We start from the raw sequence: 57,671 nt of genomic DNA on the forward strand, positions 1-57,671 counted from the left end.
CCCCTCTTGAGAGGGGTTGGGGGTGTGTTATTTACAGTCTCATTCAAAAAGTTCTTACTCCCCTCTCTAAAGGAGAGGGGAACTCGGATGGCTTACTTGAAAGGTTCTCAATTTTAAGGGGAAATCTACAAAATTAATGAATCGAGATTCCTCAATTTCGCTGCGCTGCATTCGGAATGACAATCAGATCCGCTCACTCAATTACATTAGATTATGAGTGTAGCTGGCTCCCCCTCTTGAGAGGGGTTGGGGGTGTGTTATTCATTTCTTTTGTCTTGAAACAAATGAAACAAAAATTCAAGGCTCTAACTTCTTATGCAACGAAGTTTAATGCCTTTAGCTTCACTCTAACCCGCTACTCAGTTGCATTAGATTATGAGTGAGGATGTGAGGACATCCTACATCCCTGCTTCCTGACAATTCTTCAAAAATACTTCAACAAAAACAAAACAACATGCCCATAGATTGCACAGGAATTTTAACTGCAGATATTCAGTTCGATTGTATTAACGCGCCCGTAGGCGGTATAGAGCAAAACGTAGTGCTCATAAATAAAGACGATATAGATCTTACAGCCACTACGCTGGGTACAGATAACAGGCTTCAGGTTACGCAAATTCAACTTAAGCCCGGCAAGACGGGTTACCAGCTTACAGGTGTTAAGCAAAGTAACGGCAAGGCGTGGGAACTGGTTAAAAAGGAAAACGCACCCGATAAGTTTAAGCACACCTTTAGCGGTGTGATATTTAACCCCAGCCTGGCCAACAAAACGCAGGCCGATAACCTTAGTAAAGGCGGTAAGTATATAGTAGTTATAGAGCAGGTATGGAAAGGTGGTGCCAACGCTGATGCTTTTGAGGTATTGGGTTACCACTCCGGCCTTGAGCTTACTACAATGACCAACAGCTCTAAGGAAAATGACAATATGATCATGTTCGAACTGGCATCTGCCGATGGTTTTGAGGAAACTACCATGCCTAAAACCTACTTTAAAGAAGCTGAGGCATACGGGATAAGGAAAGCGCTGTTCGACAATAATTTTATTGAAGCGTAACCTCCCCTTATGGATTTTACCACTATGGATATTGCCACCCTTACCCACTCTGTTACGGGTAAGGGTGTGCCATACCTGGAGGTGTTTCTTAAAGAATACACTTCCCTTTTTGGCGGGCCCGTTAACCCCGCCTGCCCTAAATGTTTAACGGCTTATTTAACCAACTATCAAAACCATTTTAATGCTATGCAAAACACCTGCGATTACAAACTACACAAAAAATTCGAAAACATCCCGTTGCAGTTTGGCTCGCCCATACTGGTTAACAATAGCAACATTACTAACGAGTATGCCGAAATACTGCTGCAACAGCCTAATGGACTGCGATTTTTTGCAGAGATACCATCGGCAGGCGACCCATTTGATGGTTCGTTCATGCTTGCAGACGAAAGTCCGGTTCCTGAAGAAGAGAAAGATGAGTCAACATCTGATTTAGTTGGCGAAGTACCGCTTGAAGGAAGTGATGATATTGATATTTATTATACTGACCAACCCTAATGAGGACTCTTTTAATAGACGTATGGAAAAGGCTAACACCCTGGAGCAAAAGCGCCGATGTGTATGCCAATGATACCGATAATGCATACCCTGAACGTATGGACAGGTTAGTTAACAACAGCGTTACCGCAAAGAGTGCGGCATCAATAATGGTGCAGTATCTCATCGGGAAAGGGTACGGTACGGATGCCGACAGCATTATAATCAACAAAGAAAAAAACCTGAAGCTGATAGATTTTGCCGATGATGTAGCCGATGACCTTGTAAAACAGCGCGGTGTGTTCATTCACATAAACTGGAATGCCCTGTACCAAATTGCCGATTGCAGTGTGGTGCCGTATGAGTGGTGCCGTATAGGTAAAAAAGACAGCAACGACTATGCCGGCAAAATTGCCATAAGCAAAGAATGGCTTAAGCCAAAGCGCAGTGACATAGAGCTTGTAGACGTTTACAATCCACGCAAAGCGGTAATAGAGGCACAGGTAGAAAAGGCAGGCGGCTGGGAACATTACAAAGGCCAGATCCTGTTCATCAACATGGACACGAAGCTTATCTATCCGCTGTCGCGTATTGATCCGGTTTCCGAAGATTGCGATAGCGAGGCACAGGCATCCATCTACAAAAACAAGCTTTTAAGAAAAGGCTTTTTTGGCAATACGCTGGTAGTTACACGTCCGCTCGTGGGCGAAGGCCTCGAACCCGGAAGTACTGCACTGACTGAAGCCGAAAGTGAACGGGAGCGTTTTCAGCAGGCTATAAAAGACAGCCTTGGTGCACAAAATACGGGTGGAGTGCTGTGCCTTGAAATGGATTTTGCCGGAGAAAAACTGGACGATGCCATATTGATAAAACAGATAGAAAGCAAGATAGACGACAAACTGTTTAACTATACCGAAACCAGCGTGCGCGAAAATATACTGGTGGCTTTTAACAACCTTCCGGCAGGGCTGATAAAGACCAACGATTCGGCGTTATTTGGCAATTCGGGCGAGGCCATCCGCGAAATGAAACGCACCTATTGGGAAAACACAAGCAAGGAGCGCAGCCTTTTAACATCGGTTATCAATCAATTATTGGAGCGGTCGCAAGACTACGCGAGCCTTATTGTAGAACCCTTAAAACTGATAGACGATGCAACCCCTGATAACCCGTAGCGACATTGCCCGCTACAAGCAAATATCTAAAACGCCGTATGATGACAAGCTGCACGAGCAAATACTCGATGCGCAGCTGCTGGACCTTCAGCCGCTTATTGGTGAAAGCTTTTTCAACAAAATACTTTCTGCACCGGAAGATTACAGCGAACTTTTGGAAGGCTGCGTTTACGAGCATGATGGCATAAGCTATACCAATTACGGGTTGAGCATGGTGCTTACCTACTTTGCTTATGCTCGGTACATGATGTTCTCTGGTGTTATAGACACCCCATTCTCTGTAGTCGAAAAACTAAGCGACAACAGCAGGCCTGTAGAGGCATCGGCAAAAAAAACGCTGTATACCCTTAACCGGGAAGCAGCAGTGCAGGTGTGGGAAAACGTGAAGAACTACCTTATGCGCACCGTGCACCCTGATTTTAAAACCTGCAAAACAAAGCAGGGCGGATTTCGATTTAAAAAAATAGGCTAATGAATATTATATCAACCGTAAACGACAAACGCTTTTCTATAAACAACATACAGTATCTTAAAAATTATGTTACCGAGGTACATGGTAATAAGATTGAAATATTTAACTGCTACGAACGGCACGATGTACTTTTAGAGTTAACGCATTACAGCAACTTTATGGTAGATGGCGTGCGGTACCCTAATGTGGTAGAACTACAGGCAGCATTACTCCCGGTACTGTATTCTCGTAATAACCTTGGTGGGGATAGTCCCGATATCGACCAGGATAATATCGAAATTGTACATTATATAAGGAGCGCATCGGCCTTGCCGGAAAGTATATTGGCACAGATAAACAGCCTTGAAATATATACGCTTGATGCGAAGCAGAGCCTGTGGTTTATCGTTTCTGTACCGGGTGCGCCAGGATTAAACGGAAGGATTACAAACCCGGATGTTTACAAATACAAAATGATTAACTATGGCAAAGGTACTTATGGGCAGGATGCTTTTCAGTTAGCCATGACCGATATAGAACTGGTTTATGCAGCCCAGGCAACAGTGCAGGACATTAAGGCACATGCTAATACACAGATTATTAATTATGGGGCTATTACAACAAGTATTGCTTCGTGGGTACAGGTACATAACCCTGCTTTTATTATACCGGCACCTGCAAATGCATATACCATTTTTAACGGAACTATACATGGTATTGCTATAACCTACTTGTGGGTAGGCACCGCAGGAACAAACGGCGCAGGTGGCAGGCTTACATCAACATCAGATTTTTTGGCTATCGCCGAGACAGTAGTTACTACAGAGCAGGATAATATAGACATTAAAAAAAGCTTTTTTTTACGTGGTACATTCGACAGCTTAACGATAATAAACACCATAAATAATTTACCCCCATATATAGTAAACGATAATCAATCTGTATGGTTTATAGCCAGGGAACTCACATTCTTAGAAGTTGGATTAGAAGTAGCAATACCTCACAGGAACACAAACCCATTTGTATATAAATATAAAATGCTTAACATGGGCAAGGGCATTTACGGCTTGGGGCAAACGCAGTTAAGATCGTCTGATATTGAATTGGTTTATAGCAATGAGGCATCCTCAAACGACCTTGAAACTGCTATAGAAACAGATATAGTTCTGTTTACACTTGCTACAGGGCAAACCATAAGTCAGTGGCTTAATACACAAATTACGGCTATAGCAATACAGCCACAAGAAGAAGGTTATACTATATTTAAAAGTACAGGCACAGACAACAAATCGTATTTATGGATAGGTAACACAGGTACGTATGGCAGCGGAAGAACACAATCTATAGATGATAATTTCCAGTTGCTTAATGAGGCAATTACACCTGTAAACCAGGATAACATAGATATTAAAAAGTCGTTTACCATACCTAATAATTACACAACTGCCAGCATTGTTTCGGCAATAAACAACCTTCGTGCCTTTGAGGTAAAAGAGACGCAATCGGTTTGGTTTATAGGCCGCCAGCAAATAATAATACAAATACCGGATGGTCCCGGACTCGAACTGCCAGTACGATTTTTAGGTCCGTTGATCCTTAAATATAAAATGCTCAACAAAGGCAAAGGCTGGTATGGGCAGGGGGGTATTGCCGTAACTGCATCTGACATTGAACTGGTTTACACAAACGAAGCCTCTTTAGAGGACCTGGAGTCGGGCGCAGAAACCCAGATCATTACATTTAGCTTAAATCAGAATCAGACAGTAAGCGAGTGGCTGAATGTACAAAGTCCGGATAAAACCATCCAGCCACAGGAAGAGGGCTATACAATTTTTAAAGGCACGGTAAATAACGAAGAACTATCGTATTTGTGGATTGGTTCAGCAGGAAGATACGGCACAGGGAGGCTGCAAAGCAATGAAAACGACTTTCAGTTATTGAATGATGTAGCCCCTTCCCCATTTGTTCCCGGCTATGCACAGGTGCTTAGTCAAAACAACAGAACGTTGCAATATGCCGTGCATATTCATGAAGATACTGATGCTACAACTGCCTATGGGGCAAATATAAAGCATACGACTATTAATGGGGAATCAGTCTCTATAGATTTTGAAATGCCTACAGCTACTGTGCGTTATAACATTCCGGCAAAGCAGGCCAATGATGTTTTTGCGATGGTAAGCGATGTGCATAAACCGGTTAAAGTAATTATGGCATCAACAACTGGTTTTGATGGTGGGATTTACACCTTACAGCCTGAAGACAAAAATAAATGGCTGTTGTTTAAAATCCTAACCGATTTTACTATAAAAGTCCCGGATGGTGTGTTTGCAGCAAATACTCTCATTGAGGGCGAAACTGCAGATATTGGCCAGGCAACTTTTACAGGCGGTAGCGTAACGCTTAATCACGGTACTTCTGAAAACCCAAAAACAGCTGAAAAGAACAGTGTATTTGGATTGAAGTTCAGGTCGGCGACAGAGGTTTCATTATATGGTAAACTCGAATTAAGATAATTATGGGAGCAATTTTAGCAAGCAGGATGAGGCAGCGGTTGCTGCCTTTTACCTCTACATGGAAAACAGATAATATAAGTACTGGGAGTACTGCCGAGAACCAAATTAAGCTTCCACTATATGATGGCGGCATTTATGATTTTAAGGTTGACTGGGGAGATGGGACATCATCACGAATTATTTCCTTTAATCAGGAGGAGGTAACGCATAACTATTCAGCAGCAGGAACATATATTATAACTATAAAAGGTATACTAATTGGATTTAGATTTAACAATCAGGGAGACAGGCTTAAATTATTAAATGTACACCAATGGGGGTGCCTGCGCATAGGTAACATGGCTCGTATTTTTTATGGTTGTGCTAACTTAGACCTAATCGATGTAAGCGATGTACTAAATTTAAAAGGTGTTACTGATTTAAATTATATGTTTGCTCGCTGCAGCTCATTAGCTAAAGTTAACCTAATATCAGACTGGGATGTTAGCACAATTACAAATATGAGCACAATGTTCTGGCAATGTTCAGTTTTTAATAGTCCACTTAATGGGTGGGATACCAGTAATGTTACTGACATGACCAGTATGTTTAATAGTGCTCTATTTTTCAATCAAAACATAAATGACTGGGATGTTAGTAATGTTATAATAATGTTAGCTGTTTTTAGTAATGCATCTTCTTTTAATCAGCCCATAAATAGTTGGAATACAGGTCTAGCAACAAATATGTCAAATATGTTTACAGGTGCATCTTCATTTAATCAGCCTTTAAACAGCTGGGATGTTAGTAAAGTAACCAATATGCAATCCATGTTTTATATTGCGCCCACCTTTAATCAGCCACTGAATAATTGGGATACCAGTAATGTAACAGATATGGCTCAGATGTTTTGCCGAGCAACAGCCTTTAACCAGCCTTTAAACAATTGGAATACCGGCAAAGTTACTAATATGACCAACATGTTTCGGCTTGCTGCTGGTCTTACAGGATTATTTAATCAGGATATATCGTCGTGGGATACCGGCAATGTAACAAATATGTTTTACATGTTTGCCTATAATTCTGTTTTCAACCAGCCATTAAATAACTGGAATGTATCTAAAGTAACAATCATGGATTCGGTATTCAGGCAAAATTTTGCTTTTAACCAGCCATTAGATAATTGGGATACCAAAAATGTAATAAATATGGATGGTATGTTTATTGATGCTAAAGCCTTTAACCAGCCCGTTAATTCATGGAACCTTAGTAATGTTACTTCTATGATAGCAATGTTTCAAAACGCTATAGCATTCAATCAAAATATAGCAGCCTGGGATGTTTCAAAAGTCAACAATTTTACAAATTTTATGTCTGGAAAAACATTATCTGACTATTCTGCTTCAAATTATAACGCATTACTTAATAGTTGGGCTTCACAAAATGTCCTTACAAATAAGTCTATTAATTTTGGCACTATAAAGTACACAGCTGCAGGACAACCCGGCCGTGATTTTTTAACTGCCACAAAAAGATGGAATATTATCGACGGAGGATTATCCACACAATAATTGCGTTCAAAAGTGAAATTTATTCAATCATTAACTGTTTTGCTGTTTGCATTTTTGATACCCGTACAGGGCATACTCATAGCGGTTGGGGCAGCCATAGCCATACATACAGTAACCGGTATTTATAAATCGGTAAGATTGCGGCAATCCTTTATAAGCCGCCGCTTTGCCGATGTTATCCTTAAAATGTTTGTATATGAACTGGTAATACTCATGTTGTTCAGCATCGACTATTTCCTGCTTTCAGAGTTTTTTTGCCTGTGGTTCTCCGTTAATTATTTTTTTACCAAAGCCTGCGCAATGGTGCTCATTTTTACCGAGATGGTTTCTATTAAAGAAAATATAGAACAGGCTCACGGTATTAATATCCTTAAACAATTACGCGAAGCTTTAAAACGTACTAAAGACTTGAAAGATTATGTATTTGACCTGACTAAAAATTCCTGATGGATAACCTAACTTTAACCCGCATAAATTACATGCATCCCGCTGTAAGGCAGGAAGTACTTACTGCTTATAAACACATTAATAACACACTTTTTGGAAAGAATATCCGGTTAAGGTTTACACATACATTACGCACTTTTAATGAGCAGGATACTCTTTATGCTATAGGGCGCACTAAACCTGGTAAAAAAGTAACAAATGCAAGAGCAGGGCAATCTGCGCATAATTACGGATTAGCTTTTGATATCGCCATACTTATTGATAAAAATGGCGATGGCATTTTTGAAACTGCTTCATGGAATACCACGAGCGATGATGATAAAGATGGCACACCCGACTGGACAGAAGCAGTTAACTATCTTAAAAAAGTGGGCTGGGCATGGGGCGGCGAATGGAGATCTTTTCCAGATTATCCGCATTTTGAGAAGACTTTTGGCCACAGCTGGAAGTCGCTTCAGGCAAAATATAATGTAGGAGATGTATTTAGCGAGGTTATTAATGGTATGACTTACAAATGGGTTAACTTATGAGAAAATACATTTACCCCACGGCCATGATTATATTACTGCTGACGCTTATATTTTCTATTGAACGATGCCAGTTTTATAACCAAAATGCCAATGCTAATTTTAAGGCTTTAACCGATAGTATTACGTATTTTACGAATCGGTTAGGTACGCAATCGGCAAGTATTAAAACACTTGAAATAGAAAAATCACTATTAAATCAAAATCTATTAGCGAAGGACAAACAACTCGCAACCTTAACTCAGGAATTTAGCGAGGTTAAAAGTATTATAAGATACAGCCAGACCACAAAATACGATACAATAACTATAACATATAAAGACACAATATCGTGCATTTTTAGCAGGTTTGGCAAAGTAAAGACCAAATGGTACAGGTTTAATTATACCACAAATAATAAAGGGATTACTATAGACAGCTTAACAATAAACAATCAGGCAACTGCAATAACCGGTTTTAAGCGTTCCTGGTTTTTAGGTAAACAAACTTTAACTACTACAGTTACAAATACTAACCCAAATATAACCATAACATCCTTAACATCGGCTCAGGTTATTGTACCTAACCCATGGTATAAAAGGTGGTATGTATGGCTGGGCGCAGGCGTTATAGGTGGAATGTTAACACGATAAAGATAACCTTACTCAAAAACCTCACGAAGCACATCGAGCGACTTTGGCCTGCGAAAACCATGAAGGTGAAAAGCATAATAATCTAAAATTATTTTTAACAACGCCTGCCTTTCTGTAACATGAAAGGCTTTGGTGCTGTTATCAAACTTTAAATCTATAAGCCTGCGCAGTAAGGCCGTTTCGTGGGCATTAAGGCAGCTTATAGACTGATAGGCAACAAATACGCCTTCGGTCATTTCAAAATAAGGATGTTCGTGTTCCGAATTATCAGGATAAAAACCAAGGAACTTGGTTAATTCTATAAGTAGAATGAGATGAAAGTTAACAACCTCGTCATGGCTATCCAGCCAAAGCAACGCTGTTTCAAGAAAATTGTACAGACTTTGGTTTTGCTCTTCCTCTTTAATACAATTATGAAGCATTTCCGACACAAATAGGGCAATGCTGGTTTTAAGCATATTTGTATTTACCGAGAGGTAAGGAAAAGCCAATCTTACTTCTTTAAAATACTCCAGTGTACCTTTATTTTTATGGGTAGCCTCCATATCTAAAATTGTAAGCGGCCGGAAATAAATAGTTTTCTGGCTGCTTTTTTTAGATGAAAAAGCATCGCGCACATAATACGATTTTAGTCCGTCGCTTTCTGTAAAGCATTTTACCACCAGGCTTTTTTCCTGATAACGCAACGCACTAAGTACTATGGCTTTTGTTTTTACAAGCAACTTTTCTAATTTATGAATTACGAATGATGAAAATTACTTCCCTGTTGTCTTAGCAAGTGAAGCTAAATCTGAAATCCACCTTCTGAAATCTTAAATACTTTATCGAACGACCATAACTTTTTTAACCTTGGTAAGCGATGCATCTTCAGATGATATAAAGATCATGTACACGCCACTTGCTACTTTATATTTACCAAAGGCACGGGTATCCCATAGTATGGTTCCCCCTTCGGATGTTGTTTCGTATACAAGATTACCCTCAATATCAGTAATTTTTACGGTAGCCCTGTTTACAAGGCCGCTTATTTTTACGTCTCCTTCAAAACCGGGACGGACAGGGTTAGGGTATACATACACATTACTAAGATCGTCTTCCGCCTCTGTAGATGTACCCTTGTAAGATACCAAACCCTTATCTGTAGCAAAATATACCTCTCCGGTACTATTGTCTATCTCAATATCGTTTATATTATTACTGGGCAGCGGCGAATTATCTTTAGTAAAATGAAAAAGGGTGCTTTGCCCATCGGGCGATACTAAAAATGCACCTGCTCCGGCCGTGCCTATCCATTTATTGTTAGATCCGTCTGTCTTAATATCAATAATACTCTGCTCGTTCATAAGTTCTACCGGCACACCATCTTCAAGAAAAACAATGTTAGTGGCCTCAAGTGTATTCTCTGTCATAAAACGGTCGGCATACAAGGTGCGCAATCCACTTGTTGTGCCTATCCATAAACGGTTACTGTTATCAATTTCTACACACTTTACATACGTGCTTTCAAGCCCGCTTTCTGCATTTACCACAATAAACTTGTTGTTAAGTGCTTCATTAAACCCTACAAGCCCTTCTGCAACGGTAGGCAGCCATTTTGTGCCATTCCTGTCTATAAGCATTTTGCCATAAGAAGTAGTTTTCAGGTTGGGTAAAACATCTACGAGAGAATACTCTGTCCACCCGCCACCCGGAGAAAGCACTTTTAGCGGTTTCTCTACGTGGGCGTTAGTCATCCACAGGTTATTATTCCTGTCAAACGTACCACCATTTATACGCACACTTGTGTAGGGAATAGTACCTGTATAATCCTGTACGGTTTGCAGCTTTGTATTGTTAGGGGTTACATTATTGTAAAGAGTAGTTGGTACATTATCTATTAGTTTTAGCAGGCCGGAATGACCCGAATTAAGGTATACCTCTTTCTCGTTGTTAGGATTAATACTAATATCTGAAATAGACTCGAATGGCCCAAAAACTGCAAGGTCATCATAGGGTATATTCTTCCAGCCTTCGTTTGTGAGCTTACTAACACCATACCTTTTATTATCGGGCGTATAAAAAGTGTTGTAGCCCCCAAAAACTGCCCACAGGAAATTGCGTGATTTTTTTATAGAAAAAACATTATCGCGCAAAGGCCCATCCGGTGTTATGTTTACAAAAGGTGCCGAAAAATTCATAGGTACACTAAACACCCCGCGCTCTGCAGTACCTATATAAAATGTTTGCCCCACAATAGTAGCACAGGTATACGTAATATCTTCCAGTTCGCCGGGTATGGCATTTATTTGCAATTGCTGCAGAAACTGGCTGTTGTAAACGATAGTTTTTGTGGCGCAGGTAGCTATCATAAAACCGCTGCTTTCCCTTAAATCTGTTGCGGCAGAGGGAAGCCTGCCAAAAGTAACAAGATTATCACCCTGCACACGATGTATAGTACCATCGTTATCTATAGCAAAAAGGCCGGTGCCATAGGTAAGTATACCCGTCCAGTAGGTACCGCCAAACTGTGGTTGCCACTGGTTAAAGTCGTTAAGGTTAGGGTTAGCAAGCAGGGCACGGCGAATGCCAAACCCCTCATAAGTAGCAGCATAAATATAACCATTGTAAATGGTAGCCTGCCTCACGGCTACCTCTGCACCGTTAGGCCCCAGGTAAAAGGTATCGCCAAACTCTAATGTGGCAAGGTTAAACTCTACAATACCAAAATCGGTAGAGAGGTAAGCAATACCATTATATTCGTATATGTGGTTTATTTTCTTTTTTGTGGCCACAACAGTGGTTTCCTGTACAATGGCATTTTTAGATACTATACTGTTATTGGCATTAATAATAACCAGCAGGCCGTTGCTGCTGCCCACAAGTGTTTTGTTGTAAGTGGCGCTATAGTATATGGCCGATATAGTTTCGGTTTTAAGCCCGTCTACAGATGTTATTGTTTTAAGCTCGCCGCTTATATTATTTTGAGAAAACATGGCATTTTGGCTCGCAGCAAAAAGCCTGCTGCCCGACTGGGCAAGGTCTACCACATTAGTATATGAAAAGTAGCTGCCCCATTGCTGGTTGCCTTGTGCATTGCCGTTAAGGCAAAGGAGTAAAAAAAATAAGGGGAGAAAATGTTTCATCGGCATTATTTGCGCAAATATAGTTAAAACGCATTTATTGCAATTTTTGTATGCCATGTATAAAAATAAAATAGCAAATAAGAAAACGCTGCTGATTAATTGCGGTAGTGTCTAAAGTTTTTACCACATAGATATGTAGGCTATAGTATAACAAGAAGCTTTGCTTTTAGCATAGTTTGCATAGCAATACTATGTAGTAAGCGCAGCGCACCTATCAAGCCTTTAACACACCGTAAAACCTATGTTTCTATGTGGTAAAAATAAATGAAAGTAAAACTTTATTTTGTTAAGCAGTTATTTATATCGTCTTGTTTACCAGTGTAGCACTGGCCTGTGCCGTAGGCAATACTAAAAGGTCGGCAATGTTAACATGGTATGGCCGGCTGATAACAAAGTGGATAATATCTGCAATATCCTCTGCTTTAAGCGGCTCAAATCCCACATAAACACTCTCTGCCCTTTCGCGGTCGCCTTTAAAGCGCACTTCGCTAAACTCGGTATCTACCATACCCGGGTTTATAGCACCTACACGAATGCCGTACTGGTTAAGGTCCATGCGCATGCCCTGGTTTATAGCATCTACCGCATGCTTAGTAGCGCAGTACACATTACCATTGGTATACACCTCTTTACCGGCTATAGAGCCTATGTTAATAATGTGGCCACTCCTGCGTGCTACCATTCCCGGTATAACTTCTTTACTTACGTACAGCAGGCCTTTTATATTTATGTCTATCATGGCGTCCCAGTCTTCCTCGTCGCCATTTTCTATAGGGTCCAGGCCGTGGGCATTGCCTGCGTTATTTATAAGTACATCTATATGGGCAAAATCCGGCGGCAGGGAGGCGATAGATTTTTTTACCTCCTTTTTTTTACGCACATCAAAGTTTAAGGTGTGCACATCGGTAAGTGCCGAGAACTCGTCCTGCAGTTCGGCCAGCCTGTCTTCACGCCTTCCGCATATTATAAGCCTGAATTTATTTTTAGCTAAAAAACGTGCCGTAGCCCTGCCTATGCCACTTGTTGCGCCTGTTATGAGTACTGTCTTCATTATTTATTTCAGATTTCAGATTGTAGATTTCAGATTTCTCTTTCGCCCACAAAATTGTATTTTGATTTTTTGTTATTTGATGATTGCCAGCTATTTCGTTTTCGGCAACTATATTTCGGGCATAAAATTAAACAAAAGGCTTGTTTATTAAGTCATGCATAGTAAAATAAATGTAAAACCTCCTGCCGTTTTGCAGATACCTTTATTATAATACGTAAATTGAGCGAAATTATAGCAAACCCGCAGGGTTTGGCATTATTTTATGCTATAATTTTTAACAGTTTTATACTTTATTTAAAATACTTTCGTTGTAAAACAGCCCTTACAAGGGCTTTTGCTATGAATTGCCAAAACGTTAATAAAAAAATGTACTATTACACAGTTACTTACAAATTCAACACTATCATTAACAACACGTTAACAGGTAATGCAAATTTTTCGGCAATGAATTTGCAATATGAAAAAAGCTTACTAAATTCACACTCCAAATTTTAATATACTATGGAAGATAATACTGCCGCTTTAGACATAAGGGCTATCAACGAAAAAATAGAAAGGGAAAGCGCCTTTGTAGACCTGCTCGTAATGGAAATGAACAAGGTTATTGTAGGCCAAAAGTACATGATAGAGCGACTGCTTATAGGCCTTTTAGGCCAGGGGCACATACTGCTTGAGGGTGTACCGGGACTTGCAAAAACACTTGCCATTAATACATTATCGCAGGCAGTGGCAGGCAGCTTTAGCCGTATACAGTTTACACCCGATCTATTACCGGCAGACGTTGTGGGTACCATGATATACAACGTTAAGCAAAACGAATTTACCATAAAAAAAGGGCCAATATTTGCAAACTTTGTCCTTGCCGATGAGATTAACAGGGCTCCGGCTAAAGTACAATCGGCTTTGCTTGAGGCCATGCAGGAAAAGCAGGTAACCATAGGCGAAGAAACCTTTAAGCTGCAAAAGCCATTCCTTGTAATGGCAACCATGAACCCGGTAGAGCAGGAAGGTACCTACCCGTTACCGGAAGCCCAGGTAGACCGTTTTATGCTTAAGGCTGTTATTGATTATCCTAAAATGGAAGACGAACGCCTTGTAGTGCGTGCCAACCTTAAAGGCGCTTTCGAAACCGTAAATCAGGTAGTGTCCGTAGACCAGATATTAAGGGCACAGGCCGCTGTGCGCGAGGTGTATATGGACGAGAAAATAGAGAAGTACATTCTTGATATTATTTTCGCTACCCGTTACCCTGAAAAATACAAGCTTGAAAAACTAAAACCGCTTATAAGCTTTGGTTCATCGCCCAGGGGAAGCATCAACCTTGCTACCGCTGCTAAGTGTTATGCATTCATTAAACGCAGGGGTTATGTAATTCCCGAAGATGTTCGCGCTGTAGTACATGATGTATTGCGCCACCGTATAGGTATAACGTATGAGGCCGAAGCAGAGAACGTAACATCTATAGACATTATTAATAAAATAGTAAACGAGATAGAGGTTCCATAAATTAGTTTTTTTGGTTTCAGGTTTAAAGTTTAAAGTTGCTCCCCGTGTGGCATTCGTACCGGCAGTAATTTAAACGATGTACTTGTTCGTACAGAACAGGCAAAAACATGAAACCTTAAACTTTAAACAAAAATTCATGGATACAAAAGATATAATAAAGAAGGTTCGTAAAATAGAGATAAAAACCAAAAGGCTGAGCAATCATATCTTTTCGGGAGAATATCATTCGTCGTTCAAGGGCCGTGGTATGACCTTTAGCGAGGTGCGCCAGTACCAGTTTGGCGACGACGTTAGGGCTATCGACTGGAATGTTACCGCGCGTTACAACGAGCCTTACATTAAGGTGTTTGAAGAGGAGCGCGAACTTACCATGATGCTGATGGTAGACATTAGCGGCAGCGAAAGTTTTGGTACGCAAAATTCCTTTAAAAAAGATATTGTTACAGAGATTGCCGCTACCATGGCATTCTCGGCTACGCAAAATAACGATAAGATAGGCCTTATACTGTTTTCAGATCAGATAGAGCTTTACATACCACCCAAAAAAGGAAAATCGCATGTACTGCGCATTATCCGCGAGCTGGTAGAGTTTGAGCCTAAAAGTAAAAAGACCGATATTACCGTGGCACTTAAGTTTATTGCCGGTGTACTTAAAAAGAGGGCCATCGTATTTTTGATATCCGATTTTATGTCGGCAGATTTTGAGCATACCCTTAAGATAGCTGCCAAGAAACACGATATAACCGGAGTTCGCGTGTATGACCCCCGCGAGGAAAAAATGCCCGACATAGGCCTTGTTAACATGGCCGATGCCGAGACCGGCGAAACCCTGTTAGTGAATACCGGTTCTAAAAGTGTGCGCCTGCAGTATGAAAAATACTATCAGGAGCGTGTAAAATATTTTAAGGAAACCTTTAGCCGCTGCGGTGCAGGGTCGCTAAGCACCCGTGTAGACGAGTCCTATGTAACTAAACTGCTGGGCTATTTTAAAGCCAGGGCGTAAGGTACATGCAGACATAAGATGGAACAGACACGAATTTCACTTATTCTCCGAATAAATTGGTGAAAATTTGTGGGATTAGTGTAAGAGCTATACTGAGTCAGCAGTGTTGACGAAATGGTTTTAAGATTTTTACGGTTAATAACTGTATAGTATGTTGCAACAGATGGCTTACATTTTTGTAGTAAGCCTGTCATTTATAAGCATAAAGGCTAATAAATTATAAATAGATAATGATCATTAAAAAATTATATGTCCTGCTGTTTTGCTTTGCCGCTGTTACTGCCTTTGGGCAGCAAAAGCCGCTGCAAACCAGTTTAGACAGCACTAAAATAAAGATAGGCAGCCAGGCCAAGCTTACGCTTAAAGCCACGGTAGATACCGCTGCCAAAGTAAGTTTCCCTACCGGAAAAAACTTTGGCCAGCTAGAGGTTATCAATTCCTACCCTATAGATACCATTCGCAAAGGGGCAATTTATGAGCTGGTTAAAAAGTACGGGCTTACCCAGTTCGACTCCGGCCGCTATGTAATTCCGCGCCTCCCTGTGGTTATCAATAATAAAACCATACAAACAGACTCTCTTGCGGTAGAGGTGTACAACATTAAGGTAGACACACTTAAGCAAAAAATGTTTGATATTAAGCCGGTTGTAGAAGCTAAGAGCGACAACACCTGGTGGTATATCCTGTTAGGTTTAGTATTGCTTGCAGCAGCAGGCTTTGGCGCATGGTGGTATTTTTTAAAGAACAGGAAACCAAAAGAAAAGGCCAAACCTGTTGTTATAAAAACGCCTATAGAAATTGCTACAGCACAATTGCAGGACCTTGAAAAGAAAGAGCTTTTACAACAGGGTGCCGTTAAAGAATACTATAGCGAAATGGCCGACATTGCCCGTACCTATATAGAAGAGGCAATACACATACCGGCTATGGAAAGCACTACAGGCGAACTTATTGAGGCCATGCGTAGTGCGGTACAGCGCAAAAAAATGAGCCTGCGCCCCGAAACTTTTGAGCAGTTGGAACAGGTGCTTCGCAATGCCGACCTTGTAAAGTTTGCCAAGAGCAAGCCGCTTGATTTTGAAATTGCCGAAGACCGTACCCGTATAGAAAAAACCATTGTAGTTATAGACCGCAACATCCCTGAGGAAACTCCGGAGGATGATACCCATACCCAGCTTTGGCTGGAAGCCCAGCGCAAAAAGAAAGAGAAGAAACGTAAAAACATGATCATTGCCGGGTCTATAAGCCTGTTTGTAGCCCTGCTTATACTTCTTGGCTTTACCGTGGGCATGGATTATTTAAGGGATAACTACATAGGCCACAACACTAAAGAGCTTGTAGATGGCGAATGGGTAAGGAGCGAATATGGAAGCCCAGGCGTTACTGTAGAAACTCCACGCGTACTTAAGCGTATAAATGTAGAGGCTACCGTCCCTAAAGAAACTATGGCACTCCTTAAAGAGATGAGCACGTTTGGCTACGGTTCGTTAAACGAGAATTTTTACATAGAAGTATCTACCCTTAGCTATAAACAGGAAACAGAGGTAGACCTTAATAAAGTACTCGATGGTGCAGCTAAACTGTGGGAAGCCCGCGGAGCATCTAACATATTGCTTAAAACCGAAGATTTTGCTACAGAGAAAGGTATTACCGGTATGCGCTCGTATGGTAACATGACCCTGCCCGACCCTATTACCAAAACTCCTGTACGTGCTTACTACGAGCTGTATGTGTTTAAGCAACAGGGCGGCCTGCAGCAGGTTATGGTACAGTACCGCGAGGGCGACCAGTATGGCATGCAGATACTGGAGCGCATAAAAAATTCGATAGAACTAAGAACCCTGAACCAGCAATAACATGAAAGACGTAACATTTTTACATCCGGGGTTCTTTTGGCTTTTTGCACTGCTTCCGCTGGCTATAGGCTGGTACATCTGGAAGCGTAAAAAACAAACCGCCACGCTTACTATAAGTACACTAAACGGGTTTAAGGCGGCCCCATCTGTTTTGGCAAAGCTAAAACCGGTGCTGTTTGTTTTCCGCCTTCTGGCGTTAAGCCTTATAATTGTAGCCATGGCAAGGCCAAGAACGGTAGATGTTAACAATAAAATAAGCTCTACAAAAGGTATAGATATTGTAATGGCTATGGACGTATCAGGCTCTATGCTGGCGCGCGACCTTAAGCCTAACCGCCTTGATGCCCTTAAAAAGGTAGCGGCAGAGTTTGTAGATAACCGCCCTAACGACCGTATAGGCCTGGTAGTATACGCTGGGGAAGCCTATACAAAAACGCCCGTAACGAGCGATAAAGAACTGGTTAAGCAGGCTATAAAATCGGTTAGGTATGACGACTCTGTGCTGCAGGATGGTACAGGCATAGGCGTAGGCCTTGCCACTGCCGTTAACCGCCTTAAAGACAGCAAGGCAAAAAGCCGCATTATTATATTGCTTACAGATGGTGTAAACAACTCCGGTTTTGTAGACCCACGAATGGGTGCCGCTATGGCTAAAGAGTATGGTATAAAAGTATATACCATAGGTATAGGTACTAATGGTAAGGCAGAGTTTCCTTATGCTAAAAAACCCGACGGCTCTTTTGTATACCAGATGATGGATGTAAAAATAGACCAGGACCTTATGAAAGAGATTGCCAAAACAACCGATGGCACCTACTTTAGGGCAACCAGCAACAACAAGCTGAAGGAAATTTATGACCAGATAAACAAACTGGAAACAACCGAAATAGAGGAACAAAAGTTTTATAATTACGACGAAAAATTCCGCCCGTGGGTATGGGCAGCTTTTGGGCTGCTGCTTGCCGAAGCGGTGGCACGAAGAACACTTTACAAAAGTTTTATATAACTATGGACTACGAGTTAGACGAATCGAAATATTTATACCTGCTGTTCATCATCCCCGTGCTGGTGCTGGTATTCCTGTACAACCTGTACTGGAAACGTAAAAAGCAGCGTGAATTTGGCAATCCGGAGCTGGTTAAAAAATTAAGCCCGGATCGCTCTACTTTTAAATCAACTTTAAAGCTAATCTTGATTTCACTGGCGTTTGCCGGTATTGTCTTAGCATTGGTTAACCCTAAAATAGGTACGGCAACAGAGACTGTAAAACGCGAAGGCGTAGATATTGTTTTTGCCATAGACGTATCTAAAAGTATGCTTGCCGAAGATGTGCAGCCAAGCAGGCTGGGCAAAGCCAAGCAGATAGTATCGCAAATAATAAACAGTTTGGGCAGCGACAGGATAGGTATTGTGGGCTATGCAGGCAGCGCTTACCCGGTACTGCCCATAACTACAGATTACAGCGTGGCCAAGATGTTTTTGCAAAGCGTAAATACCGATATGGTAAGCTCTCAGGGTACCGCCATAAGCGATGCCATACAGCTTGCCGGTACGTTTTACGATAATCCTAAAACCAGTAAAGTACTTATACTGATATCTGACGGGGAAGACCACGGCGAAGGCAGCCAGGAGGCAGCAGCCGAGGCTAAGAAAAAAGGCATCAGGATAATTACAATTGGCGTGGGTACAGAGAAAGGCGGGCCTATACCACTAAGAGACAGTAACGGCCGCGTAACGGGTTATAAAAAAGACAATCAGGGCGAAACTGTAATTACCAAGCTATACCCGGATGCGCTTAAAACCCTTGCAGCAAACAAAAATGGTTATATATACGGCAATAGCACTAAAGAGGTTACTGATTACCTTAAAAATACATTGCAGAATATAGAGAAAACCGAATTTGAATCGAAAGAGGTGGCGTTGTATGAATCGCAGTTCCAATGGTTTTTAGGAGCGGCATTTGTACTGTTTTTCCTGGAGATATTCCTGCTGGAACGCAAAACAAAATGGATTAAAAAACTAAACCTGTTTAACGAAAAAGAATAATGAAAAAAGTACTAACATATAGCCTTATGCTGTGTGCCGCGCTGGCTTTTTCGCAGGAAAAGAAACCCGAAAAAGATACCAGCCTGCCGCTGGGCAACAAACAATATGATAAAAAGGAGTATGCAGATGCCGAGGCTAACTACCGCATATCTAACTCTAAAGATGCCACAAAAGCAGTAGCTACTTATAATCTTGGCAATGCCATTTACCGCCAAAAGAAACCGGCAGAGGCACTATGGGCATACTCTAAAGCGGTTGAGGTAGCTAAAGACAAACCTCAAAAACACCTTGCTTACCATAACATGGGCAACGCCCTTATGGAGCAAAAAAATTATCAGGCTGCGGTAGAGGCATATAAAAACGCACTGCGCAACAACCCTGCCGATGACCAAACGCGTTATAACTTTGCCCTGGCTAAAAAAATGCTGAAAGACAATCCGCCACCGCCGCCTAAAAAAGACGACAAAAAGGATAAGGATAAAGACAAGGACAAAGATAAAAAGGACGACAAGAACCAGAAGCCGGAAGATAAAAAAGGCGACAACAAAGATAAGGATAAAGATAAGGGCGACCAGAAAGACAATAAGGACAAAGGCGACCAAAAGGATAAGCAAAACGACGGTAAGGATAAAAAAGACCAGGGTGAGCCTAAACCGCAACCTGCCAGCCCAAGCAAGCAGCGCATGGAAAACATGCTGGATGCCATGAACAACGAGGAGAAAAAAGTACAGGACAAGCTTAATGCTAAAAAAGTACAGGGCCAGCCTCAAAAACAGGAAAAAGACTGGTAGTTTTGTTAATTTGGTGATTCGTCGATTTGGTAATTTGAAAATTTGTGGCTTAGATTTATTGAGTTTACGGAACTAAGACAATGAAGAAGTATATTTTAATAGTTTTTTTACTGCTATCGCTACAGGGGCTTTTTGCACAGCAGCCTCCTGTAGAATTTAAAGCTACACCCAGCCGCACCAAAATAGGTGTTAATGAGCGGGTGCGCGTAGAGTTTAGCATGAACCAGGATGGCGATAATTTTGTGCCACCCACGTTTCAGGGCTTTACAGCATCGGGTCCCGGCCAAATGATAAGCAACTCGTGGGTTAACGGGGTGCGCAGCTTTAATAAAAGTTACACCTATGTGCTTTTGCCCAAGGCTAAAGGTACATTTACCGTGGGGCAGGCAACTATAGAGATAGGCGGTAAAACGTATAAGTCGTCGCCTTTTAAAATAGAGGTGGGCGAAGCCGTGGCAAACCCTAACCCACAGCCTGCTCCATCTTACAACCCCTATAACCCTTACCAAAGGCAGCAACAACAGCAACAGCAGGAACGCGACCAGCAAATGGCGCAAAAGCCGGGAGATGGCATTCATCTTGTTGCCGAGATTGCCAATACCAGCCCTTATGTTAACCAGCCGGTTAACGTGGTGTATAAACTTTATGTGAGCAACAACAGCAGCGTGACCAACTTTTTTGAGAAAGAGAGTCCGCAGTATAATGACTTCTGGAGTCAGAATGAACTGGTAGACGGCCAGCACATGAAGGTAGAGCAGGGAACCTTTAAAGGCGAACCTTACCGTTATGTAATATTGCGCAAAACAGTACTGTACCCGCAAAAAAGCGGCAGGCTCGAACTGGAGCCTCTGGTAGTAGAATTAAATACCGAGATCTTTACCGGAAGGCGCGATATGTATGGCAGGCCAGAGATGCAGCCTGCAAAAACGCAGGTTACCACAGGCAAAAAATATATTACCGTTAGGCCATTGCCTGAAGCGGGTAAACCGGAATCGTTTACAGGTGCGGTGGGCGACTTCGACTTTAAAGTTATACCGGGCAAGACTACGCTAAAAGCGGGAGAATCGTTACAGTTAACAGTGACTGTATCGGGCAAGGGTAACCTTAAACTGTTTAACCTGCCTAAACCTGTAGTGCCTGATGCACTCGAAATGTATGACCCGGAACATAAGGAAAATGTAAAGACTCCGCTAACGGGTATGACAGGCAGCATATCAGACTTATATACTATTGTGCCTAATAAAAAAGGTAAATACCCTATTAAGCCATTGTCGTTTTCATGGTTTGACCTCAGCACAGGCAAGTATAAAACGGTAACATCGCCCGAGATTATGGTAAACGTGCTTAGCGTACCCGAAAATGCTGCAATTGCAAACAATAAAAAACTGGCTAAGCAAACACCGGGTATGAATGAAACATTTAGACCTGTAATGCTTAAAACATCGCTTAAAGCCGTAGACCGCGAAGATTTTTTTGGTTCTGCGCTGTACTATATCCTACTGTTCCTGCCGTTAATTTTCGTTCCGGTTATTGTATTGGCCAAAAAGAAAAAGGATGCCTACGACAGCGATGTTACCGGCAACAAAATAAGGCAAAACAACAAGCTGGCACGTAAGTATTTATCGGATGCCAAAAAACAACTGGGTAACAAAGAGCCATTTTACCTTGCGCTGGAAAAAGCGTTGCACAATTTCCTTAAGGCAAGGCTTAATATAGAAACTGCCGAGCTGAGCCGCGATAATGTAAGGGAACTTTTACTATCCCGCAACGCCAAACCGGAAACGGTTAATGAGTTTAGTACAATTATGGATAGCTGCGAGTTTGCAAGGTATGCGCCATCATCGGGCACGGCAATGCAGCAGGATTATGATAATGCGGTTAAGGTTATAACTGATTTATCTAAGCAGATATAGATAGAGGCTCAGAGGCTTAGGTTCTTAGATGCTTAGAGCTTATGCAAGGTTTTACAACCTTTAGTTGAGTAAATGAAGAACAGTAGCTCCGGAGGAGCGTCATGTCTATAGAAATTTTAGCGAGAGGGTAATAAAGCTTCGGAGAAGCGGCACCAAAAAGAAACATGCCGCTTCTCTGAAGCTCAAAAAATGTTTACTTATTAAAACTATAGACATGTCGTCCCTCCGGGACTTCTAATACTCATTAATCGTTCGTCTGAACACTTAATTTTTTTAAAAACCATGCAGGTTGGTCACTGGTTAACGAAGTATAGAAAATGAAAAAGTTATTATATATAGTATTGCTATTAGTTACAACACAGGCCGCTTTTGCACAGTCGTTTGATAAAGGCAACGAACTGTACCGCAAAGGCGATTATGCCGGTGCCGCACAGCAATACGAAGGTGTGCTTAAACAAAAACAGGAATCGTCTGAATTGTATTTTAACCTGGGCAATGCCTACTATAAGCTGGATAATGTGGCGCCCGCCATATTTAATTATGAAAAGGCACTACAGCTTAATCCCGGCAATAAAGATACCGAGGTAAACCTTAGCCATGCCCAAAAACTGGTTATAGACGATATTAAGCAAGCACCAAAAGTAGGCCTCTCTAAAATGCTTTATGGCATTACCGGTACGTACCATTACAACACATGGGCGTGGGTGGCAGTATCGTTTTCAGGATTTTTTATATTGTTGTTTTTAGGTTATTACCTGGTGGGTACTACCCTGCTTAAACGTATATTTTTTACAGGTATGTGTTTAGCTGTTTTATGCAGCCTGTTTAGTATACTTGCTGCGGCATTTGTGCGCTCGCAGGAGGCCGGGCAAAATCCGGCGATTGTATATGCCGAGGTGGTGTCCATTAAGTCAGAACCATCTGCTTCTGCAAAAGATGCCTTTATACTGCATGAAGGCACTAAAGTAAATATTAAGGAAACCGTTGGTAACTGGAGCAAGGTTGTATTGGCCGATGATAGTGTGGGATGGGTTGAGAAGGATGCGATAAGGGCGTTGAAGTAATTGGTTTACAGATTAGAATTCTCCCTACTGTAAAATATACATCTTTAATTATCTCACCTCTTTTGTCTTGAAACAAAAGAAGCAATCCCGATAGCTATCGGAACAAGGCTCTAACTTTTTATGCTACAGAGTTTAAGACCTTCTCTTCACTCGGATATGTTTACTCATAATTGAAAAAATTAAGAGATAACATAAAGCCTGATAAGCAAAGCATTGCGTTTCTACCCGAAAACTGCGACTGTGACTGAAAACTAAAATTCACTACATTTTCTCCCAAAGGCTATCGGTAAAGTAATGCTTACAATCCATAAAGTTGTGGTTTACTTTAAAACCTGCTTCTTTGGCAAGCGATTCTATGCCGGTAAAACTGTATTTTTTAGAAAGCTCTGTCCATACAAGTTCATCCTTTTCAAAAAAGAAGGTTTCGTTAAGTACCGTGCTATGAAAATGCTGCTTTTTCAGGCTGACCAAAAAACTGTTTACCTCGCCATTTTTAGGATTATAGTTGCTGTAAAAATCAAACTGGTCAAGGCTAATATCTGCTTCAAGCTCATTGTTTATACGTTGCAGCAGGTTCATGTTAAATGCCTTTGTAATACCATGCGGGTCATCATAGGCCAGTTGTACAATTCTCGGATTTTTTTGCAGGTCGATACCCATAAGCAATTTATCGCCGGGCTTCATCCCGGCGTTAAACTTTAGGAGTAAAGCCATGGCATCATCATGTGAATAATTGCCTATGTTGCCACCCATAAACAGGAACAGGTTAGGGATAGCGCTGCCACTAAGCTCTTCGAGCACATCAAAGTAATCTCCTGTGCGCGGCTGCATATCTACACCGGGTACAAAAGCAGTTATATTATCCTGCAGGGCATCTATAGCCTCCTGTGATATATCTATGGGAATATAGGTAAACTGTGCCCCTGCCTTTGTAAAAGCATTAAGTAAATGCTTTGTTTTTGCACCATCGCCACTGCCAAACTCTACAATATTAAACTGTCCTGTAAATTGCAACTGCTTTAATATTTGTGCCGATTGCTGCAGCATTATCTCAAATTCGCAGGCGGTAGGGTAATACTCCGGCATTTTCATGATCTCCATAAAAATGCGGCTACCCGCATCATCATAAAAATATTTAGACGACAGGTGTTTATTTTTTGCGGTAAAACCCTTGCGAACATCTTGTGCAAAGGCAGATTGTATTGTAGTGGTTGTAGCCATAATTATAGTTTTACAAGGCGTATGCCGGTAAACTGCCAGCGTTCGGCAGCGTGAAAAAAGTTGCGGTAAGTTGTCCTGCTATGCCCTTTTGGGGTAGCGCATGATGCCCCGCGAAGCACCATCTTGTTAATCATAAATTTGCCGTTATATTCTCCCAGTGCACCATCGGGCTTTGCAAAGCCGGGGTAAGGCAGGTAAGCGCTGTGTGTCCATTCCCAGCGTTTGCCCCAGTCAAGTTGTGCGGCTGCGGTTTCCCACTCAAACTCTGTAGGCAGGCGCATGTGTTTCCACTCGGCATAAGCGGCGGCTTCGTAAAAAGAAATATGGGTTACAATGGCATCAGGATCTACTTTTTGCAAACCTGCCAGGGTATAGTTATGCCATTCCCCCTCTACATTGTACCAGTAAAGCGGTGCGTCTATTTTATTTTCGGTAACCCAGCTCCAGCCTTCATCAAGCCAGTAATTAAAGTTGCTGTACCCGTCTGCATTTATAAACTCAAGATATTCGGCATTAGTAACTAAAGTATTGGCAATGGTAAATTCATGAAGAAAAACTTTGTGCCTGCCATGCTCGTTATCAAAGCTAAAGCCGTTGCCGCCGTGGCCTATTTCATAAATCCCTTCGGGAATTGTTACAAAGCCGCTGGTTTTATTTTGGTCGGCCTCCCAATTTATATCTTCGCTGTAAACAGGAAAAATGGGGTTGCCGCCCAGTATGTATTTAATATCTGTAACCAGTAGTTCCTGGTGCTGCTGCTCGTGCTGCAGGCCAAGTTCTATAAGCTCGTGCACGGTTGCATCGCCGCTTTTAAGCTGCAGGAGTAAATCCATGTGCATGTCTACATACTGCCTGTACGAATATACCTCAGCTACACTGGGGCGGGTAATGTTGCCACGCGTAGCACGAAAAACCCTTTTGCCTACATTGTTATAATAGCTGTTAAACAAGAAACCAAAATCGTCGTTATACACCCTGTAATCGGGCAGGTAAGGAGTAAGCAAAAATGTTTCGAAAAACCAGGTACTGTGTGCCAGGTGCCATTTGGGCGGGCTCACAAAGTCTACTGGCTGGGGTATATAATCCTCTGTATGCAGGTAGCTGCAAATGGTTTCGGTTTTTTTTCTTACGGTATGGTAATGTTCAGAGAGACTCATAAAGCAGTAAAGTGTGTAAGCATACAAGTTACGAATTATGTTAATGCCAAAATTACTTTAACCTAAATATAACAGGTGTTTACATCCCTGTTTAATGCAACACATTAATCTTCTTATAAACAGGTGGGTACTATTTTTTTGCGATGAAATCACACACATCAATCTGAAACGGTAACCAGAAACGCGTGTCCTTAATATGCAAAAAAGCCGCATAAACCACTAAATGGTATGCGGCTTGATATATAGTGTAAAAAAGTTACATTGTTAATTTAAGCAGTTGCTTTTTTTTACCCTTACGTCCAAGAAAATAAATGGAGTTGCCTTGTGTTGCAACCCCCTGAGAAACCATGAAGGGTACTTCGTTATCTTTATCATCCAGTAATTCTTTATAATCAAATTCTCCATTCTGGTTAATGCGTATAACATTGAGGTTAGACCTTTTTGCCGATTTTTGGTTAAACTGAATCCTGTCGTTACTTAGCTTAGAAACCTTGTCGGCAGAGTTTATAAAAAAATAGGTGTAATCGCCTTTAACCATAGATGAGTAGGACACAAACGACTCTGAGCCACCGGAGCTTTGGCGTTTATTGATATTGCGCGCCCAAACAAGATCGCCATTATCTGCCAGCTTTGCCGATACAATATCGTCAAAATGATATACTACAGAATAACGGCCTCCCACCATGCCCGAAGGAACTCCCGGCGTACCATAAGCGCTGTAAGTTGTTGTGGTATAGCGCTCTTCTGCATTAAACACGATTTCATTATTGCTGGTAAGAAAAATATCCCGGTAGCTTATGTCTTTCAGCTCCTTGTCTTTATCTTTACCATATTTATCTATCATAAATTGCTCAGGGAAAGGGTTAAACTTACTCTTTTTAATAGCAAGAGACTCCGGGTCTACTTCAAAATAGCAAAGGCCTTTAAAACGGCTATCGTTCCTGTCAGAATAAAAGCCAGCACAAGCTATACCGCCTTTTTTAAATAGTAGTATTAAGGAGGCCGCATAATGCTCATCGGTATCAAAGACCTGGGTTTTGCTATCGCTGTTTGTTATACGCGTTAGCTCATACTGGTACCTGCCGCCCTCTTTTTTCTTTTTATTCTCGGCCGTCCTTGCTTTTCCTAACAGGTAAGCAACATTGCCATCCTGAGATATATCTATATTTTCGTAGGTAAATTTTCTGTCCTTAATATCCCTCTTAAACGTATGGTCTATTTTAAGTTTCAGGTTTAAATCATATACATATATATTATGTATTTCCTTTTTCTCTTCCTTATCATCTACATCTAACGATATGGCGAAGGCTGTTTTTTCAGTATTGGTAAGCATCGCAGCAAAGTTATCACTGTCGGAACTGCCGCCCCCCGAAAAGATTATCCCTGTGTGCACCGTTTTTCTGGGAACGCGAAAAAGTTCAGTTGTCTTAAATTTAAAATCGTTAAGGCTTGCAACGTTGGCATTGCAAACAAACTCTTTAGTTTCTTTGTCATATCCAAAATCTACCATGGTTACTACATCATCCTTAACAATGGTACCAAGAACAAAACCGCGAACAAAATGCTCATATTCATTAATGAGCTTCATATCAGCATCATAATGTTCAAAATAATAGCCCCAGGTATCGCTGTTAAAAACGCTGCCCATAAAAGAACGCGCAACAACTACGCCACCCTTGCTATCTTCGTCTAAGGATATAAGCTTTGAATCTCTATACTTGTCTTTAAATATCTCACTTTTTTGTATAGTACACGGAATGTCCTGCGCAGTTGCAGCAAGCAGGTTAAGGCATAATAATGCTGATAATATGGTTTTTTTCACGGGTTTGGTTTGTTGGTTTTGCGCACAAATATAGATGTTTTTTAACACGAAATGGTATCTTAAATTATGTTAATTTCTGTATTATTGACACATTTTTTAGAGAAATACTCAACAGAAAAAAGCCGCATACCATTACAGCATACGGCTATTATATAAATGTAATAACAGTAGTTATATTGTTAATTTAAGCAATTGCTTTTTCTTATCTCTGCTGCCTATAAAATAAATCGAGTTGCCTTGTTTTGTAATGCCTCCTTTAGAAACCATAAAGGGTACATCGTTTTTACTATATTCAAACAGGTTTTTATAATCAAAATCGCCATTATCTTTAATGCGTATAAGCGTAAGGCCACCCTCCCTGCCCGCTTTCTGGAAAAACTGTACCTTTTCGTAGTTGCCCAGTTTAGGTTTCTCGGATGTATTGATAAAAAGAAATGTTTCATTTCCTTTAAAGACAGGTGTGTAAGATGTGTACGTTTCTAACCCATAAGCCGTTTGGCGTTTATTAATACTGCGCGCCCATATAACATCGCCATTATTTGCAAGTTTGGCATATATAATATTATCCCGTAAAGAAAAAGTGGAAGGGGTTTCAGTGTCTGTTTCCTCCGCATTAACAACAATTTCATTATTGTCATTAAGCTGCATCCCTATTGTGTGTATCTGCTTTAGTTCACTATCTTTGTCCTTACCATATTTTTCTGCCATAAACTGCTCAGTAAATGTATTAAATTTACTCGTTTTAACTTGCAGCGTTACAGGGTCCATATCAAAATAACAGATGCCACTATACTTTCTCTCGTTCTTGTAAGAATAGAAGCCCACGCATGCAAGTACATCTTTTTTAAAGATCATTTTTAAAGATGTTGCAATGTGCTCATTTGTTTCGAGAACCTGTGTTTTAACATCATTAGCGGTTACCCGTATAAGTTCATAGTGGTACTTACCCCCTGTTTTTTGCATTTGCCTATCGGGTTTTTCTGTATTATTTAAAAAATAAGCTACAGTACCATCCTGAGATATTTGTATATTTTCCCGTCTAAAATCCCTCTCATTAGTATCTGTTTTAAAGGCATGGCTTATTTTAAGGTTAAAATCCATATCATATATATGTACTTTATGAACCTTTTTTCCTAACCCGGCATCATTAACAGTGGTAGATACGCAAAAAGCAGTTTTAGAACTATTTGTAACGACTACGGGTGTCATACGGAAATTCTGAAAAAAACTTACAGCTTCAAATTCCTTTTTGGTAAGACTAAAGAGTACCTTTTTAGTAAACTTAAAATCCGACAGGTTAGCCGTGCTACCACTGCATATCACTGCATTATTAGCCTTATCGTAATTAAATTCTATAATATAAATTTTGTCGCCTTTAATAAAAAAACCAGCAACCTGGGTATCTTCCGGTGCATATTTTAGCTCATTAATAAGCTTCATATTGGCATCATAATGTTCAAAATAGTACCCATATAAGTTTTGGCTACTGTAAAAATTGCGGCCTATAACAACGCCACCGCTACCATCATCTTCTACAGATTTAATGTACGAATCTCGATATTCATCTTTAAAGACTTCACTTTTTTGTATGGTACACGGAATGTCCTGCGCAGTTGCAGCAAGCAGGTTAAGGCATAATAATGCGGAGAATATGATTTTTTTCACGGGTTTGGTTTGTTGGTATTCCGGGCAAATATAGATGTTTTTTAACACAAAATAATGTCTTAAATTATGTTAATAATTATATTATCAACAAATTTAGAGGGCAGTAGCATTTATAAAAAAGCCGCTGCTTATACCCAAACCACAAACTAAATTGAAGTAAAATGTAAGCAGCGGCAAGTGTTTTTAATAGCTGTTAAAAAGTAATTTTAAGCAACTGCCTTTCTTTATCGTTTCTGCCAAGACAATAGAAAGTACCCGGAGTTGTTACTACCCCTTTTTTAGGCATAAAGGTAAACTTTGCATCGTCATTGCTTATAAGTTCCTTTTGGGTTACAATTCCATCTCCGCTTATTTTTATCGAATGAAGACTCATCTCCTTATATCCCCCTCTACTACCAAGAATAGGCTCGTTTTTTTTAGATTTGTCTGCTCGCCCTATGGTAAAGAAGTAAACATCACGACCTACAACCAGAAATATATTGCAAAGGGCATGTAGCATGAGAGCCAAGATGCTCATTCTGCAAAGAATTAATATCCAACTTTATGTTGATTATAGATTAAAATAGAAAGTGATAGAGCAAAAAAATGAACTAAAAATGAAAACAATAAAATTTCATGAAAATAATGATTTAAAGAAATTATAAATAATACGACCAGCGCAAAGTAAACCGTAATCCTGAATATTTTAAAAAAAAAATGATTAAAAACGGCACCACGATTATAATCTATAATATAGGCTATTAAAATGTTAGCAAAAAAATATAATGGAAAATAGTAAATAGCCATCATAAACAATAATGCTTTTTCGTTTTCCTGAGGAAATAGAATGATGACAGAGATTAATAACCCTATCAAACATACTAATATAAATCTGGTTGTACTCTTGTTTAACATCATCCTGCCAATCTGTTTTTTTAGCTTGCTTCCATCGTTATTTCTTGCCAATGGGTTTCCTCGTAATATTTTTCTAAATTACGCATCATAGATTTTTTAGTGTCAGTAAATTAATCCCTCCTTCTTGTTTAGGTACTTAACAAAAACTAAGGCCTACCTGTTTTTGGTAAGCCTTAGTTTTATGCGGTTATGTATTTACTTCCCTGTAAAAACCGCTTTCCTTTTTTCTATAAAAGCTGTAGTGCCTTCCTTAAAATCGTTGGTGCCAAAAGATTCTCCAAAGCCGGTAATCTCTGTAGCAAACCCACCTGACGTAAAGCTGGCATTTATGGCTGTAATAGCTTTGCTTATGGCTACCGGAGAGTTCTTCATTATTTTAGCGGCAATGCCTTTGCAAAAATCTATAAGTTCAGGCTGCGGTACCACGTGGTTTACAAGCCCGTAAGTTTTAGCTTCGTCGGCCGTTATCATGGCAGCCGTCATTATCATTTCCATAGCGCGGCCTTTGCCTATAAGCTGAGGTAAACGCTGCGTACCACCATACCCCGGAATTAACCCTAAGGACACCTCCGGTAAACCCATCTTAGCATTATCTGACGCTACACGAAAGTGCGCCGCCATAGCAAGCTCTAAACCTCCGCCCAGTGCAAAACCATTAATGGCTGCAATAACAGGTGTGGCAAGATTTTGAACCATATCAAACAATAATTGCTGCCCTAACGATGCTAACTGTTCGCCTTCCTCTACATTAAATTCAGAAAATTCGGCAATATCTGCACCTGCCACAAAAGCTTTTTCGCCACTGCCGGTTACAATAATTACGCGTGTTGCTGCATCATCATCGAGCGCGGTAATGGCCTCGCTTAGCTCTAAAATAGTAGCGCGGTTAAGGGCATTAAGTTTTGTAGGGCGGTTAATGGTTACAATACCAATGCCTCCTTCGGTGGTGGTAATAACATTTTCGTGAGCCATAGTTTTTATAGTTTAGTGGTTTGTTGTTTCGTTATGTTCTTCGGTTGTTTCGGCCTCTATAATGGGCAGCGTTACTAAAAACACGGTGCCCCATCCGGGTTCGCTGGTAAAGGTTATGGTACCGTGGTAATTTTCTACAATGTTCTTTATGATGCCTAAGCCCAGCCCCATACCGCTGGTCTTGGTGGTAAATTTAGGTTCAAAAATACGATGTTTGTCTTCGGCACTTATACCCTTGCCGTTATCGCGCACGGTAATTTTAGCCTTATCGCCATCGCGAAAAATGCGAACATCTACAAGCGGCATAGGTTCATCTTCGGGTAAGGCCTGCGTGGCATTTTTAACCAGGTTGGTAATGATCCTTATAAGCTGCGTGCGGTCCATACGGGTAACAATGCGTGGCTCTTCGGCATAAAAAGTAATGTAACTTTCGTTAAAAATATCCAGCGCAAGCTGCACCACCTTAACTACATTAAGGGTTTCGTTTTGCTGTGCCGGCATGGATGCAAAACTGCTGAATGCCGATGCCACCGATGTCATGGTGTCTATCTGCTGAATAAGTGTGTCGCTGTATTCGTTAAGCTTTTGCTTTATGTTAGGGTCGTTAGGGTCGAACTTGCGCTGAAAACTCTGTACCGTTAAGCGCATGGGGGTAAGCGGATTCTTGATTTCGTGCGCCACCTGCTTAGCCATTTCGCGCCAGGCTTCTTCCCGCTCCTTCTGGGCTAAAAGGGCAGCACTTTCGTCAAGGTCTTCTACCATATCGTTATAGGCGTGAACGAGCAGGCTTATTTCCTGAGGGGAGTCGCCCATGTCTATTTTTTCATTTACTTCGTTAAGGCGGGTTTCCTTAATACGGTCAGACACTTCTTTAATAGATTTGGTAATGTAACTGGAAAGGAAATAGGCAATTATAACCGAGATAAGCAGCATGAACGAGTATACCTGCATAAAGCGGATAAGGAAATTATTGATCTCTTTTTCGTAATAACCATCATCTTCTATATACGGCAGGTTAAGGATGCCAAGGGGTTTAAAGCGGGTATCTTTTATATAACTGTACGCCGACCTGTACTTTATGCCATTCTCTGATTTAAGGTCTACGTACCTTTTCTCTGCCGTAGAACGGATAACGCGCAGTACATTTACGGGTATCATCTGGCTTACGGTATCTACAGAAAATGCCGCTTTACTCGATTTCAGGAGTTTGCCGTTAAGGTCATAAATATTAATTTCGGTACCGTGAATGTTTGCCAGCTCGTGTATGCGCTCACGGAAAATAAGTGGTAAATTCTCTGTATTAAGCGGGTAGGTAGTAGTAGCAAGTATGTAGTTTATGTGCTCTTTTATAGAGTTCTCTTTGCGCTCCAGCCTGTCCTGGTGGTATTCTTTAGCTTCTTTTTTAAACTGGTAAATAGATACCACCGCTATAAGCAACGACGCTATTAGGGTAATAAATATCATCGACAGGAATATCCTTACCCGCAATGACCACCGTTTTATATTTAGCTTTTCTTTCATTAACTATTTAATAAATCTACCCCAAATTTTTGTTTTAAATCTGCCTTGATAACGCACACCTATGACTTTACGCCGTTCTGATAGCTATCAGGACTATCCAACACATTTTTTGTCCTCTCCCCAGCCCTCTCCAAAGGAGAGGGAGTAGCTACACTCCCTTCAATAATAATACGGTTAGTTAATATTATCGTCCTTAAAATCAAAATTCACATACAATACCCGTTCCAGGCTCCCCTCTCTTTTGGAGAGGGGCTGGGGGAGAGGACTATGGGAGTATCATGTTCTAATTGATAGATATCAAAAAGGAATAAGCCCTCCCTAAGACCCATTCCTTTCCCTTACCTTTTTATAAAACTTAAACCCAAGCATTATTACTATGCTGAATGCCATAATGCCCACTACACCGTATATCCAGTTAATGGCACTTTTTAAAATTACTAAAAATACCACGGCAAATAAAATAAGGGTTGCCCCCTCGTTCCATAAGCGCATAAAACCGGTGGTGTGTTTTACCTCATCATTTTGCAATTGCTTAAATATCTGGTGGCATTTTGCATGGTACAAGTACAGCAGGAACACAAAGCACAGCTTAACGTGCATCCACGGCTGGGTAAGCCATGCCTGCCCTGTTGGGGTAAAAAAGATCATCCAGTAGGCAAAAATACTTGCCAGTACCGCACTGGGCCATGTAATAATATACCATAGCCGGTAGCTCATAAGCTTATACTGCTTTATAAGGATTTCTTTTTCGGGCGATGGCTTATCGTTAGCCTCTATATGGTATACAAACAGCCGCACTATGTAAAACAACCCGGCAAACCAGGTTATTACAAAAATAAGGTGCAGCGATTTTATATAGTTATAATCCATTGTTAATTAAAATTTGTAAAATAGTTTAAGGTCCTGGTTAAAGTTGAATTTGTTAACCGTGCCACTGTCTTCAAGATAACCGTCGATACCAAACCATTCCTCGTCATTATCATTAGGCAATAATACTTTGTTAACCAGATTGCTGTATTTTACAGTCCTGTTTGCTATGCCCAGTCCTGTTTTCCAGAGCAGGCCAAAACGGTTGGTAAAATAAAACATAAGGCTATAATTAAGGTTTACCCCTGTTTTAATACGCTTATAATCGGCGGCATCATATTTATATTCGGTAAAGCCATCGGGAGCATAGTAACGATCGGTCGTAAAATGGTCTTTATGGTTAATATAAAAAAACTCTGCCGAAACCAGGTGCTTTAGTTTAGACGACGGTCGCAGGTCGAAATAAATTTCAGGCCGCACCTCGAACAATTTGTAATCGTTAGTAATGTAATCCGACCCGCCTTCGGCACCAATGCCAAAAGCTGTGCCATAATTGCCATAACCGGCTTCTATGCCAGCCCACCACCTGCGTGAAACCTTGTGCATATAGCCTATATTGTAACGCGGTGCGTAGCTAACTGTAGGCGAAAAAAGGCTTACTGTAACTATAGATTTTCTTTCCTGTAGTGTGTCCTGTGCTTTTAAAGAGCCAAAAGCTGCAAACAATAATAACAATAGTAAAGCTTTTTTCATTTATGATTCTTTAAGTTGGGTTGCCATTTCTTTCTTAAGGAAAATACCGGTTATAATGGTACTCAGCACATCGGCAATAGGGAATGCTACCCATACCCCGAAGATACCAAAAAACTGTGGTAGTATTAACACCAGCGGTATCAGGAAAAAACCCTGCTTGCTCAGGGTAAGCATTAATGCCTTAATGGGTTTACCCGCTGCCTGAAAATATGCCGCCCCTATAAGCTGTACCGCTATAATGGGCGATGCCGCAAATACCCAGCGCAATGCACCGGGAGTATCTTTAATAATTTCAGGGTCGGTAGTAAAAACGGCCACAATAGGCTTGGCAAAAAACAATATGACCACAAAAATAATGATGGCAAGTGCTCCAGCATATTTAATAGAAAGCCCGATAGATTCGCGCACACGGTCATAATTTTTAGCCCCATAGTTGTAGCCCGCAATAGGCAAAAAACCCTGCGTAATGCCCAATACCGGGAACAGTGCAAACATGAGCATACGGCTTACTATACCATAAACGGTAACGGCATGCTCGCCCCCCTGGGCATACAAAGTATGATTAAGCACTACCGTGAGCAGGCTTATAACACCCTGACGCGCAAAGGTTACAAAACTCATAGAGAGTATTTCTAACGATATTTTTTTATGGAATATAAAATGTTTCCACTGCGGCTTTAGTTCGCTTTTGTAAATAAAGAACCATAAAATATAGGCAAAGCACAAAAAGAACGACGTAGCCGTAGCCAGTGCCGCACCCATAATGCCCCAGCCGAAAACTTTTATAAAGAGTATATCTAAAACAATATTGGCAACTGCCGAAACGATCATGGAGTTCATGGAGTGTTTCGATTTGTCTTCGGCACGGATAACGTTGTTGCCCATCATGCAAAAAGCCTGGAACGGCACTGACAGAAGTATGGGCATAAAGAACTCTTTAGCGGGAGCGGTAATTTCGCCATTGGCACCAAATATATACAGTATCTCATCTCCCCAAAAAATGCCTGCCACTACAAATAAAGACGATATTATAAAAGTCATCATTATTTGGTGGGCAAAAGTTATATACGCCTTTTCTCTATCGCCGGCACCCAGGGCGCGCGATAAAACAGAGCTGCCCCCTATGCCTATTGCCATACCCAGCGACGATATAAAGAACGTAATGGGCATTACTACAGAGAGGGCTGCAATGGCAAGCGAACCTATCCAGCGGCCTACAAAAATAGTATCGATAAGTATGTTCACGCTCATGAACAGTATACCTACAGATGACGGAATGCTCTGCTTAATAAGCAGCCCCTGTATATCTTTCTTTGCGAGCTCTTTGGATGTCAGCGCCATTTATACAACAGGTGTTTCAGCATAGGCCCATTCGTTTATCCAGTTGGCCAGTACGCCTATCCACTCATCACCGTCGTTAAGGCACGGTATGGCATGAAACTCTTCGCCGCCGTTTGCCTCAAAATCTTCTTTGGCACGCATGGCAATTTCTTCCAGCGTTTCAAGGCAGTCAGATACAAATGCGGGAGTTACCACCGCCAGTTTTTTTATGCCTTGTGCAGGCATTTTGTTTATTTCAATATCAGTATACGGTTCCAGCCACTTGTCGCCGGCAAGGCGCGACTGAAACGTTAGCGAGTATTTATCTTTAGGTATGCCCAGCTTTTCTACTACAAGGCGTGTAGTTTCGTAACACTGGTGGCGGTAGCAAAATGCATGCGATGCCGACTCGGTTACGCAGCAGCTACCATCTATCCTGCAATGCGATTTGGTAACATCGGTCTTACGGATGTGCCTCTCCGGGATGCCGTGGTAGGAGAACAACAGGTGGTCGTAATCGAACCCGTCAATACCCGATTTTATTGAGTTGGCTAATGCTGTAATGTAGTCGGGCTTGTTGTAAAACGCCGGTACATCGGTAAAAGTCATTTGCGGAAATTTCTTCTTACGTATCTCTTCTGCCAGTACCAGTATCGTAAGTGTAGATGCCATGGCATACTGTGGGTACAACGGGAAAAGCAGTACTTCGGTAACACCTTTATCTGCCAGTTCCTGAAGTCCGGCCTCTATAGATGGCTGGCCGTAACGCATAGCAAGCGACACGGGTACTTCTACCTCTTTCTTCACCTTTTCATGTACGCGCTTAGAGATAACTATAAGAGGCGAGCCATCTTCCCACCAAATTTTGGCATAAGCATGTGCCGATTCCTCCGGCCTTTTGCGCAAAATAATGCCGCGTACCAAAAGGGCACGCAATAAATAAGGGACATCTATAACATATTTGTCCATTAAAAACTCGTCAAGGTACGGTTTAACATCTTTTGCTGTAGGGCTCTTAGGCGATCCCAGGTTTACTAACAGTACTCCTTTCATCTGTGTGTGTTTGTTTTTGCTTTATGCCTGCCACATGTATCTCAAAAACCATGCAGCAAGTGTTTTTGTTTTTATTATTTAACGTAATGTTGTAATACATATAGTCTTATCTTTCCGATAGACCTCACCCCTAACCCCTCTCCAAAGGAGAGGGGAACTCTGCTGTGCTCACTTTTATGTAAATTTCACACCGAAGTGGTTTTACCGTAGAGACGTATTGAATGCGTCTCGCGTAAATTGAATAACCTTATATGAGACGCATTCAATGCGTCTCTACCTTCACAATAATAAATGACCAAGTGTAGCTGCTCCCCTCTCTGGGGGTGAGGTTATCTTACACCTTCTCATTTATACTCATTAAATACTTCTTGGGCGTAGTGCCAAATTTCTTTTTAAAAGCGGCAATAAAGTGGCTCGATGTGCTGTAGCCTATGCGCAGCCCTACTTCGTTTACGTTAAACGAGCCGCTGTCTAACAGCTTGCGGGCGTAATCCATTTTATAGTCGAAAAGAAAGCTGTATACACTGTCGCCATAAATCTGGCGAAAGCCCATTTTAAGCTTCTTCAGGTTAATACCCACCTCATCGGCCAACTCCTGTAAACCGGGTGGTTCGGCCATATTGGCAATAACAAAGTCTTTCGCCTTGCGAATTTTTATTACGTTCTCTTCATCAATAAGAAACGGGCACTGCTCTGCATTAGGGTCTTCGGCACGGTTAAAGTACAAGCTAAGCAGTTCATAAATCTTCCCCTTAAAATACAATTTTTTAATGGATGGGTGCAGGTTAAAATGAAACAGCTGGCTTAGCACAATAGCCATAGACGGGTTTATCTTTTCGTCCTTATAATACTTTTTGTCGCTGTTATCAGGGCTAAGGAATGGTATATGGTCGGCCTGCTCTGTAAAGAACCCGTGGAATTTTTTTATAGATATAAGTACGGTAATGATCCAGCTGTGCGGGGCTATCTCCAGGTGTACCGGAAGTTCTTTTTGCGGATTATACAAAAACAACGACAGCTCCTCGCGCAGGTCGAGTGCATAGCGGCCCTGGTTAAAAATAAACTTGGCGCGGCCCTTTACACCAAAGTGAAATTGTATGAGGTTAGTGTCTACTTCCCTTTCAAAATGGGTGGTTTCATCGCTGTCGTTCTGAAAACGCAATACGTAAAAACCCTCCTCGATCATTAACTCCTCTGTAGAACCCATAGCGGTATTTTTTTAAAAGCGTGTGCAAACCAAAACCCTATTTTTATTTAGAATAGTTCTAAACTAATAATTCGCAAGGTGTTGATTTCATTGCAAATTTAGGAGTTTTCAACCAAAAAAAAGCTTTTGGCGGCAAAATATCCCACAGCGACACAAAAAGGACTTACAGCGTTACTTTTTAAAAGCAGTTAGTTTTAATTTTGTGAAACTTTTAGGAAAAGTGTATACTCACTATGGATAACAACAACACGTCGAGGCATCAGTATTTTTATGCGGTGGGACTAAGCTACAGGAAAGCCGATGCCGAGACAAGGGGAAAATTTAATCTTGATGCTTCCGCAAGGGCACGCGTACTGGCACAGGCACAGCAGGAAGGCATAACCAGCCTTATTGTTACAAGCACCTGCAACCGTACCGAGATTTATGGTTTTGCACAGCACCCCTTTCAGCTTATAAAATTACTGGTAGATAACAGCCGCGGCACGGTAGAAGAATTTCAGAGTGCTGCTTTTGTATATAAAAATAACGAGGCCATTAATCATGTGTTTCGCGTAGGCACAGGGCTGGACAGCCAGATACTGGGCGACTTCGAGATTATTGGCCAGATAAAAACCGGCTTTAACGAATCGAAAGAACTGGGGCTTGTAAATAATTTTACCGAAAAATTGGTAAACAGCGTTATACAGGCAAGCAAACGCATTAAGAATGAGACTGAGTTAAGCTCTGGTGCCACATCGGTATCGTTTGCATCGGTTCAGTACATCATGAACAATGTAACAGATATTTCTAATAAAAATATATTGCTTTTTGGTACGGGTAAAATAGGGCGCAATACCTGCGAGAACCTTGTTAAGCATACCAAAAACGACCATATAGTCCTGATTAACCGTACCCGCGAGAAAGCCGAAAAGATTGCAGGCAAGTTTAACCTTAACGTTAAGGACTACGACCTGTTGCCACTGGAAGTGCCCAACGCCGATGTGCTTGTGGTAGCTACAGGAGCACAAATGCCCACTATAGATAAAGACATTTTGCAGCTTACCAAGCCGTTGCTTATTTTAGACCTATCAGTACCTAAAAATGTACATGACAATGTAAAAGCGTTGCCCGGCGTTACCGTAGTACACCTGGACGACCTGGCTAAAATAACCGACAGCACCCTGGAAAACCGCAAAAAACACATACCGGCTGCCGAAGCTATTATTACAGAGGGAATGGAGGAGTTTACAGAGTGGACAAACGCCCGCAAGTTTGCCCCTACCATTAATGCCCTTAAAGAAAAGCTGAACACTATTGCCGATAACGAGCTGAACTTTCAGCGCAAGAAAATAAATAATTTTGATGAAGAGCAGGCCGAGATTATCAGCCAGCGTATTATTCATAAAATTACAACACATTTTGCCAATCACCTAAAAGACCGCGATACTGTTGTAGATGATAGTATAGAGTGGATAGAAAAAGTATTTAGGATAGAAACTCCTGTAAAATGAGCAAAACAATCAGGATAGGTACCCGCGATAGTGAACTCGCCCTGTGGCAGGCCCACACGGTAGAACGCAAGCTTAACGCCATGGGCTACCATACAGAAATTGTTGCCGTAAAAAGTACCGGCGACTTAATACTCGATGTGCCGTTGTATGAACTGGGCATTACCGGCATTTTTACTAAAACGCTGGATGTTGCCATGCTAAGCGGCACTATAGATATTGCTGTACACTCTATGAAAGATGTACCCACGGCGTTACCCATAGGTATTGTGCAGGCGGCCGTTTTAGAGCGTGCCACCGTACACGATATATTAGTTACTAAGGGCAATGCCAATTTTTATACCGATACTGCCACTATTGCTACCGGAAGCCTTCGCCGACAGGCACAGTGGCTTAACCGCTATCCGCACCACAAGGTGGTAGATTTACGTGGCAACGTAAACACCCGCCTTAAAAAGCTTGCCGAAAGCGACTGGAATGGGGCTGTGTTTGCCGAAGCCGGGCTGGAACGCATTAACCTGCTGCCTGAAGAATTTACAACGCTCGACTGGATGATTCCCGCTCCTGCACAGGGCGCAATGGTGGTGGTAACCATGGAAAAAGACATTTTTTGTACCGAGGCAGTTGCCAAGCTTAACCATGGCCCAAGTGATGTTGCCACGTTTATAGAACGCCAGTTCCTTAAACGGTTAGAGGGTGGCTGTACGGCTCCCATAGGCGCACTGGTTACGTTTATAGATAACGAAATAAGGCTTGAAGGTGTACTGCTCTCTATAGACGGGCGCGAGAAACTGCATATAGAAAAAGTACTGCCTGCCGGAAGCAACTACATGAACTTTGGTAATGAGTGTGCCGACCAAATACTTGCAAACGGTGGTGCCGAACTGATGGCTTCTATAAAAGACCAACTTAATAAGTAATGGCTGCAGCGCGTGTATTATCTACCAAAAAACTGCAACCCAACCAAAAGCACTATTTGCTTAATGCAGGACTATCAGTCATTGAGGCAGATTTTATAGGTGTTAACTACAAGCCATTTACCATACAACATACAAACACTAACCTTATCTTTACGAGTAAGAATGCCTTTAAAAGCTTCCTGCTGAATGACAATGCGGTAAAATTTAAGGACAGCGTGATCTTTTGCGTAGGCAGTAAAACAAAAGAAACTATAGAGAAAAACGGTTACACAGTTTTGGCGTACGCCGATACTGCCGAACAACTATCTGACATAATTATAAAAGACCACGCTGATGAAAGCTTTACGTTTTTTAGTGGCAGTATGCGAAGGGATACCTTACCGGATGCTTTGGCGAAAGCCAACATTACCGTAGATGAGGTTGAGGTGTACGAAACGATTTTAACGCCGCATACCATTAAGTCACAACCGGATGGCTTGCTGTTCTTTAGTCCGTCGGCTATTGCGAGTTACCTTTCGGCGAATGCCGTAACCACCGAAGTTTGTTTTTGCATTGGGGCTACAACGGCGGCGGCATTAAACGGTATTACCAATAATGTTATCGTGGCAAACAAACCAAGTGTAGAGAATGTTATTATACAATGCATCAACCATTATAAAAACTGATATGAAGTTATTTCAAAATATTTTCGCCGCGTTATTTATGCTTGCCGGGTCTTCGTGCCTCGCTCAGGATATCATGGAGTTTGTTGTAGTTAATGATGCCAAAGACAGCTTCGTGAATTTAAGGGCAGATGCATCGGCTAAAGGTAAAGTTGTACAAAAACTGGCAAATGGCACGGTGGTGTATGCACTTTCGCAAAAAGACAACTGGATAAGTGTAGAATTTGGCGAAGGCAAAAAAGTAATGAGCGGCTACATTTACAAAAGTTTTGCAACGCTGCTTCCTACCTTTAAAGAAATTAAGCTTAATGCCAATACAACCAATAGTGCTTTTTTTACCGGAGATGGTATTGCAGTTACTATTACAAAAGGTAAATTTATTAAAGACAAACATACCTATACCTATAGTAAAGACAACAACATTGTAGAAACTATAGATGGTAAAGAAATATGGGGAACCGATGGCACGATGCCTACCACTCAATATACCAATGTTACAATAACATTTGGCGAACAAAAAGTAGAATTGCCGCAAACAGCCCTTCAAAACCTGTTTAATCCTAATTTAGATGACACGCATGTGTATTATGACAGCACTACAGATACATTATATATTGCAGCCGTAAATAGCGATGGCGCGGGTGGATACTGTGCCGCCTTGATTATTCAGGATAAAAAGTATAAGGTGCGGGTTGTGGATACTCCTTTTTAGGAAAGGGTATTGACCTATTATAAATACGGCCTTAACCACAAAGGACGCAAAGAATTTCACGAAGGACACAAAGCAACAAGTTTAAGACGTTCACAACAGACAACAAGTTGTCTTAGTAAGGGCACAAGGCTATGCCGAACAACTTTGTGAACTTTATAGCTTGGAACAAGCCTTATTGAGGCAGCTTCGTGAGCATTGTGAAAAAACATTGTGCCCTCCGTGGTAAAAAGTAAAAGATAATTGTTGTAAAACAAAGAAAAACATGAGCATTAAAAATGACCTTTTTTTAAAAGCATTACGCAACGAACCGGTAGAACGCCCACCGGTATGGATGATGCGCCAGGCAGGCAGGTACCTGCCGGAATTTATTGCCCTGCGCGATAAATATGACTTTTTTACCCGCTGCCAGACTCCGGAATTAGCCTCTGAAATTACGGTACAGCCCATACGCATTGTAAAGCCGGATGCTGCCATATTGTTCAGCGATATATTAGTGGTACCGCAGGCAATGGGCATTGAGGTGCTGATGAAAGAAAGTGTAGGTCCGTTTTTGCCTAACCCTATTCGCACACCGCAGGATGTAGAAAGAGTGCGCGTACCCGATATTCACGAAACACTGGGTTACGTTATGGATGCCATAAAGCTGACCAAAGAAATGCTGAACGACGAAGTTCCGTTAATTGGTTTTGCCGGGAGCCCGTGGACTATTTTTTGCTATGCGGTAGAGGGCAAGGGTTCTAAAAGTTTTGATATGGCAAAAGGGTTCTGTTTTACACACCCCGAAGCGGCTCACGTATTACTGCAAAAAATTACCGATACTACCATTGCCTACCTTAAAGAAAAAGTAAATGCGGGAGTTAATGCCGTACAGATATTCGATAGTTGGGGCGGTATGCTTAGCCCTGTAGATTACCAGGAGTTTTCATGGAAATACATCAACCAGATCGTTGAGGCTCTTGCGCCAGAGACGCACGTTATCGTGTTTGGTAAAGGCTGCTGGTTTGCCCTTAACGATATGGCTCAAAGCAAGGCATCGGCACTGGGTGTAGACTGGACGTGCTCGCCTCGCAACGCCCGTTACCTGTCGGGTGGTAAAATAACGCTCCAGGGTAATTTCGACCCAAGCAGGCTGCTTTCTCCTATCCCGGTTATCAAGAAAATGGTACATCAAATGATAGACGAATTTGGCAAAGACAATTATATAGTTAACTTAGGCCACGGTATTTTACCAAACATACCGGTAGACCATGCCAAAGCGTTTATAGACGCGGTTAAGGAGTATAAATAGAGTTATTGGTTGTTAGTTGATGGTTGTCGGATCCGGCAGTTTATAAACAATGAGCTGACTATCAACTAACAACCATCAACCAAAAACTAAAAAGAATGCTTACAAAAGGATTACGGGACGAAGAGAACGAACGCATAAACAATGTACTTAAGCAGCTTACGGCACTTACTTTTGTGCCCGAAGGCTGGAGCAATGCCGATGCTGATGTGCTGTTGCAAAAGCTTGGATTATCTATAGAGGCACTTACCAAAATAGATGCAAACGAGCTCAACCATTATCTGGTTCGGTTTCATTTAGACTGGGCCAATATGGAACAGTTTGCCGATGTCTTGGCACGCCTTTCTGCGAATGCAGGATTAGATGGTTTTAAAGCTAAGGCTGTGGCACTTTATAATTTTATACAGCAGGAAAGCAAAATGATGTCTTTCGGGATTATGGGGAAGATAAGTGCTTTGTCAAAATAATATAGATTGCATAATTTTACCACAAAGTGCACAAGGCTTTTCACGAAGCACACGAAGCTGCATAAATAAAATTACCACGTCACAACAAGAACACAAAGCTTTATGTACTTTTTGCACACACAGCCTTGTGTCCTTAAAAGCAAAGCGCAATTTTGTGCACCTTGTGAAAATTACTTTGTGCCCTTTGTGGTTAAATCAAAAATGTCGTGGTTAAGAGCCACCAACAATATGAGCCAAATAAACTGGAAGACCGATACCCTTGCTAACATTACTGCCGAGGAGTTTTATACCCTTATAGACAGGAACAGGGAACACATTAAAAAAACATTCCCGCTTACACTTGCCGGGTGTGCCGACTTAAAGAAGACCAAAAAATATATTGAGCAAAGTATTGATAATGAAACATGGGAAGATAATTATTACTTCTACATCAGGAATACCGATAACAATGCGCTTATAGGTTACCTGATGATTAAGAACATAGACGAGCATATTTCTAAATGCGAACTTGCCTATTTTGTAGATAAAGATTTTGAAGGCAAAGGCATAATATCATCTGCTTTAGGCGATGTGCTTGCCTATTGCTTTGGCGACCTGCACCGTAACAAAGTATATATCTCAACTTCGCTTACCAATACCGCCAGCCAAAAAGTTGCGCTTAAGCATGGCTTTATTCAGGAAGGCCTTTTAAGGGACGAGTTTAGGAACGGCGAAGGCAAACTTGAAGATATATTATACTTTGGATTGTTGAAAAGCGATTATAAGAAATAAAATGGCAGGCGGCAATACACTTAAAGTTGGCGATTGGATTACCACATATTCTGCGGGAATTTTTAGAGTTGAGCATATCATAACAGAGTATTATGATGAGAGCTATCCTATGATTCCTCCTGATAAGAAAATTGGCGATGTTATAGAGCACAGAACAATTGTATCTAAAAAGTTGTTTAATTCTAAGTTTAAAAAAACACTTGGTTACGACTCCTGTAACGAATTACTTGCGAAAAAGGTGACACCAGAACAGGAAGATCATATAAAAACAATACTGGCGAAAAATCCACAATTCCTGCAGCAACTCGACGAATATACCATTCCTCCCCAGCTAACAATTTTCAACATGCCCCTGCAAATAGACAGTGAGCAGGACATGGAAAACGTGAAACGTTTGATGTCTTTTATAGACACCGGCAAATCGTTTTTCGAGATCAAACAAGAAATGCAGAAGCTCAATATAATTAAGCCACAATATTATGGCAATTATACATTCCAGTTTAAAAACACCAACTACGAATATAAAGATAAAAGGAAAATATGGCGGGACACTAACCTATATACTTCTTAATAATGAAAGAAAAATTTTATCAATACATACAAAACCTGCAGGATACCATAACGGCAGGATTAGAAAAGGCAGACGGTTCTGCTACCTTTATGGAAGACCTTTGGGAACGCCCTGAAGGTGGCGGCGGGCGCACGCGCGTTATAGAAAATGGCGCAGTGTTCGAGAAAGGCGGGGTAAACATCTCTGCTGTACATGGTGCGCTCGCCCCGGCTATGCAACAGTATTTTAATGTGGGTGATGTCGATTTCTTTGCCTGCGGCATCAGCCTTGTGCTGCACCCTAAAAACCCTATGGTGCCTACAGTACATGCTAACTGGCGTTATTTTGAAATGTATGATAAGCAAGGCACCTTGGTAGACAGTTGGTTTGGCGGAGGCCAGGATTTAACGCCCTACTATTTGTTTGATGAAGATGCAATTCATTTTCACCAAACCTGTAAAACGGCCTGCGATACCCACAACCCCCAATTTTACCCTAAATTTAAACAACAGTGCGATGCCTACTTTTGGAATGCACACCGTGACGAAGCACGTGGTATAGGCGGCCTGTTCTTTGACCACTGCAAGGCTACCGAAACCTTTAGTATGGAAGACTGGTACAATTTTGTAACCGAGGTAGGCAACAGTTTCCTTGAAGCCTATGTGCCCATTGTAGAAAAAAGAAAACAACTTGAATATACCGATGCACAACGTACCTGGCAGGAAATTAGGCGTGGGCGTTATGTAGAGTTCAACCTTGTGCATGACAAGGGCACGCTTTTTGGCCTGAAAACCAATGGCAGGATTGAAAGCATTTTAATGAGTCTGCCGCCCCATGTACAATGGGTGTATGACCACCACCCGGAAGCAGGAAGCGAAGAAGCACGTTTGGTTGAGGTACTGATGAACCCAAGGGAGTGGATAGTTTAGTGTAATTACATGCCGCTCAATTTTTCATTTCTGTTATGTTTCTACAAACATGGAACACCGCTGATGCTCATTTTAGGAATAGGCACATGATACAATGTTCAGGATAGCAAATGTTTTACATGCCGCTCCTCCGGAGCTCAATTTTCATTCCGGCTATTATTTCTATAAACATGGCGCACCGCTGGTGCTTAGCTTAGGAATGAATACAATAATAATTTGGAACAATAGTGATACAGAAACAGACTGAGCTACAGAGTAGCAACATGTTTATAGCAACAGCAAACGCAAGTCAAAAGAGCATGCGGCTATGATAGCAAACAAGCTGAGCTAAATAGTAGTGACATGTTTATAAAAAATAAGATGGGTATAATTGCAAGAGTCCCGGAGGAGCAACAATTGAAAATAAACACATAGACAATATTTACGCAATTATAACAGCAATCAAACTGAGCTACAGAGTAGCGACATGTTTATAGCAACAACAAGCGCAAGCTAAAAGAGCATGCAGTTATAATAGAAACAAGCTAAGCTACGGAGTAGTGACATGTTTATAGAAAATAAGATGGGTATAATTGCAAGAGTCCCGGAGGAGCAACAATTGAAAATAAACACATAGACAATATTCACGCAACTATAACAGCAATCAAACTGAGCTACAGAGTAGCGACATGTTTATAGCAACAACAAGCGCAAGTCAAAAGAGCTCCGGAGGAGCGGCATGTAAAATAGATTACCAATGGCAGATACCTATTCTCAAATATACATTCACATTGTTTTCGCTGTAAAAGGCAGGGACAATCTTATCTGGAAAAGATGGAAAGAGGAAGTACATAAATACATAAAAGGCATCATTACAAACGAGGGGCAAAAATTAATAGAGATAAATAGCATGCCAGATCATGTGCATATTTTAATTGGTTTAAAACCTACAGTTGTGCTTTCAAACCTGGTTAGGGATATAAAGGCCAATTCATCTAAATTTATAAATGACCAGAAATGGATTGCCGGGAAATTTGAGTGGCAACAAGGATTTGGCGCATTTTCATGCAGCCATTCACAGCTAACAAAAGTTATCTCTTACATCAAAAATCAGGAGGAACACCATAAAACAAAAACTTTCAGGGAAGAATATATTGAATTTCTTGAAGCCTATAATATAGATTTTAAAAATGAATTTATTTTTGATAATGTGTAGCAAGTTATAATTTACATGCCGCTCCTCCGGAGTTCAATTTTTCATCCCGGTTATGTTTCTATAAACATGTCGCACCGCTGGTGCTCAGCTACAGAAAAAAAACTTTAATATCAAACCCGAAACAAAACTATGTTCCCAATACACAGAAACAGACGACTAAGAACCAACGAATCTATCCGTTCGCTGGTACGTGAAACTACCATATCTCCTAACGATTTTATGTTCCCCATGTTTGTGGCCGAGGGAAAAGGCGTAGAAGTTCCGTTGGGCTCTATGCCGGGATTATTCCGAAGGTCTATAGACCTTACCGTAAAAGAGGTAAAGGAATTATGGAGCCTTGGCATAAAAGCTGTAAATATTTATGTAAAGATAGACGACAAGCTAAAAGATAACGCCGGTAAAGAAGCATGGAACAAGGACGGGCTCATGCAGCAAACCATTCGCGCAATTAAAGATACCGTGCCGGGAATGATCGTGATGCCCGATGTAGCCTTAGACCCCTACTCTGTTTACGGCCATGACGGTATTGTAGAGAACGGCCTTATTGTAAACGATGCCACGGTAGACGCACTTACCCTTATGAGTGTGAGCCATGCCGATGCCGGTGCCGACTTTGTTGCCCCAAGCGATATGATGGATGGCCGGGTGTATGCCATCAGGAAAGCGCTGGAAGAAAGCGGGCACCATAATGTGGGTATTATGAGCTATAGTGCCAAGTATGCTTCCTCTTTTTATGGGCCGTTTAGGGATGCGCTGGACAGTGCTCCCGGTTTTGGCGATAAAAAAACCTACCAGATGGATTATGCCAACCGTATTGAAGCCATTAAAGAGGCACTACATGATGTAGAGGAAGGTGCCGATATTGTAATGGTAAAACCGGGAATGGCCTACCTTGACATTGTGCGCGAAGTAAAAAATGCCGTAAACGTTCCTGTTGCCGTGTACCAGGTAAGTGGCGAGTATGCCATGGTTAAGGCCGCTGCCGAACGTGGCTGGCTGGATCATGACAAGATTATGATAGAACAATTGCATTGCATTAAGCGCGCCGGTGCCGATATTATTTCGACGTATTTTGCTAAAGAGGCAGCCATAATTTTAAACCGGTAACGGCTGCGGCCGCCCGCATTTTTAAAACACAATTCATAAACACAAACTATGAAACACTTACTCCTATTAGTAATTACACTAACGTTTTTGTCTTGCAAAAAAGATAATGGTTATAACACTAATCAAAGTAGTTCTGGAGACTCTGATAGCGATAGTAAATTTATATATACCACCACAACCGTTAGCGAGGGCGATGATCCTTCAACTAAACTTAGCCCGGAAGCTGAGGCAGGCCGTGAAATTTTTGATGGTAAAGGCAATTGTTTTTCCTGCCACAGGCCAGACCAAAAGGTTATAGGCCCCAGCATTCAGGAAATTGCCAAGATCTATAAAGCTAAAAATGGCGATATTGTAAAATTCCTTAAGGGCAATGGCGAACCTATTGTAGACCCATCGCAATATGATGTTATGAAAACTAATTTTTACCTTACCAAAACGTTTACAGATAAGGAACTAAAAGGTATAGAGGAGTATATTTATAGTTTTCAGTAATAGTCTGTATATATCTTATTTTACGCATCCCTAAACCGCTTGCCCATTCTTAATGATTGTAAGTGTGGCTTGTTCCCATCCTGAGAAATCAGGAGTATTCTGTTTTATGAAACCGGGCAACCGTAAACCCCTAACTGCGGCCGAAAACTAAAAAATTTCACTATTTTTATGCTCATGAACCAGCCCCTGCTCCATATAGACCACGTAACCATTTCGGCTAAAAAAGAAGGCCAATGGAATGCCATTGTTAAAGACAGCTCTTTTGTGCTGAACCAAAACGAGATACTGGGCATTGTGGGCGAATCAGGGTCGGGTAAATCGGTTACATCGCTGGCAATAATGGGGCTGCTGCCCAAGGGGATTTTAGAAGTTACTTCGGGCAAAATAGCCTTTGACGGAAAAGATATTTCGGCGCTAAGCCAAAAAGACCTGCGCAACCTGCGTGGCAATGATATCGCGATGATCTTCCAGGAGCCCATGAGTTCGCTTAACCCGTCGCTTAAATGCGGGTTTCAGGTAGAAGAAATATTAAAAGAACACACACAGCTTTCGCAGAAAGACATAAAGGCAACGGTATTGGCATTGTTTGAAAAAGTAAAACTGCCCAACCCCGATAAAATTTACAACCGCTACCCACACGAAATATCGGGTGGACAAAAACAGCGCGTTATGATAGCTATGGCAATTGCCTGCAAACCTAAAATACTTATTGCCGACGAACCCACTACCGCACTGGATGTTACCGTGCAAAAAGAGATCATCCTCCTGCTAAAAGAGCTGCAGCAGGAAACCGGTATGAGCATATTGTTTATATCGCACGATTTATCATTGGTATCAGAAATTGCAAACCGCGTGCTTGTTATGTACCGTGGCGAAATTGTAGAGCAAGGCAACGCACAGGATATTTTTAATAACCCAACCAACTCTTATACAAAAGCTCTTATAAGTTCGCGGCCATCGCTTAGCGTGCGGCTTGAGCGGCTGCCCACCATACAGGATTACCTTGCCGGTACTGTAAACCCTACAGAGGTTACTCCGCAACAACGCAGGCAAAGGCTTGATGCTTTGTACAGCCAGCCGCCATTGCTTGAGGTTATTAACGTAGAAAAAGAGTATGTATCATCTGCCGGGTTGTTTGGTAAGCATGCCACTTTTAAGGCGGTAAACGATGTAAGCTTTAAGCTGTACGAGGGCGAAACCCTGGGCCTTGTGGGCGAATCGGGTTGTGGTAAATCTACCCTTGGTAATGCCATACTGCAACTGGACAAAGCTACAGCAGGCAAGATTTTGTACCGGGGCAAAGACTTAACAAAACTATCTGCTAAAGATATTCGTGCGCTGCGCAAAGAAATACAGATTATTTTTCAGGATCCTTATTCGTCACTTAATCCCCGCATAACCGTAGGCAAGGCCATTATGGAACCTATGCAGGTGCATAAACTGTATGCCAACGATAAAGAACGCCGCGAAAAAACCATTGAGATACTTAATCGTGTTGGCCTTGGCGAAGAACATTTTAACCGTTACCCGCACGAATTTTCGGGCGGGCAAAGGCAGCGTATCGGTATTGCCAGAACAATTGCCTTACAGCCAAAATTAATAGTATGCGACGAGTCGGTTTCGGCGCTCGATATCTCGGTGCAGGCACAGGTGCTTAATTTACTTAATGAGCTTAAGGAGAATTTTGGGTTTACCTATATTTTTATTTCGCACGACCTTGCTGTGGTTAAATACATGAGCGACCAGGTACTGGTAATGAACAAAGGCAAAATAGAAGAAATGAACGAGGCCGATGCCTTGTATGCCCATCCTGAAAAAGAATATACCAAAAAGCTTATTGCCGCGATTCCTTCGCATTAATCTGCAATTTTCTGTGGGGCTTGCTCCTATAAAACTATACCATTTTGTTGCTCTCTAACTTTTAAGCTACCTTTGCACTACTAAGAACCTAAGTTTCTAAGAACCTCAGCACCTAAAGAAAAATGATAGAAGATAAAAACCAGCAACGCACCAGCCTGGGCAACCTTGGCGAATTTGGCCTTATAGAACACCTTACACACGATATTACCACAGCACAGCCCGGTACCCTTAAAGGTATTGGCGATGATGGTGCTGTGCTTGATTTTAAAGATAAAAAAATAGTGGTCTCTACCGATTTGCTGGTGGAAGGCGTACATTTTGACCTGGCTTATATGCCCCTTAAACACCTTGGCTACAAAGCTGTGGTGGTTAACGTGAGCGATATTTATGCCATGAACGCAAAGCCTACACAAATTACGGTATCTATAGCGGTGTCTAACCGTTTTCCGGTAGAGGCGCTGGACGAATTGTATGACGGTATTAAACTGGCTGCAAAAAGTTATGGGGTAGATATTGTGGGTGGCGACACTACATCATCTCAAAAAGGGATGATACTAAGCATTACCGCACTGGGCGAAGCAAATGCCGAAGATATTACCTACCGCAGCGGTGCCGGCGAAACCGATTTGCTAGTGGTTACCGGCGATGTAGGTGCGGCATACATGGGGCTTAAAGTATTAGAAAGGGAAAAAGAAGTGTTTGTGGTAAACCCGCAAAACCAGCCCGACCTTGATGCGTACAGCTACCTTATAGAACGCCAGCTTAAGCCCGAGGCGCGCCAGGATATTAACGGCATCCTTAAGGCACTGGAGCTAAAACCTACGGCAATGATTGATGTGTCCGACGGGTTATCGTCAGAGATTATACACCTTTGCAGACAAAGCGGTGTAGGCTGTAATTTATATGAAGAGAAAATACCGGTAGACCCACAGCTTATAAACGTATGCGAAGAGTTTAATATAGATATTACCACGGTTGCTATAAACGGCGGCGAAGATTATGAGCTGCTCTTTACCATTGCTATGGAAGACTTTGAGAAAATTAAAGCCAACCCTAACTTTACCGTTATAGGCCACATGACGCAGGAAAGCGAAGGCATCCACCTTATAACCCGTGCCAATACAAAGATTCCGCTTAAGGCAAGAGGATGGAATGCATTACAGGAGGAGTAAATTAATTTAAGATTTCAGAATGTAGATTTCAGATTAAAATACACTCGGATGTGTATACGATTATCCGCTTTAGTGTATTTTAATCTGAAATCATAATTCTGAAATGGTAATCTCCTGGCACAGCTCTACCAATACTCCATTTGTACCTTTAGGGTGCAGGAAAGCAACCAGTTTATTGTCGGCTCCCTTTTTAGGGGTTTCGTTAAGTACGGTAAAACCTTCGGCTTTAAGACGGGCAATTTCTGCGGTAATATCGGTTACATCAAAAGCAATGTGGTGTATGCCTTCGCCTTTCTTTTCAAGAAATTTAGCAATAGGGCTGTCAGGACTGGTTGCTTCCAGCAGTTCTATTTTGTTGGATCCGCTTAAAAAGAAGGAGGTTTTTACACCTTCGCTTGCCACTTCTTCGCTCTTATATGGCGGTATGCCAAGCAGTTTTTCGAATAACAGGTTTGATGTTTCGAGGCTGTTTACCGCTATGCCTATATGTTCTATCTTGTTCATTTGTAATAGTATTACCTGTGTTATTATATAGTTATAAAATTGTAAGGCTTAAATAGAAACTACATTAATTTTTTGTCGAAATTTGCTTAAAGTTATAGCTTTTATTTTAATGGTAAAACTATACCTTCATGGTGCACTTTAAACAACACACCAAATTATATTTAGCATTATGGCATTTGAATATATAGAGATAGAAAGAGTTGAAAAACTTACCAAAAAAGAATTTATAGAGAATTACTATAAGCCACAAAAACCTGTAGTAATTACCAACCAGATAGAAGACTGGCCGGCATTTACAAAGTGGAACTTCGACTTTTTGCGCGAAGTTGCCGGAGACAAGACCGTACCCCTGTATGATAACCGTAAGACCGACCATACCAAGAAAGTAAATGAGCCCGATTTTACAATGACCATGAGCGAGTATATTGACATACTGGAAAAAGGCCCCACACACCTGCGCATATTTTTGTACAACCTTATGAAGGATGTACCATCTATGAAAGATGATATGAAGTGGCCAGACCTTGGCTTACGCTTGTTAAAGAGCCTGCCGCTGGTGTTTTTTGGCGGACAAAATGCTAAAGTATTTATGCACTACGATATAGATTTCCCTAATATATTTCATTTTCACTTTGCAGGAGAAAAACAGTGTGTACTGGTAGACCCTAAAGAAACTAAGTACATGTACCGCCTGCCTTATTCATGGATATGCAACGAAGATATAGATTTTGACAATCCCGACTTTGATAAATTTCCTGCGCTAAAAAAGGTAAAGCCTTATATTACTAACCTTAAGCATGGCGAAATGCTATACATGCCGGAGGGCTGGTGGCATTACATGAAATATTTAACACCGGGCTTTTCGCTTAGCCTGCGCTCGCTTGCCGGGCGGCCGGGCAACCTGCTAAGGGGCCTTGCTAATGTAACCTTTAACCGCTATTATGATAACTGGATGCGCAAACGCAAAGGCCAGGCATGGCTGGATTATAAAGATGAGGTTGCCATAAAACGCACAAATGCACAGCTTTAATAAAACAAGAAAGTCCTGCCATTACAGCAGGACTTTCTATTTATAAAAAGAATGGTTGGTTTATTTTTTTTGATGCCGCATACAGTAAAGGATTTTACTGAAAAGGCATTACTAATTTTTGCAATGAGAAACTATACATGCTAAAATTTTCTACTTATAAATAACTAATGGCAGCCTTTGGCTAAAACTGCCCGATGAAGCCACAACGTTATAACTTCCTGCACTTAGATGCGAAACATCTACAGGCTGGTTATTGTTAGCTTTTTGCAACAGTACGGTACGCCCGGCCATATCATAAATAGTAATATCTAACGGCCGGTCGTATTTTACAGTCAGCATATTTTTAGCCGGGTTAGGATACATCATTAAGCCAGATACCCTATTATCCGGCATACCCAGCACCTCACAGTTTATAACACCCACGGCCTGTAAATCGAATCCGCATGATGCAAAAGGCGTAGGGAACGAATCGTTAACTGCATTGCCCATGCTGTCGTAAGACGCATAATCCGGGTTAATAGATCCCACTACATCTATAACCTTTACATGGGTAACATGATTTTTATCGAGCAGGTCGTTATCGGCTATTTCGCTCAGGTCAAACGGGGTACCATACTGTGCGGCATACTTGCCTGCAATATTGTTTAAATAAGGTGCCTGTGGAGACCCAAAAGTTCCTATCTGTGTTACAACCTGCGTTTCGCTGTGGTTTGGGAAACGGAAATAGTTAACCCCATCTGAACTTACCTCTACAAATGCAAGTTCCAGGTAAGCAGTACTGCCATTCTCAAAAACAGCAAAGTCATAACCGGGGCCATCTACAATAGGTGCTGCAAAGGTTAAGGTTGCGCTGCCACCATCGCCCAGGCTTACAATACCCCCATCGGGATAACCCAGGGCAGCTTCGGGCGTGCCGGCAGTAGCATAATTGCTGCCTCCGGCGGTAGCCTCCGGGTTTGATTTGTTTATAAGGCCCCGCTCTACAGTAATACCGGTTGCCCAGTTTACAAACAGCGGGCTGTCTTTAAATATGGCGGTGCTGCCGGGCTGTTCTGCCTCGGGCGGGTATGACTGTGCAAAGCCGGTTGCTATTGTACAAAGGCACAGCAGGAGTAATTGCTTTTTCATTACTTATTTTACAATAAGGCGTTGTACATTTTTAGATTGCCCGGTAGTAATTTCTACAAAATAAAGGCCTGCGCTTAAATCACGAACGGCAACACCATTTGCAGTATAGGGTTCATCTTTTACAAGGCGGCCCTGTACATTATACATTTTTATACCGGCAGCTGTGTTGGTATTAATATAAAATACATCGGCCGTTGGGTTAGGTGCAACTGTAATTTTAAGAGCCGCAACCGGGTTGGGAACAGACAGAATTTCGGCAGCCGATTTATAAAAGCCATTAGGGATAACACCCACGGTATAATCTGTAAGTGCAACACCATTAGCATCATAAAGATATACATGCCCGGGAGACGAATAATCTACAGCATCTGCTACATATAGAATATCATCTATAAAATCCATACCATAAACGCCATAAGCACCCTGTGGCGCTAAAGATGCTATAGGGGTTTCCGGTAATGTTGTTGCAGTAATATCGGTTTTAAAAATATCGGCATCTATGGTATAATACACATTGTCGCCGTTGCCTGCCCTAAGATTTGCCGGGTGTTCTTCAGGGAAATTTACTGTGGTTAAAACGGTATTGGCAGCAATGTCTATTTTATACAATGCCCCAAAAGTTTCTGCGCCAGACCATGACGGGCTACCACCACAAAGTACGTATAAAAAATCATCTTTTACGAGCATGCTGTTAGGCACATCGCCTACCGTAACCGACTCGCTTACTGTTACTGCTACCGGGTCTATGACTGATACCGTATTACCATAACCAAAACCACCCTGGTGTGCTACATACAATGTACCGTTTGTTTCCAGTATCCTTTCCGGGCCCTGCGCAACAGCAATAGTATCTTCTACAGTGTTATCTTCAAGGTTAAGTACCGCGATGTAACCGTCTGTTACACCACCATTGCCCCAGTTGGTAACAAAACCTTTACCGTTGCTAAAAGCCATGTAACGCGGGTTGTTAAGCCCGGTTTCTATAGAGGCTACATGTGCCAGTGTATATTTGTTTACAATCTCTACTTTGTTAGACATGTTAAGTACAATGTAGGCATAATCGCCATATATTGTAAAGCTCTGGCCAGTATTGCCCAGTGCGGCATTGTTATTTGCAGTACTGTAAATATCGTTAGTAACGGTGTTGTTTTTTATAAATGAAACCGATGCGCCATTTGTACCTGCATTACCCTCGTTAAGCACAAAAATACCATCGGTATAGTTTTGTGCAAATGCAACTAATCCTGACAGGAACAGGAATAAAACTGTGTAAAGTTTTTTCATAGTAATATGTATTAATGTTAGTTATTTACAGCCAAAACTTTAAGTAAAACCAATGCAGCAGCCTGCACCGCTATACAGCGGCACATGCATATAAACATTTTTATGGTTTGCTTAATGTCATAAATTAGTGGCCTTTTTTCCCGAAAGCCCATTATTTTGTTACAGTTAAGGCAGGTCTCCTGGCTTGCGTCCTTGGTTGTTTACCTTCCCATGCACATAGTGTACACAGTGGTTTGCAGATAACAACAGGCGTTGTAGCTTACAGTTGCGGGAACAGCTTTGGTATTTATCCAAATTCCCTTTTAATGCAGTGGCATGATGCGCCCCTGCAACCTTAATTGGCCGCAAATATAATCAATAAATCATACCTGAATATAAAACAGTGTGCAGGAACTCATCCTTACTCTTTTAATTGGTTACAAAATGATTTTTTTTGCTTCAATCTAAAAAACTCAGGACGAGTTCTCTATTATAAACCTATACAACAAAACACAAAAAAACCTCTGACTGTTGCGATCAGAGGTTTTACAGTAAGCAGGCAAAATAGATAGTAAAACCTGCGTACTAAAAATATAAATGGTTGCTAAAAAGTCTTAGTTGGTTTTAGCCGATTCTGCTTTTTTTACTTCTGCCTTAGTCTCTTTTTTGGTAGCTTCGGTTTTTGTTGTAGAAGTAGCTGCAGGTGTGGCCGGTTGTGCCTGTGTTGTTGTTGTAGTCGTAGAAGTTGCAGTAGCCGGTGTAGCTTCTTTTTTAACCTCTGTAGTACTTGTTGTTTGCGCCGGTGTTGCTGTTGTAGTAGTTGTAGCTTTTTTAGGTTCTTGTGCTGTTGCTAAAACTCCTGTAAGAAGTAGTGCGCTTAAAAGTAACTTTTTCATTTGTATAGGTTTTTTAAATTTTATTTCGATTTCTTATACTTATACAATTTGCAAGTTTAATGCCTTAATAGCGCAACAATGCAAATTAGCTTAATATCAACCTTAAACACTATGAAAATCAATACTTTAAAATTAAACCAATTAACCTCAACCAAATAAACGTATTGTAGAACTATTACAGAACCTGTAGAGAACTGTAGATTTTTAGTGTAGAAACTTATAGACCTGCCCATTCACTTCAACAAAAAAGCCCCTAACGATTACGCTAAGGGCTCTACTATATAATACTAAAGGTAATTTATTCTGTTTTAACTTTGTCTGCTTCAATTAAGGGCATGTCTTTCTGCCTGATAGAATCATCTTTTTTTACAATAGTCTCTTTTACAATTAGGGAGTCTGCCACAGGTTTAATCTTTTCGGCTTCGTCCTTCTTTTTCTTCCTGTAGCTTATACGCCTGGTTGTAGTAGTGGTAGTATTTGATACTTTACCAAGATGCCTTACATCCATTTTTACCGAGTCTTTTACTTTCTGCACCTCAGCCTTGCTTGCAGTATCCTGAGCAGTAGCCGCAACTGCAATAAGCAAAAATGCACCCAATACTATATTTTTTACCTGTACCATAACATCAAATTGTTTGTATAAAAGAGTAATACTACAGTTAATATTTAGATAAAGCTACTTATTTAACGCAACATTTAAATATAATGCGCAGGTATTAACCTCTACTTCATGGCATTAATACGTATGCTTGCTTTTATAAGGGCAAGAGCACGTATTTTATCTATAGCAATATCCTTATCCTGGTGTTGCGGGTTTTGGCTTACCAGTTTTATATAACCCTCTTTATCAGATTGCTGAATATATTTTACGGTTATGTATTCTTCGCCACCCATATCTATACCCAGCAGGTACATTTCGCCCCAAAAAATACTGTTAGGTATGTCCTCTATAATTTTATACATTACAATATCGCCACTTTTAAGGAGCGGGTACATACTATCTCCCGTTACATAAACTGCCCCATCACACTTAGGCAGGTGCGGTATAGAGATATGGTCTATGGGTTGCAGGGCGCGGCTGTTGCCAAAGAGCGGCACCAGCCCGGCATACGCCTCAAGATCATACAACGGTATCTGCTGGCTTTCTACTGTAGCATCTGTCTTAAGTTTAAAGGTTGTAACAGCAGGTTCGGAAGCACCATTGGTTAACATGCTCCCGGCTCCGGTAAGCAGCCATGCAGGGTTAAGGTCGGGGTAAAGCAGCATGATTTTTTCCAGTACATTGCTGCCTATGCTCTTACCATCTTTTACGGCCTTGCTAATACTGCCGCGGCTTGCACCCAGCTTATTCTCGAAAGCATAATAGCTAATACCTTTTGCCTCTATATATTCGCCTACGCGTACTGATACCATATCCTTATAAGATTACTGTTGCAATAGTAAGAAAATAATCATTTAAATTACAGATTTCAATTTTGTTTTTTTTACCACAAGGAACACAAGGTTTTTCACAAAGAACACAACGCTAATATTTCGAATAAAGATTACAATCCTGACAAGCAGGACTGAAGCACACAAGGCTTTGATTATAAGCTTTGTATACTCCTGCCTACTGCGGAATATGCATGCTATTATTCATATAGCCTTGTGTTTTTTGTGAAAAACATT

At 41.4% G+C, this 57,671-nt stretch carries 53 protein-coding genes, 1 pseudogene and 1 riboswitch; of the genes and pseudogenes, 33 read left to right on the top strand and 21 right to left on the bottom strand.

Annotated features, from left to right (window positions below; genetic code table 11):
- Positions 1–454 precede the first annotated feature (454 nt).
- From F565_RS0114505 to F565_RS0114545, 9 genes are read left to right on the top strand one after another with little or no spacing between them, the layout of a single operon-like run.
- Complete coding sequence (locus tag F565_RS0114505; RefSeq protein ID WP_020213963.1) at positions 455–1,054, top strand: hypothetical protein; 600 nt, start codon at positions 455–457, stop codon at positions 1,052–1,054.
- 9 nt (positions 1,055–1,063) lie between these two features.
- Entirely contained in the window at positions 1,064–1,552 is a 489-nt protein-coding gene (locus tag F565_RS0114510) for a hypothetical protein (RefSeq protein WP_020213964.1), read from the top strand.
- Positions 1,552–2,706: a hypothetical protein gene (locus F565_RS0114515; RefSeq protein ID WP_020213965.1), complete on the top strand. Its 1,155-nt coding sequence runs from the start codon at positions 1,552–1,554 to the stop codon at positions 2,704–2,706. The genes F565_RS0114510 and F565_RS0114515 overlap by 1 nt, the downstream gene beginning before the upstream one ends.
- Positions 2,684–3,178 (top strand): DUF6712 family protein, encoded by a 495-nt coding sequence (locus tag F565_RS22890; protein ID WP_035642705.1) that lies wholly within the window; start codon positions 2,684–2,686, stop codon positions 3,176–3,178. Before F565_RS0114515 ends, F565_RS22890 begins: the two co-directional genes overlap by 23 nt.
- Complete coding sequence (locus F565_RS0114525; protein WP_020213967.1) at positions 3,178–5,673, top strand: hypothetical protein; 2,496 nt, start codon at positions 3,178–3,180, stop codon at positions 5,671–5,673. Before F565_RS22890 ends, F565_RS0114525 begins: the two co-directional genes overlap by 1 nt.
- A 2-nt stretch (positions 5,674–5,675) precedes the next feature.
- On the top strand, positions 5,676–7,223 hold the full coding sequence (locus F565_RS22435) for a BspA family leucine-rich repeat surface protein (protein ID WP_020213968.1): 1,548 nt from the start codon (positions 5,676–5,678) through the stop codon (positions 7,221–7,223).
- Between the two features lie 12 nt (positions 7,224–7,235).
- Positions 7,236–7,670 carry a phage holin family protein gene (locus tag F565_RS0114535; protein ID WP_169336031.1) on the top strand — a complete coding sequence of 145 codons (435 nt, stop codon included), beginning with the start codon at positions 7,236–7,238 and terminating at the stop codon, positions 7,668–7,670.
- Entirely contained in the window at positions 7,670–8,200 is a 531-nt protein-coding gene (locus F565_RS21710; protein ID WP_020213970.1) for a M15 family metallopeptidase, read from the top strand. The genes F565_RS0114535 and F565_RS21710 overlap by 1 nt, the downstream gene beginning before the upstream one ends.
- The gene (locus tag F565_RS0114545; protein ID WP_154652619.1) at positions 8,197–8,829 is read left to right on the top strand and encodes a DUF6549 family protein; all 633 of its coding nucleotides are present in this window, start codon (positions 8,197–8,199) and stop codon (positions 8,827–8,829) included. The genes F565_RS21710 and F565_RS0114545 overlap by 4 nt, the downstream gene beginning before the upstream one ends.
- A gap of 8 nt (positions 8,830–8,837) precedes the next feature.
- Here the strand turns inward: F565_RS0114545 and recO are convergent, their stop codons facing one another.
- From recO to F565_RS0114560, 3 genes are all read right to left on the bottom strand, one after another.
- Positions 8,838–9,551, bottom strand: coding sequence for a DNA repair protein RecO (gene recO / locus F565_RS0114550; protein ID WP_020213972.1), 714 nt, complete (start codon positions 9,549–9,551; stop codon positions 8,838–8,840).
- A gap of 99 nt (positions 9,552–9,650) precedes the next feature.
- The gene (gene porZ / locus F565_RS0114555; protein WP_026300068.1) at positions 9,651–11,951 is read right to left on the bottom strand and encodes a type IX secretion system anionic LPS delivery protein PorZ; all 2,301 of its coding nucleotides are present in this window, start codon (positions 11,949–11,951) and stop codon (positions 9,651–9,653) included.
- Between the two features lie 298 nt (positions 11,952–12,249).
- Entirely contained in the window at positions 12,250–13,005 is a 756-nt protein-coding gene (locus F565_RS0114560) for an SDR family NAD(P)-dependent oxidoreductase (protein ID WP_026300069.1), read from the bottom strand.
- A 498-nt stretch (positions 13,006–13,503) separates the two neighbouring features.
- Between F565_RS0114560 and F565_RS0114570 the strand changes: the two genes are divergently transcribed.
- From F565_RS0114570 to F565_RS23430, 9 genes and pseudogenes are all read left to right on the top strand, one after another.
- A complete protein-coding gene (locus F565_RS0114570) occupies positions 13,504–14,508 on the top strand; it encodes an AAA family ATPase (RefSeq protein WP_020213976.1) in 1,005 nt (334 codons plus the stop codon).
- Positions 14,509–14,644: 136 nt separating this feature from the next.
- A complete protein-coding gene (locus F565_RS0114575; RefSeq protein ID WP_026300070.1) occupies positions 14,645–15,511 on the top strand; it encodes a DUF58 domain-containing protein in 867 nt (288 codons plus the stop codon).
- Between the two features lie 230 nt (positions 15,512–15,741).
- Positions 15,742–17,367: a hypothetical protein gene (locus F565_RS0114580; protein WP_020213978.1), complete on the top strand. Its 1,626-nt coding sequence runs from the start codon at positions 15,742–15,744 to the stop codon at positions 17,365–17,367.
- A gap of 1 nt (position 17,368) precedes the next feature.
- Positions 17,369–18,373, top strand: a complete 1,005-nt coding sequence (locus tag F565_RS0114585; RefSeq protein WP_020213979.1) for a vWA domain-containing protein — start codon at positions 17,369–17,371, stop codon at positions 18,371–18,373.
- 2 nt (positions 18,374–18,375) lie between these two features.
- Positions 18,376–19,413, top strand: a complete 1,038-nt coding sequence (locus F565_RS0114590) for a vWA domain-containing protein (protein WP_020213980.1) — start codon at positions 18,376–18,378, stop codon at positions 19,411–19,413.
- Entirely contained in the window at positions 19,413–20,204 is a 792-nt protein-coding gene (locus F565_RS0114595; RefSeq protein WP_020213981.1) for a tetratricopeptide repeat protein, read from the top strand. The genes F565_RS0114590 and F565_RS0114595 overlap by 1 nt, the downstream gene beginning before the upstream one ends.
- 80 nt (positions 20,205–20,284) lie before the next feature.
- Positions 20,285–22,117 (top strand): BatD family protein, encoded by a 1,833-nt coding sequence (locus F565_RS0114600; protein WP_020213982.1) that lies wholly within the window; start codon positions 20,285–20,287, stop codon positions 22,115–22,117.
- A gap of 317 nt (positions 22,118–22,434) precedes the next feature.
- Positions 22,435–22,677: pseudogene (locus F565_RS23425) on the top strand (tetratricopeptide repeat protein); the annotation flags it as partial.
- 237 nt (positions 22,678–22,914) lie between these two features.
- Positions 22,915–23,181 (top strand): SH3 domain-containing protein, encoded by a 267-nt coding sequence (locus tag F565_RS23430; RefSeq protein WP_394363195.1) that lies wholly within the window; start codon positions 22,915–22,917, stop codon positions 23,179–23,181.
- A 261-nt stretch (positions 23,182–23,442) separates the two neighbouring features.
- On the opposite strand, the gene F565_RS0114610 is transcribed toward F565_RS23430, so the two are convergent.
- The 12 genes from F565_RS0114610 to F565_RS0114675 all read right to left on the bottom strand — a co-directional run bounded on the left by F565_RS0114610 (position 23,443) and on the right by F565_RS0114675 (position 37,573).
- Positions 23,443–24,402: an L-histidine N(alpha)-methyltransferase gene (locus tag F565_RS0114610; protein ID WP_020213984.1), complete on the bottom strand. Its 960-nt coding sequence runs from the start codon at positions 24,400–24,402 to the stop codon at positions 23,443–23,445.
- 2 nt (positions 24,403–24,404) lie between these two features.
- A complete protein-coding gene (gene egtB / locus F565_RS0114615; protein ID WP_020213985.1) occupies positions 24,405–25,559 on the bottom strand; it encodes an ergothioneine biosynthesis protein EgtB in 1,155 nt (384 codons plus the stop codon).
- A gap of 256 nt (positions 25,560–25,815) precedes the next feature.
- Positions 25,816–27,381: a hypothetical protein gene (locus F565_RS0114620; protein WP_020213986.1), complete on the bottom strand. Its 1,566-nt coding sequence runs from the start codon at positions 27,379–27,381 to the stop codon at positions 25,816–25,818.
- A gap of 171 nt (positions 27,382–27,552) precedes the next feature.
- On the bottom strand, positions 27,553–29,046 hold the full coding sequence (locus F565_RS0114625) for a hypothetical protein (protein WP_020213987.1): 1,494 nt from the start codon (positions 29,044–29,046) through the stop codon (positions 27,553–27,555).
- A gap of 193 nt (positions 29,047–29,239) precedes the next feature.
- A complete protein-coding gene (locus F565_RS0114635; protein ID WP_035642702.1) occupies positions 29,240–29,563 on the bottom strand; it encodes a hypothetical protein in 324 nt (107 codons plus the stop codon).
- Positions 29,564–30,135: 572 nt separating this feature from the next.
- Complete coding sequence (locus F565_RS0114645) at positions 30,136–30,912, bottom strand: enoyl-CoA hydratase/isomerase family protein (protein ID WP_020213990.1); 777 nt, start codon at positions 30,910–30,912, stop codon at positions 30,136–30,138.
- A 12-nt stretch (positions 30,913–30,924) separates the two neighbouring features.
- The gene (locus tag F565_RS0114650; protein ID WP_051087092.1) at positions 30,925–32,433 is read right to left on the bottom strand and encodes a sensor histidine kinase; all 1,509 of its coding nucleotides are present in this window, start codon (positions 32,431–32,433) and stop codon (positions 30,925–30,927) included.
- A gap of 318 nt (positions 32,434–32,751) precedes the next feature.
- A complete protein-coding gene (locus F565_RS0114655; protein ID WP_020213992.1) occupies positions 32,752–33,303 on the bottom strand; it encodes a CopD family protein in 552 nt (183 codons plus the stop codon).
- A gap of 6 nt (positions 33,304–33,309) precedes the next feature.
- Positions 33,310–33,993, bottom strand: a complete 684-nt coding sequence (locus F565_RS0114660) for a hypothetical protein (protein ID WP_020213993.1) — start codon at positions 33,991–33,993, stop codon at positions 33,310–33,312.
- Positions 33,994–35,334 (bottom strand): MATE family efflux transporter, encoded by a 1,341-nt coding sequence (locus F565_RS0114665; RefSeq protein WP_020213994.1) that lies wholly within the window; start codon positions 35,332–35,334, stop codon positions 33,994–33,996.
- Entirely contained in the window at positions 35,335–36,366 is a 1,032-nt protein-coding gene (hemH, locus tag F565_RS0114670; RefSeq protein ID WP_020213995.1) for a ferrochelatase, read from the bottom strand.
- A 334-nt stretch (positions 36,367–36,700) separates the two neighbouring features.
- Positions 36,701–37,573: a helix-turn-helix transcriptional regulator gene (locus F565_RS0114675; RefSeq protein ID WP_020213996.1), complete on the bottom strand. Its 873-nt coding sequence runs from the start codon at positions 37,571–37,573 to the stop codon at positions 36,701–36,703.
- 233 nt (positions 37,574–37,806) lie between these two features.
- Here F565_RS0114675 and hemA point away from each other — a divergent pair, with 233 nt between their 5' ends.
- The 14 genes from hemA to thiL all read left to right on the top strand — a co-directional run bounded on the left by hemA (position 37,807) and on the right by thiL (position 51,182).
- On the top strand, positions 37,807–39,063 hold the full coding sequence (gene hemA / locus F565_RS0114680) for a glutamyl-tRNA reductase (protein ID WP_020213997.1): 1,257 nt from the start codon (positions 37,807–37,809) through the stop codon (positions 39,061–39,063).
- Positions 39,060–39,980 (top strand): hydroxymethylbilane synthase, encoded by a 921-nt coding sequence (hemC, locus tag F565_RS0114685; RefSeq protein WP_020213998.1) that lies wholly within the window; start codon positions 39,060–39,062, stop codon positions 39,978–39,980. The genes hemA and hemC overlap by 4 nt, the downstream gene beginning before the upstream one ends.
- Complete coding sequence (locus F565_RS0114690) at positions 39,980–40,645, top strand: uroporphyrinogen-III synthase (RefSeq protein WP_020213999.1); 666 nt, start codon at positions 39,980–39,982, stop codon at positions 40,643–40,645. The genes hemC and F565_RS0114690 overlap by 1 nt, the downstream gene beginning before the upstream one ends.
- A 1-nt stretch (position 40,646) precedes the next feature.
- Complete coding sequence (locus F565_RS21715) at positions 40,647–41,354, top strand: SH3 domain-containing protein (protein WP_169336032.1); 708 nt, start codon at positions 40,647–40,649, stop codon at positions 41,352–41,354.
- 262 nt (positions 41,355–41,616) lie between these two features.
- Positions 41,617–42,642, top strand: coding sequence for a uroporphyrinogen decarboxylase (gene hemE / locus F565_RS0114700; RefSeq protein ID WP_020214001.1), 1,026 nt, complete (start codon positions 41,617–41,619; stop codon positions 42,640–42,642).
- Positions 42,643–42,737: 95 nt separating this feature from the next.
- Positions 42,738–43,106 carry a hypothetical protein gene (locus F565_RS0114705; protein WP_020214002.1) on the top strand — a complete coding sequence of 123 codons (369 nt, stop codon included), beginning with the start codon at positions 42,738–42,740 and terminating at the stop codon, positions 43,104–43,106.
- A 228-nt stretch (positions 43,107–43,334) separates the two neighbouring features.
- Complete coding sequence (locus F565_RS0114710) at positions 43,335–43,877, top strand: GNAT family N-acetyltransferase (RefSeq protein WP_026300071.1); 543 nt, start codon at positions 43,335–43,337, stop codon at positions 43,875–43,877.
- A gap of 1 nt (position 43,878) precedes the next feature.
- Positions 43,879–44,448 carry a hypothetical protein gene (locus F565_RS0114715; protein ID WP_020214004.1) on the top strand — a complete coding sequence of 190 codons (570 nt, stop codon included), beginning with the start codon at positions 43,879–43,881 and terminating at the stop codon, positions 44,446–44,448.
- Positions 44,449–44,450: 2 nt separating this feature from the next.
- Complete coding sequence (gene hemF, locus F565_RS0114720) at positions 44,451–45,356, top strand: oxygen-dependent coproporphyrinogen oxidase (protein WP_020214005.1); 906 nt, start codon at positions 44,451–44,453, stop codon at positions 45,354–45,356.
- 736 nt (positions 45,357–46,092) lie between these two features.
- The gene (gene tnpA / locus F565_RS0114725) at positions 46,093–46,551 is read left to right on the top strand and encodes an IS200/IS605 family transposase (RefSeq protein WP_020214006.1); all 459 of its coding nucleotides are present in this window, start codon (positions 46,093–46,095) and stop codon (positions 46,549–46,551) included.
- Between the two features lie 129 nt (positions 46,552–46,680).
- Positions 46,681–47,658 (top strand): porphobilinogen synthase, encoded by a 978-nt coding sequence (hemB, locus tag F565_RS0114730; protein WP_026300072.1) that lies wholly within the window; start codon positions 46,681–46,683, stop codon positions 47,656–47,658.
- A 48-nt stretch (positions 47,659–47,706) separates the two neighbouring features.
- Positions 47,707–48,150: a c-type cytochrome gene (locus F565_RS0114735; RefSeq protein ID WP_020214008.1), complete on the top strand. Its 444-nt coding sequence runs from the start codon at positions 47,707–47,709 to the stop codon at positions 48,148–48,150.
- A 168-nt stretch (positions 48,151–48,318) separates the two neighbouring features.
- Positions 48,319–50,010 (top strand): ABC transporter ATP-binding protein, encoded by a 1,692-nt coding sequence (locus tag F565_RS0114740; protein WP_026300073.1) that lies wholly within the window; start codon positions 48,319–48,321, stop codon positions 50,008–50,010.
- 122 nt (positions 50,011–50,132) lie between these two features.
- Positions 50,133–51,182 (top strand): thiamine-phosphate kinase, encoded by a 1,050-nt coding sequence (gene thiL / locus F565_RS0114745; RefSeq protein WP_020214010.1) that lies wholly within the window; start codon positions 50,133–50,135, stop codon positions 51,180–51,182.
- A 90-nt stretch (positions 51,183–51,272) separates the two neighbouring features.
- Here the strand turns inward: thiL and mce are convergent, their stop codons facing one another.
- Positions 51,273–51,686: a methylmalonyl-CoA epimerase gene (gene mce / locus F565_RS0114750; RefSeq protein WP_020214011.1), complete on the bottom strand. Its 414-nt coding sequence runs from the start codon at positions 51,684–51,686 to the stop codon at positions 51,273–51,275.
- A 169-nt stretch (positions 51,687–51,855) separates the two neighbouring features.
- On the opposite strand from mce, the gene F565_RS0114755 reads away from it, so the two are divergent.
- Complete coding sequence (locus F565_RS0114755) at positions 51,856–52,716, top strand: cupin-like domain-containing protein (RefSeq protein WP_020214012.1); 861 nt, start codon at positions 51,856–51,858, stop codon at positions 52,714–52,716.
- A gap of 150 nt (positions 52,717–52,866) precedes the next feature.
- Here the strand turns inward: F565_RS0114755 and F565_RS0114760 are convergent, their stop codons facing one another.
- From F565_RS0114760 to F565_RS0114785, 5 genes are all read right to left on the bottom strand, one after another.
- Positions 52,867–53,844 (bottom strand): T9SS type A sorting domain-containing protein, encoded by a 978-nt coding sequence (locus F565_RS0114760; protein WP_020214013.1) that lies wholly within the window; start codon positions 53,842–53,844, stop codon positions 52,867–52,869.
- 3 nt (positions 53,845–53,847) lie between these two features.
- On the bottom strand, positions 53,848–55,128 hold the full coding sequence (locus tag F565_RS21720; RefSeq protein WP_020214014.1) for a DUF5074 domain-containing protein: 1,281 nt from the start codon (positions 55,126–55,128) through the stop codon (positions 53,848–53,850).
- A gap of 152 nt (positions 55,129–55,280) precedes the next feature.
- Positions 55,281–55,480, bottom strand: a riboswitch (cobalamin riboswitch).
- Positions 55,481–55,721: 241 nt separating this feature from the next.
- The gene (locus F565_RS0114775) at positions 55,722–56,003 is read right to left on the bottom strand and encodes a hypothetical protein (protein WP_020214015.1); all 282 of its coding nucleotides are present in this window, start codon (positions 56,001–56,003) and stop codon (positions 55,722–55,724) included.
- A gap of 298 nt (positions 56,004–56,301) precedes the next feature.
- Positions 56,302–56,625 (bottom strand): hypothetical protein, encoded by a 324-nt coding sequence (locus F565_RS0114780; protein ID WP_020214016.1) that lies wholly within the window; start codon positions 56,623–56,625, stop codon positions 56,302–56,304.
- A 101-nt stretch (positions 56,626–56,726) separates the two neighbouring features.
- Positions 56,727–57,416 (bottom strand): S24 family peptidase, encoded by a 690-nt coding sequence (locus F565_RS0114785; RefSeq protein WP_020214017.1) that lies wholly within the window; start codon positions 57,414–57,416, stop codon positions 56,727–56,729.
- Positions 57,417–57,671 lie beyond the last annotated feature (255 nt).

This window comes from Flavobacterium rivuli WB 3.3-2 = DSM 21788 (assembly GCF_000378485.1).
Classification (GTDB): Bacteria; Bacteroidota; Bacteroidia; order Flavobacteriales; family Flavobacteriaceae; genus Flavobacterium; species Flavobacterium rivuli.

Excerpts from the sequence above, each read along its gene's own strand:
- F565_RS0114505 (WP_020213963.1), top strand. The coding sequence starts at position 455 with ATGCCCATAGATTGCACAGGAATTTTAACTGCAGATATTCAGTTCGAT.
- F565_RS0114510 (WP_020213964.1), top strand. The coding sequence starts at position 1,064 with ATGGATTTTACCACTATGGATATTGCCACCCTTACCCACTCTGTTACG.
- F565_RS0114515 (WP_020213965.1), top strand. The coding sequence starts at position 1,552 with ATGAGGACTCTTTTAATAGACGTATGGAAAAGGCTAACACCCTGGAGC.
- F565_RS22890 (WP_035642705.1), top strand. The coding sequence starts at position 2,684 with ATGCAACCCCTGATAACCCGTAGCGACATTGCCCGCTACAAGCAAATA.
- F565_RS0114525 (WP_020213967.1), top strand. The coding sequence starts at position 3,178 with ATGAATATTATATCAACCGTAAACGACAAACGCTTTTCTATAAACAAC.
- F565_RS22435 (WP_020213968.1), top strand. The coding sequence starts at position 5,676 with ATGGGAGCAATTTTAGCAAGCAGGATGAGGCAGCGGTTGCTGCCTTTT.
- F565_RS21710 (WP_020213970.1), top strand. The coding sequence starts at position 7,670 with ATGGATAACCTAACTTTAACCCGCATAAATTACATGCATCCCGCTGTA.
- F565_RS0114545 (WP_154652619.1), top strand. The coding sequence starts at position 8,197 with ATGAGAAAATACATTTACCCCACGGCCATGATTATATTACTGCTGACG.
- porZ (WP_026300068.1), bottom strand. The coding sequence starts at position 11,951 with ATGAAACATTTTCTCCCCTTATTTTTTTTACTCCTTTGCCTTAACGGC.
- F565_RS0114570 (WP_020213976.1), top strand. The coding sequence starts at position 13,504 with ATGGAAGATAATACTGCCGCTTTAGACATAAGGGCTATCAACGAAAAA.
- F565_RS0114575 (WP_026300070.1), top strand. The coding sequence starts at position 14,645 with ATGGATACAAAAGATATAATAAAGAAGGTTCGTAAAATAGAGATAAAA.
- F565_RS0114580 (WP_020213978.1), top strand. The coding sequence starts at position 15,742 with ATGATCATTAAAAAATTATATGTCCTGCTGTTTTGCTTTGCCGCTGTT.
- F565_RS0114585 (WP_020213979.1), top strand. The coding sequence starts at position 17,369 with ATGAAAGACGTAACATTTTTACATCCGGGGTTCTTTTGGCTTTTTGCA.
- F565_RS0114590 (WP_020213980.1), top strand. The coding sequence starts at position 18,376 with ATGGACTACGAGTTAGACGAATCGAAATATTTATACCTGCTGTTCATC.
- F565_RS0114595 (WP_020213981.1), top strand. The coding sequence starts at position 19,413 with ATGAAAAAAGTACTAACATATAGCCTTATGCTGTGTGCCGCGCTGGCT.
- F565_RS0114600 (WP_020213982.1), top strand. The coding sequence starts at position 20,285 with ATGAAGAAGTATATTTTAATAGTTTTTTTACTGCTATCGCTACAGGGG.
- F565_RS23430 (WP_394363195.1), top strand. The coding sequence starts at position 22,915 with ATGTGTTTAGCTGTTTTATGCAGCCTGTTTAGTATACTTGCTGCGGCA.
- F565_RS0114610 (WP_020213984.1), bottom strand. The coding sequence starts at position 24,402 with ATGGCTACAACCACTACAATACAATCTGCCTTTGCACAAGATGTTCGC.
- egtB (WP_020213985.1), bottom strand. The coding sequence starts at position 25,559 with ATGAGTCTCTCTGAACATTACCATACCGTAAGAAAAAAAACCGAAACC.
- F565_RS0114635 (WP_035642702.1), bottom strand. The coding sequence starts at position 29,563 with ATGAGCATCTTGGCTCTCATGCTACATGCCCTTTGCAATATATTTCTG.
- F565_RS0114645 (WP_020213990.1), bottom strand. The coding sequence starts at position 30,912 with ATGGCTCACGAAAATGTTATTACCACCACCGAAGGAGGCATTGGTATT.
- F565_RS0114650 (WP_051087092.1), bottom strand. The coding sequence starts at position 32,433 with ATGAAAGAAAAGCTAAATATAAAACGGTGGTCATTGCGGGTAAGGATA.
- F565_RS0114655 (WP_020213992.1), bottom strand. The coding sequence starts at position 33,303 with ATGGATTATAACTATATAAAATCGCTGCACCTTATTTTTGTAATAACC.
- F565_RS0114660 (WP_020213993.1), bottom strand. The coding sequence starts at position 33,993 with ATGAAAAAAGCTTTACTATTGTTATTATTGTTTGCAGCTTTTGGCTCT.
- F565_RS0114665 (WP_020213994.1), bottom strand. The coding sequence starts at position 35,334 with ATGGCGCTGACATCCAAAGAGCTCGCAAAGAAAGATATACAGGGGCTG.
- hemH (WP_020213995.1), bottom strand. The coding sequence starts at position 36,366 with ATGAAAGGAGTACTGTTAGTAAACCTGGGATCGCCTAAGAGCCCTACA.
- F565_RS0114675 (WP_020213996.1), bottom strand. The coding sequence starts at position 37,573 with ATGGGTTCTACAGAGGAGTTAATGATCGAGGAGGGTTTTTACGTATTG.
- hemA (WP_020213997.1), top strand. The coding sequence starts at position 37,807 with ATGGATAACAACAACACGTCGAGGCATCAGTATTTTTATGCGGTGGGA.
- hemC (WP_020213998.1), top strand. The coding sequence starts at position 39,060 with ATGAGCAAAACAATCAGGATAGGTACCCGCGATAGTGAACTCGCCCTG.
- F565_RS0114690 (WP_020213999.1), top strand. The coding sequence starts at position 39,980 with ATGGCTGCAGCGCGTGTATTATCTACCAAAAAACTGCAACCCAACCAA.
- F565_RS21715 (WP_169336032.1), top strand. The coding sequence starts at position 40,647 with ATGAAGTTATTTCAAAATATTTTCGCCGCGTTATTTATGCTTGCCGGG.
- hemE (WP_020214001.1), top strand. The coding sequence starts at position 41,617 with ATGAGCATTAAAAATGACCTTTTTTTAAAAGCATTACGCAACGAACCG.
- F565_RS0114705 (WP_020214002.1), top strand. The coding sequence starts at position 42,738 with ATGCTTACAAAAGGATTACGGGACGAAGAGAACGAACGCATAAACAAT.
- F565_RS0114710 (WP_026300071.1), top strand. The coding sequence starts at position 43,335 with ATGAGCCAAATAAACTGGAAGACCGATACCCTTGCTAACATTACTGCC.
- F565_RS0114715 (WP_020214004.1), top strand. The coding sequence starts at position 43,879 with ATGGCAGGCGGCAATACACTTAAAGTTGGCGATTGGATTACCACATAT.
- hemF (WP_020214005.1), top strand. The coding sequence starts at position 44,451 with ATGAAAGAAAAATTTTATCAATACATACAAAACCTGCAGGATACCATA.
- tnpA (WP_020214006.1), top strand. The coding sequence starts at position 46,093 with ATGGCAGATACCTATTCTCAAATATACATTCACATTGTTTTCGCTGTA.
- hemB (WP_026300072.1), top strand. The coding sequence starts at position 46,681 with ATGTTCCCAATACACAGAAACAGACGACTAAGAACCAACGAATCTATC.
- F565_RS0114735 (WP_020214008.1), top strand. The coding sequence starts at position 47,707 with ATGAAACACTTACTCCTATTAGTAATTACACTAACGTTTTTGTCTTGC.
- F565_RS0114740 (WP_026300073.1), top strand. The coding sequence starts at position 48,319 with ATGCTCATGAACCAGCCCCTGCTCCATATAGACCACGTAACCATTTCG.
- thiL (WP_020214010.1), top strand. The coding sequence starts at position 50,133 with ATGATAGAAGATAAAAACCAGCAACGCACCAGCCTGGGCAACCTTGGC.
- mce (WP_020214011.1), bottom strand. The coding sequence starts at position 51,686 with ATGAACAAGATAGAACATATAGGCATAGCGGTAAACAGCCTCGAAACA.
- F565_RS0114755 (WP_020214012.1), top strand. The coding sequence starts at position 51,856 with ATGGCATTTGAATATATAGAGATAGAAAGAGTTGAAAAACTTACCAAA.
- F565_RS0114760 (WP_020214013.1), bottom strand. The coding sequence starts at position 53,844 with ATGAAAAAGCAATTACTCCTGCTGTGCCTTTGTACAATAGCAACCGGC.
- F565_RS21720 (WP_020214014.1), bottom strand. The coding sequence starts at position 55,128 with ATGAAAAAACTTTACACAGTTTTATTCCTGTTCCTGTCAGGATTAGTT.
- F565_RS0114775 (WP_020214015.1), bottom strand. The coding sequence starts at position 56,003 with ATGAAAAAGTTACTTTTAAGCGCACTACTTCTTACAGGAGTTTTAGCA.
- F565_RS0114780 (WP_020214016.1), bottom strand. The coding sequence starts at position 56,625 with ATGGTACAGGTAAAAAATATAGTATTGGGTGCATTTTTGCTTATTGCA.
- F565_RS0114785 (WP_020214017.1), bottom strand. The coding sequence starts at position 57,416 with ATGGTATCAGTACGCGTAGGCGAATATATAGAGGCAAAAGGTATTAGC.